We start from the raw sequence: 57,671 nt of genomic DNA on the forward strand, positions 1-57,671 counted from the left end.
CCAGCCGTCGACGGTCGAGCCGTAGCGGAAGGGCCCCGATGCCGTGCCGATGTGCCTGAGACCGAGCGCCTCGGCGTCGTCCAGGACCTTGGTGAGGTTCTGGGCGAAGGTGTAGGCACCCGGGTTGTTGTTGTCGTGATAGCCGACGTGGCTGCCGATGGGGTTCAGCCCGTGGTCCCGGGTCAGCTGCTTCAACTGGGCCAGGGTGATGGCGCCCGCCGAGCCCTGGGAGTACCCGGCGAACTCGATCTCGTCGTATCCGTACTTCTGCAACTCCGCGAAGACCGGGGCGAATCCGAGCGTGGAGACCTTGTCACGGAGGCTGTAGAGCTGGATTCCGAGACGGCCGGGAGGAAGAACGGCACGGTTCCTGCCGCGGGCCTCGGCGGTCGCGGTGCCCAGGAGGGTCGCGGCGGTGGCTCCGGCGACGACGCCCAGCACGTTGCGGCGGCTGAGTCGGCGGGCGAGTTCGGCGTCCTTCGGGGTGCGGCTCATGATCAGGTAACTCCCTCGATGACAACACCGTTGCGTTTACGTCCGCGAGCGGCTCGCAAGTCCGTGCTCGAAGAACGTGACAGTGGTGTGGACGGTGTAGTTCTGGCTGGTCGTGGGGTGTTGTCCGGCGTTCGGGCCGTACTTGCTGGTGGGGTTCTTTCGGGTGCGGGCCTTGACGCGGTGCCGGTGGCGGGCGGGGTGCAGGGCGTCGAGGACGGCCCGGCCGATGGTGCCGACGAGGTCGGCGGGTCCCGTCGGGGGCAGGATCGCGGTCGCGGTGGTCACGGTGTCGCCGGCGGTGGTCTGCAGGACGGTGAAGCTGATGCGGTCCATGTCCAGGCCGGGCCGGGTGCAGGCGGTGTCGGAAGCGGCACGGATCAGGGCCTGGTAGGTGGTGAGCAGGGCGTAGACCTCCTGGTCGAGGCCGGTCAGGCTGCGGGAGCGCAGGACACGGCCGTCCAGCATCGTTGCCTTGATCGAGAAGTACGTCGTCTCCGACTGCCACCGCTCGTGGTAGAGATCCACGAGCCTGGCAGCTGGGTGGGCGGCCGGGTCGAGGAGAGTGGTGAGCAGGCGCCACTGCTCGGTGCGGACGGTGCCATCGGCCAGGGTCACGGTGACGGACGCCTCGATGACGCGGACGGTCAGCATGACGGGCAGGACGCCGTAGCCGATCCGGGCCAGGTAGGAGCCGTCGTCCAGGTGCCGGAAGGGGGTGGGTATGCGGCGGGCGGAGGAGCGCACCAGGAACTGGGCGCCGGTGGCCTGGACGTCCCGGGCGAACTCGTTCGCGTCGAAGCCGGCATCGGCCAGCAGGAGCATCGTGCGGTCCAGCACACTCAACAGGCGTCCCGCGTAGGTGAGTTCGCCGTCACTCTCGGGGCCGAACGCGGCGGCCAGCACGGCACGGGTGCCACACTCGACCAGGACCACGAGTCGTAGCAGCGGGTAGCCGAACTCCACGCTCTCGCCCGCCCGCTTGGGATAGCGCCAGGTGAGCGCCTCCTCATCGGGCACGTGCAGCAAGGTGCCGTCCACGGCCACGGTCCGAAGCCCCCGATAGAACGAGCCGGCCTGCCCGAGGTGGGCGACGGGTCCGGCGAGGATCTCGAACAGCCGCCGCAGCGGTGCCGCTCCTATCCGCCGTCGGGCCCGGGACAGCGAGGAGACCGCCGGACGCACCAACGGCAGTCCCTCCAGCCCCGCCGTCAGCTTGCCCCACACGCCCCGATAGGAACAGTCCTCGAACAGGGCCAGCGCGAGGACGAAATAGACCACCACCCGGGACGGCAGCAGCCGCAGCCGCTTCTCACGTGACCCTGTCTCATCGATCACCGCGTCCACCAGTACGAAGTCCACGATCTGGGTCAGCTCGCCCAAGTGGCCGGGCGCGTACACACCCCCGGCCGCCTCGACCGTGCGCGTGATGACAGACTTCTCCTGCAACGGGACTCCCGATGATCTTCTTGCTCGACACAAGCTGATCTATCAGGACGTCCCGTTGCGTCATTCAACAGGGCTTGACCTGCGACTCAAAACCCAAACGCAACGGCGTTGCCCTCGATGAGTGAGCGGGTTTCGCTCAGTACAGTCCGGCGAGCCGGAGGAGCAGGGACTTCACTTCGGTGGCCTGGACGCGGCCGGTGAACGCGTGGGGGGTGGAGCAGAGGATGAGCGGACCTTCTTCGTCGCGCGTGGGCAGGCGACCGTGGCTGCCGCGGACGGGTGAGGGGTCGAGCGGGACGACGGCCATGCGGTAGCGCATGCCGAGCTTCTTGCGGGCGAGGGCGCCTGCGGCCTTGACCCGGACATAGGGGTCCTGGGGGTCCATGAAGAGCTCGACGGGGTCGTAGCCCGGCTTGCGGTGGATCTCGACCAGCCGCGCGAAGTCGGGGGCGAGACCGTCGTCGAGCCAGTAGTAGTACGTGAACCAGGCGTCCGGCTCCGCGACGGCGACGAGTTCCCCGGAGCGCGGGTGATCGAGGTGGTGTTCCTTCTTGCCCTCGTCGTCGAGGAGCTGCTCGACGCCGGGCAGCCCCGCGAGTGCTTCCCTGGTCGCTTCGAGGTCCTCGGGCCGGCGTACGTAGATGTGCGCGATCTGGTGGTCGGCGACGGCGAAGGCGCGCGAGGCCATCGGGTCGAGGTACTCCATGCCGTCCTGGGTGTGGACCTCCAGGAGACCGGCGCGGCGCAGGGCGCGGTTGATGTCGACAGGCCGGTCGACGCGGGTGATCCCGTACTCCGAGAGCGCGACGACGGTGCGCCCCTGGAGGCGTGCGTCTTCGAGCAGGGGGGCGACGGCCCGGTCGAGGTCGGTGGCCGCCCGGTGGGAGCGGGGGTCGTCGGGGCCGTAGCGCTGGAGGTCGTAGTCGAGGTGGGGCAGGTAGCAGAGGGCCAGGTCGGGGGCGCGGGTGGCGAGGATGTGCCGGGTCGCGTCGATGATCCACCGCGAGGAGACGAGGTCGGCGCCGGGGCCCCAGAAGTGGAAGAGGGGAAAGGTGCCGAGCTTCTCGGTGAGCTCGTCGTGCAGGGCGGGTGGCCGGGTGTAGCAGTCGGGTTCCTTGCGCCCGTCGGCGTAGTAGACGGGGCGGGGGGTGACGGTCCAGTCGGTGTCCGCGCCCATCGCGTACCACCAGCAGATGTTGGCGACGGTGTAGCCGGGATGGGCACGTCGGGCGGCGTCCCACAGTTTGTCGCCCGCGACGAGCCCGTTGTGCTGGCGCCACAGGAGGACGTCACCCAGCTCGCGGAAGTACCAGCCGTTGGCGACGATGCCGTGTTCGGCGGGGGTCGTGCCGGTGAGGAAGGTGGACTGGGCGGCGCAGGTGACGGCGGGGAGCACGGTCGTGAGCGGTGCCTGGGCGCCTCGGACGGCCATGGCCCGGAGGTTGGGCATGTGGTCGAGGAGCTGGGGGGTGAGTCCTACGACGTCGAGGACGAGGAGGGGCGTCGGGGTGGCGTCGGCGCCTGTTCCGGTCACTGCTTCGGGTGCGGTCACGGGAGCTCCTTGAGCCCGAGGCCGACCAGGAGATCGCGGGCGAGGGTGAGTTCGGCGGCGATGCCGTCGGCCAGCTGGGTGCGGGTACGGGGGCGGAGCTCGGCCGGCAGCGCCTGCCAGGTGTACGTCTCGACCTCGAGGTGCCGGGTCAGCGGCACCTTGCCTCCCACGAGCCGGGTCAGCGTGGACCGGAGCACCGGCAGGGTGGAGGTCAGCGGGGGCGCCGGGGGTGCGTGGAGGGGTACGTGGAAGTGGGAGCGCCACGGGGTGCTGTCCGGCAGGGTGTGGCCGTTCACCGCCTCGTCGAGGTCGTCGGTGCCGCGCAGCCCTGCGGAGGTCCTCGTCCGGGTCTGGTGCAGGAAACGGGGTTCGGCGAAGGCGGCGAGGGCGGTGCGCACCTCGGGCAGATGTGGGTGTTCGGCGTGCAGGGCCGCGGAGAGCTGGGCCTTGGCGACGAAGACGCCGGCCCCGGTCAGGGCGTCGAGCGCGGTGTCCGGGTCCTCGAAGGAGGTGGCGAGGTGGCACGTGTCGACGCAGATGCCGATGCGTTCGTGGCCGATCGCGGTGAGCGGGGCGATGGCGTCGGCGGTGGTCTCGACGGTGCAGCCCGGTTCGGGTTCGAGGCCGATCCGGATGGATCTGCCGGTCAGCTCGGCGAGGGCGTCGAGTCGCTGGGCGAGGGTGGTGAGGGCGGCGCGGGCGATGCGGGCCGCCGCGGGGTCGCCGTCGTAGGGGGTGCGCCAGGCGATCGGCAGGGTGGAGATGCTGCCTTCGGAGACGTCGTCGGGGAGGAGGGCGGCGAGCAGCCTGGCCAGGTCCGTGGTGTGGGCGAGACGCTCGGGGTCGGTCCAGTCCGGGCGGTAGACGCGGTACTTGACCTCTTCGGCGCCGAACCCTTCGTACGGGAACCCGTTGAGCGTGACGACCTCGAGGCCGCGGCGGTCCAGTTCGGCCCGCAGGGAGCGCAGGGCGGCGGGGTCGTTGATCAGGGTGCGGGCGGCGTCCTTCGCGAGCCACAGGCCGATGCCCAGCCGGTCGCGGCCCAGGCGCCTGCGTACCGGTTCGCAGTGGTCTCGCAGTTGCGCCCGCACACCGTCGAGGGTCTCGGCGGGGTGCACGTTGGTGCAGTACGCGAGGTGGACGGTGGTGCCGTCGGAGTGGCGGAAGCGCATCGCTTCACTCCCCTCCGCGCAGGATGGAGTTCCCCTCGTGCAGCGGGTCGGGGGCATCGACGTCGAGCTGGAGTCGGCCGCTCTGCCCGTAGAAGGCGACCGGGTTGCGCCAGAGGACCTGGTCGACGTCGTCCTCGGTGAAGCCGGCCTTCAGCATCGCGTCGGCGACGTCGCGGGTCTTCAGCGGGTCGCTCCGGCCCCAGTCGGCGGCCGAGTTGACGATGATCTTCTCGGTGCCGTACGTCCGGAGGATCGTGACCATGCGGTCCTCGTCCATCTTGGTGTCCGGGTAGATGGAGAAACCGGCCCAACAGCCACTGTCGGTGGCGTCCTTCACGGTCGTCTCATTGAGGTGATCGAGCAGCACCCGCTCCGGGGGAAGGTGGGATTCGCGGATGACGTCGATGGTGCGGTGCAGACCGGCGAGCTTGTCGCGGTGCGGAGTGTGGACGAGGGCGGGCAGACCGTGGTCCGCGGCGAGCTGGAGCTGTGTGGCCAGGGCGATGTCCTCGGCCGGGGTCATGGAGTCGTAGCCGATCTCGCCGACGGCGACGACGGAGTCCTTCACGAGGTAGCGGGGCAGGGCGTCGAGGACCGGGACACAGCGGGGGTCGTTCGCCTCCTTGGGGTTGAGAGCCAGCGCGCAGTGGTGGGCTATGCCGTACTGGGAGGCGCGGAAGGGCTCCCAGCCGAGCAGCGCGTCGAAGTAGTCGAAGAAGCTGGCGGGCGCGGTGCGGGGCTGGCCGAGCCAGAAGGAGGGCTCGACCAGTGCGCGGACACCCGCGTCGTACATGGCCCGGTAGTCGTCCGTGGTGCGGGAGGTCATATGGATGTGGGGGTCGAAGATGCGCATCAGGACTCCTCCGGGGGGACCGAGGGGGCGGGAGCGGTGAAGCTGAGTACGTGCGCGAGACCCGCGGGGACGTCACGCCCGGCCGCGGTGCGTTCGGCGGCGAAGTCGGTCAGCATCCGGGCGAGTTCGGCGTCGCCCCGTGACCGGCGGGCCAGTGCGTCGACGCGGTCCACGGGGACTCCGGTGAAGAGACACTTGAGAACGGCGTGGCGCCACTGGTGCGCGTCGAGGTGCGCGGCGGCGTACGGGCCGACGGCGGCCGCGACGAGCCGGGTGTCGTTGGTACGCAGGGCGTCCTCGACGAGTGGCAGGGCGGCGGCGCCGACGTCCAGCCGGTGCAGGGTACGGAGCACGGCGCGCCGTTCGGCCGCGGTGCCCTGGTCGTAGAGCCTGGTGAGGGCGGGCACGCCGGCCCTCGCTTCGAGGAGCAGGAGGGCTCGTACGGAGTCGGCGTGGTCGAGCCCGCAGTGCCGGCCGGCGGCGGCGTACCGCAGTTCCCACGGTGGCGGCACGGCGAGGAGTGAGTCGCCCTCCGGCTGCTCGGCGATGTGCGGGGCGGTGTGCCTGGCGGTGTGCTCGGCTTCGGCCAGGGCTTCGTCGAGCCAGGCGCGTGCGGCTCCGCCGAGCTGTGCGTCGAGTTCTTCGCGGGTCAGCAGCGGGGTCATCGGCATGGCGTTGCTCCCTTCGGCGGATTCAGCGGCTCGACGGGCTGTGCTTGCGCAGGAACTCGATCGAGCTGCGGGCGAGTTCGGGACCGGCGTGCGAGTGGCGGGGCAGCTCGACGACGGTGAGGGCCTGGTAGTCCGCTTCCGCGAGCGCTTCGAGGACGGGCGGGAAGTAGATCTCGCCGTCGCCGAAGGGCAGGTGTTCGTGCACCCCGCGGCGCATGTCCTCGATCTGGACGTGGCGCAGCCAGGGGGCGGCGTCCCTGACGCAGTCGGCGGGCGAGGCGGGCTCCAGACACCGGCAGTGACCGATGTCGAGGGTGAGACCCAGGGGTTCCGGATCGTCGAGCAGAGCACGGAGGTGGTGGAAGTCGGCGAGCGTGGAGAGCAGATGGCCGGGTTCCGGCTCGATGGCGAGTGGGATGCCGGTGCGGTCGGCCGCATCGAGGACGGGAGCGAGCGCGTCGGCCAGTCGCTGCCAGACAGCGGTGTTCGTGGGTCCGGGTCCGGGTCCGGGCCCTGTTCCGGAGCCGGGGCCAGGTGGGGTGACGCCGCTGAAGCAGTGCACGGCGTGGGCACCGAGGTCGGCGGCGATGTCGAAGGCCCGGACGAGCAGGGCGGTACGGGCCGCTCTGTCTTCGGGGTCCGGGTCGAGGAGCGACGGGCCGTGCTTACGTCGCGGGTCCAGGACATAGCGCGCTCCGGTCTCGATCGTCACCGTCAGCCCGAGACCGGCGAGCCGGCGCGCGACGTGGCGCGTGCGTGCGGCCAGATCCGGTGCGAGGGGGTCGAGGTGCATGTGGTCGAGGGTCAGCCCGACGCCCTCGTACCCGAGGTCGGCGAGAAGCCCGAGGGCGTCGTCGAGCCGAAGGTCGGTGAGCCCGTTGGTGCCGTAGCCGAAGTGGAGCGTCATGTGGGGCTCACCTTTCGTGCGAACGTGCGCGCCAGGGGGACGAGCCCCATGAGAACCAGCGCGGTGACGGGGGCACCGGCGCGGGCCGCGAGGCCGGCCTGGAGCGGGATCATGGCGCGGATGCCACCGCCGACGGCGCGTTGCGTGAGCGGAGGGGACGGGTTGAGCGCGGCGTGCAGGTGGGGAGGCGCGGCGGTACGGAGGTAGGCACCTGCGAAGGCGGTGAGGAGAAGCCGGGCGGGGGCGCCGGCGGCGCGCCCTGGTCGTCGGCGCTCGCTCGCGACCGCGGCCCCGAGTGCCAGGGTCGCGGCGAGGGCGCCCAGCGGAGCGGTGGTGGAGCCGCCCTGCGCCTCGTGCCGGGAGACGAGGGTGACGGCGTAGGTGTGCGCGCCGAGGAGCGCGGCGGCGGGGAGGGCGGCACGCACGCTTGGCGCTGCCGGGGCGTTGCGCGCTGCCGGGGCTCTCGCCGCAGCACTCGCGGTCGCGGTCGCAGCCGCCCTCGCGGTCGCGGTCGCACCCAGGAGCAGGTCCAGGGAGCGGGCCGTCGCCATGGCGGCCGGGCCCGCCTCCGTGTGTTTCAGGTACAGGTCGTAGGACCACACCGTGGCCGCGAGAGCCGAGGCGACCGCGCACGAGGGGCGTCCGGCGCGTGCCGCCAGGGCCAGACCCGCCGCGGTCAAGGCCCCCGCCGCCGCGAGCGCCGCGCCGGGGGCGACGCGGCCCGAGGGAATCGGCCGGTGCGGGCGGTCCACGGCGTCCTCCTCGCGGTCCGCCCAGTCGTTGAGCGCCATCCCCGCCTCGTACAGGCAGAGGGAAGCACCGACGGCCAGGGCAGTGCCCCGGTCGGGCCTGCGGCCGATCGCTGCGGCTCCGGCCAGGGCGTCGCCCGGCACGGTGAACAGGGCCGAGACCCGCAGCAGCTCCGCCCACGCACCCGCCTCTTCGCGGAGGGTCGTCGTGCGGAGCCTGTCCGGCACGGGCGCAGTCCCACCCGCACCGGACAGGCCGTCTGTGGCCGCGGGGGACTCCGGAACGGGGCCGTACCGCGCGGGGCGGTCGCCGCGTGCGAGGCCCACCGCTGTCAGGAGCAGCAGCAGACCCGCCGCGCCGCCCCACCGGCTGAGCCTCATCGTTCGCCCCGGAGCCGCTCGCCGAAGGCCAGCAGCGCGGCGTACTGCTCGGACAGGGCGGCCGGGCCACCGTCCGGGTCCTTGAAGTAGAAGCCCAGTTCGGGGCGCGGGCCGCTCAGTCCCTTCTCGTGGGCGCGGGCCATCAGCCGGGCCAGGTCGAGCACGAGGGGGGCGGCGAGCGCGGAGTCGCAGCCCTGCCAGATCGTCTGGAGGATCATGCGCGAGCCGAGGAAGCCGTCGAAGGCGATGTGGTCCCACGCCGTCTTCCAGTCGCCCATCGCCGGCACGTCGTCGATGTGCACCTCGCCCTCGGGTGCGGTGCCGAGTGTGTCGGCCAGTACGCGTTCCTTGCCCGCGTTCTTGGCCGCTGCCGCCGCCGGGTCGGCCAGCGCCGCTCCGTCCCCTCCGCCCAGGAGGTTCGTGCCCGACCAGGCCCGTACTGGCAGGGCTCTCTGCACGAACATCGGGGCGAGCACGGAACGCAGCAGAGTCTGGCCCGTCTTGCCGTCGCGTCCCGCGTGGGGAAGTGCGCAGGAGTCGAAGGCGTCCTGGAGGGCCGGGCCGCGCAGGCCCGTGGAGGGGGTGAAGTTGACGTACGGGCAGCCGGCCCGGAGGGCCGCCGCCGCGTAGAGGGAGCTGGCGGGAAGGCGTGCGTCACCCTCCTGGGGCAGGGGTTCCGTGGAGGCGACGTTGATGACGACCGTGCGCGCCAGTTCGTGGCGTCGGGCGAAGTCCGCGAGGTCCGCGACGAACGCGGTGATGAGCTGTTCGTCGGTGCGTGTGTCACCGGGGAGGGGTCCCCCGATGCGTATCTCCGCGTCGGCCGCGGTGAGTTCGGCGCGTACCGCCGACGGCAGGCCGTGCGGCAGGACCTCCCCGGCGGCGAGTGCCTCGGCCCGTTTCGGGAGGGGGCAGTCGATGGTGTCGTGGCCGCCGAAGACCAGGGAGCTCAGCGGTGGCAGTCCGCTGCCGGCGAAGGGCGGTGTCTCGGTGACCATGCCGGTCGCCGGGTGGAGCCCGGCCGCGATGGCGGCGCATCCCGCGGTGGCGGTGGTGGCGACGGAGCCGCGTGCTCCGATGAACCAGACTCCGGTACGGACGGCTTGTGCGGTCACGGGCTGCTGCCTCCCTGGCTGGGGCTCCTGGCGGGATGGAGCACGGTGGAGCGAGATGAGTACGAGGCGGTGGTGCGCGGTGCAGGGTGGTGGTGGGCGGTGCCGCGGTGGTGGTGGTGGTGGTGGTCGGCGGTGCCGCGGTGGTCGGTGGTGCCGGAGGACGGCGGGCGGGGACCTCGGACTCCCCCGCCCGCCGTCGGCCGGTGCCGCCCTACGCCGAGGGCAGCTGCTTCAGCCGGATGTCACGGAAGGACACCTGGTCGTCGGCTCCGTGGTTCTGGAGGCCGATGTAGCCGTTCTTCAGGCTGCGGACCGGATCGGTGTTGGTGTAGTCGTTGATCTTCACGCCGTTGAGGAAGACCCGGAGGCGTTCGCCCTCGACCCGGATCTCGTAGCTGTTCCACTCCCCCGGCGGCTTGAGGACCCGTTCGCGGGCGGCGAGGTCGGCGGACTTGAAACCGTAGACGGCGCCCGTGGTGCGGTCGGCCGCGTCGGTGGCGTCGATCTGGACCTCGTAGCCGTTGTTCACGGCCGACCAGGGGTCGTCGGAGGCCGGGAAGCCGACGAAGATCCCGGAGTTGTCGTCGCCGGCCATCTTCCAGTCGAGCTTCAGGGAGTAGGACTTCAGCTCCTTGGCCTGGTACCAGAGCATCCCCATGCCGCCCTCGGTGCGCAGCTCACCGTCGGCGACGGCGAACTGTCCGGGCCCGGCCTGCTTCCAGCCGTCGAGCGTCTTCCCGTTGAAGATCGTCCGGTAGCCGGTGTCGGGCTTGCAGTCGGCCGTGGCCTGACCGGTGGTGTAGCGCATTGCGCCGAGGAGGTGCTTGCGGAAGTCCGGCTCGGCGTACGACTCCTTGGTGTGGCCGAGACCGGTGTAGAAGGAACGGCCGCCCTGGTAGGTCTGGCACCAGGAGATCGGGTGGTCACCCTTCATCGTGCCGCCGGTGTAGCTGGTCTCGTCCAGCGTGGCGAGCACCTGGGCCTTGTCCCGGGGGTTGGTGCGGTAGTTGTACCACTCGTCGGTGCGGTCCCAGGCCTCGCCGAGGTGGGCCGTCGCCGGGTGGTCGTGGTTCTCGACGCGTACGGTGGCGGGCTGGATCTGCGGGTGCGAGGCGAAGTACGCGCCGACGAGTCCGCCGTAGAACTCCCAGTCGTACTCGGTGTCGGCGGCGGCGTGGACGCCCATGTAGCCGCCCCCGCCGGCCACGTAGTCCTCGAACGCCTTCTGCTGGTCGCTGTTGAGGACGTCGCCGGTCGTGGAGAGGAAGACGACGGAGTCGTAGCGCGCGAGGTTGGCCGCGGTGAACTGTCCGGGCGCCTCGGTCGCGTCGACGGTGATGCCGCTCTCGCCGCCGATCTCCTTCAGCGCGGTGATTCCCGCCGGGATGGAGTCGTGGCGGAAGCCGCCGGTCCTGGAGAAGACCAGGACCCGCTTGGCGTCCGCCTGGGGCGGGGCCGACGACAGCTGGAAGTCGTCGACGTCGTACAGCGCTCCGCTGCCGCCCCTGAAGACCAGGAAGAGTTCCGTGGTCCGCTGCGGGACGTTGCGCAGGGCCACGTCGATGTCCTGGAAGGTGTCCCAGCTGCCCGTCACCGGGATCGTGGCGGAGCCCAGCAGGGTGCCGGTGGGTGAACCGGTCCGCACTTCGAGGGAACCGCCCGCTCCGGCGGAGGAGATCCGGGCGGTGAGCTCGGTGGAGCCGGTGAGCAGATACGGCTTGAAGGAGATCCAGTCACCGTGGTGGATGTCTCCGACGGTCTTGCCGCCGTGTGCGCTCGCCTTGTCCTGCGGTGCGACACCGGACTGGGCGCTGTAGTGCTCCGCCTGGCGGTGGCGCGGCTGGAGCTGCGCCTGGTCGCTGCCGGTCAGCGCGGCCTGGCCGCCGCCTCCGCCGTCGGTGTACGACGCGTCGACCACTCCGAAGATGTTGGCGTTCGGGTCGTGCCCGCCGTCCGCCTCGGTCTTGATGACGCCGCTGCAGCCGTTGACCGTGGTGACGGGGTGACCGTGGCTGTCGTGTCCGAGGATGAAGCGGACCGCGACCTTGGAGCAGTCGACGGTGCCGTCCTCGGGATCGGTGACGGTGACCTTGAAGGGGATCTCGTCACCGAACGTGAACAGCTGCCCCTCGGCGGGGAGTTCGAGCTTGACGGTTGGCGCGGTGTTGCCGACGGTCACATGGACGCTCGCCGAACCGGTGCGGCCGCCGGGGTCCTTGGCGGTGACGGTCGCGGTGTAGGTGCCGTTCTTCCTGTACCGGTAGGTGGGGTTGGCGCTGGTCGACATTCCGCCGTCGCCGAAGTCCCAGGCATAGGTGAGGGTGTCCCCGTCCGCGTCGGTCGTCCCGGCCGAGGAGAAGGCGACCTTGAGCGGCGCGGTGCCGGAGGTCCTGTTCGCGCTCGCTTCGGCGACGGGTGAGCGTCCGCCGGTGGCGTTCTCGATGCGGTAGAGACCGGCGTTCTCGTCCCCGCCGAACCAGGCGGTGCCGTAGTCCAGGACGTACAGCGCGCCGTCCGGGCCGAAGGCCATGTCCATGACCTGGGTGCCGGTCCACGGGACCGGGCTGACCGACTGGACCGTGCCGTCGCTGTCGTGCTCGATGCGCTTGATCCAGCGCCGGCCGAACTCCCCGGCGAAGAAGTCACCGTCGTACGCCTCGGGGAACTTCACCGGAGAGTCGAGGTCCGGGTCGTAGTGGTAGACGGGCCCGCCCATCGGGGACTCTGAGCCGCTGCCGAACTCGGGGAGGGAGTCACCGTCGTACGGAATCCAGGCGGCCTCCGCCGGTGGCAGGTCGACCAGTCCGGTGTTGTGCCGCGAGGTGTTCTTCGGTGCGGCGCAGTCGAAGGCCGCGCCGGAGGTCTTGGTGGCGAAGTCGTAGTCGATGTAGGCGTCGTTGTCGCCCGTGCAGAACGGCCAGCCGAAGTTGCCGGGCTTCGTCACCCGGGCGAACTCGACCTGTCCGGCCGGTCCGCGCGCAGGGTCCGCGGCACCGGCGTCGGGGCCGTAGTCGCCGACATAGAGGATGCCGGTCGCCTTGTCGACGGAGAAGCGGAACGGGTTGCGGAAGCCCATCGCGTAGATCTCGGGCCGCGTCCTGTCCGTACCGGGTGCGAAGAGGTTGCCCTCGGGCACGGTGTACGAGCCGTCCGCGGCGACCTTGATCCGGAGGATCTTGCCGCGCAGGTCGTTGGTGTTGCCGGAGGTGCGCCGGGCGTCGTACGCCGGGTTGCGGCCCGGGCTCTCGTCGATGGGCGTGAAGCCGTCCGAGGAGAACGGGTTGGAGTCGTCGCCCGTCGACAGGTAGAGGTTGCCCTGCGCGTCGAAGTCGATGTCGCCGCCCACGTGGCAGCAGATCCCGCGGGTGGCGGGGACGTCGATGATCTTCTTCTCGCTGGCGTTGTCGAGGGTGCCGTCCGCGTTCAGCACGAAGCGCGAAAGCCTGTTCACTCCGTCGAACTCGGCGAACTCGGCGGCCGTTCCGTTGGCCGGTGCGTCACCGGCGGGAGTGTCGAGCGGGGGCGCGTAGTAGAGGTAGATCGCCCGGTTCTCGCTGAAGTCCGGATCGATGCCGATGCCCTGGAGACCCTCCTCGTCGTGGGAGTAGACGGGGATGGTGCCGGCGATCCGGGTGTTGCCCGCGCTGTCGGTGATACGGAGCTCGCCGCTGCGCGAGGTGTGCAGGACGCTGCGGTCGGGGAGGACGGCGAGCGACATGGGCTCGCCCGTCTCGGCCCCGCCCTTGGCGAGGGTGACCTGCTGGAAGTCCTCGGCGGCGGCCGCTGTGCCGGCGGAGTCGTCGGTGCGGGGCCCGGCCGAGGCGCCTGGGGCGGCTCCGAGGGCGAGCGTCGTCGCGGTGAGCAGACCACCGGTCAGCAGGGCGAGGGACTTGACGAATCCGGTGTGCTGTCGGCCGCGATACGGGGTTCGGGTTCTGTGCACGAGTGTCCTCCGGAGAGTGCCGGTTTTACTGGCGGGTGATGCCGTGGCCGTGCAGCGCGGGGACTGCCGCGCACGTCAGTGGGGCCGGACGGGCCCCGCCGACGCGAGTCGTGTCGTGTACACCAATGGGACGGTAGACCTGTTCGTCCTGGACGGAAAGCCCTTGTGCGGTGAGGAGTTGAACTTCTTCCCGCGGCGGGACAAAGCTGGCTCCGGGCAGCGCGGAGCGCCCCATCGGGCTCGGCCCGGACCTCGTCCTCGCACGCCGGGGCGCCTCCCAGCGCCTCCGGCGTCCGAGGAAGGGGGTGCGGGGGCGCAGGCCCGGGAGTGGGTGGGCGCGCCCCCGGGCGCCTCAGTCCGCGCTGCCGAACGCCGCGTCGAACGACGACGCCGGCGGGTCGAAGTCGAACCGCTTCAGGGAGGCCAGCGCCTCCGGCGCTCCCGTCAGCCGGTCCATCCCGGCGTCCTCCCACTCCACGGAGATCGGCCCCTCGTACCCGATGGAACGCAGCATCCGGAAGACGTCCTCCCACGGCACGTCACCATGACCGGCCGACACGAAGTCCCAGCCGCGCCGGGGATCGCCCCAGGGCAGATGTGAGCCGAGCCGGCCGTTGCGTCCGTCGAGGCGCTTACGCGCCTCCTTGCAGTCCACGTGGTAGATCCGGTCCCGGAAGTCGTACAGGAACCCCACCGGATCGAGGTCCTGCCACACGAAGTGGCTCGGGTCGAAGTTCAGCCCGAACGCGGGCCGGTGGTCAACCGCCTCCAGGGCACGCTTCGTCGTCCAGTAGTCGTAGGCGATCTCGCTGGGGTGCACCTCGTGGGCGAAGCGCACCCCCTCCGCGTCGAAGACGTCGAGGATCGGGTTCCAGCGCTCGGCGAAGTCCTCGTAACCGCGCTCGATCATGTGAGGCGGCACCGGCGGGAACATCGCGACCAGGTGCCAGATGGACGATCCGGTGAAGCCGATGACGGTCTCCACCCCGAAGGCCGCGGCGGCACGTGCGGTGTTCCTCATCTCCTCCGCCGCCCGCCTCCGTACTCCTTCGGGCTCGCCGTCGCCCCAGATCCTGACGGGCAGGATCGCCTGGTGGCGCTCGTCGATCGGGTTGTCGCAGACGGCCTGCCCGACCAGGTGGTTGGAGATCGCGTAGCAGGTGAGCCCGTACTTTCCGAGCAGCTCGTGCCGCCCGTCCAGGTATCCAGGATCGGTGAGTGCCTTGTCGACCTCGAAGTGGTCGCCCCAGCAGGCGAGTTCGAGACCGTCGTAGCCGAAGTCCCTGGCGTGCCGGCAGACCTCCTCCAGCGGCAGGTCGGCCCACTGACCGGTGAAGAGCGTGAAGGGACGGGGCATGCGCAGGACCTCCTAGAACGGGACCGTGGTGTGGACGGAGTTCTTCTCGGCGCTCTCCTCGACGGCGGCGAGCACCCGCTGCACCTGGAGCCCGTCGGCGAAGGACGGCATGGGCGCCGACCCCGTGGCGATCGTGCGCACGACGTCCGCGGCCTGGTGGACGAAGGTGTGCTCGTAGCCGAGGCCGTGGCCCGGCGGCCACCACGCCTCCAGATAGGGGTGCTCGGGTTCGGTGACGAGGATCCGCCGGAATCCCGCGGTGACCGCCGGTTCGGTGTGGTCGTGGAAGGAGAGTTCGTTGAGCCGTTCCAGATCGAAGGCGAGCGAGCCGCGCTCTCCGTTGATCTCCAGGCGCAGCGCGTTCTTGCGGCCCGCCGCCATCCGGGTCGCCTCGAAGGAGGCCAGGGCCCCGGAGGCGAGGCGGCCGGTGAACAGGGTCGCGTCGTCGACGGTGACCTCCCCCCGTGCGGTGCCGTCCGCCGCCCCCGAGAGCCCGGCGCCGGGCCCGGCGAGCGCGGGCCGGCTCCGTACGAAGGTCTCGCTGACCGCCGACACCCCGACCAGCCGTTCCCCCGTGAGGTACTGGGCGAGGTCCACGATGTGCGCCCCCAGATCGCCCAGCGCGCCCGACCCCGCGTGCTCGCGCTTGAGCCGCCAGGTGAGGGGCGATTCCGGATCGACCAGCCAGTCCTGGAGGTAGGTGGCCCGTACGTGCCGCAGGGCACCGAGCCGGCCCTCGGCGATCAGGGTGCGGGCGTAGGTGATCGCGGGCACCTTACGGTAGTTGAACCCCACGATGGCCACCTGTCCCCGTGCGGCGGCCCGTTCCGCGGCCGCCACCATGGCCTCCGCCTCGGCGACGGTGTTGGCGAGCGGCTTCTCGCACAGCACGTGCTTGCCCGCCTCCAGGGCGGCGATGGCGATCTCCGCGTGGCTGTCGCCGGGTGTGCAGATGTCCACGAGCTGCACGTCGTCCCGGGCGATCAGGGCGCGCCAGTCGGTCTCGGCCGCCGCCCAGCCGTGCCGGGCGGCTGCGGCGTCGACCGCGGTCCGGTCGCGTCCGCAGATCGCCGCGAGAGCCGGCCGCATCGGCAGGTCGAAGACATGTCCTGCGGTACGCCACCCCTGGGAGTGGGCGGCGCCCATGAACGCGTATCCGACCATGCCGACGCCGAGCGTCGCCTGCCGCGGCGGCGCTGCGGCCCCCTGCTCCGTCTCTTCCCTACGGGACATCCGGGCTTCCTCCTCATCGGTCGTTCGGTGGGCACGGCAGAAGGGGCGGTCAGCTCCCTCCTACGGCCGGATCAGCTGAAGCCCGTCGGCAGGTACTGGTCGATGTTCTCCTTGGTGACCACGGCCGAGTAGAGGGTGAGCGAGGTCGGGATCTCCATCTCGGAGAGACCTCCGATGCCCTTGCTCTGACCGAGGGCGCGCGCCAGGTCGATGGCGGACGCGGCCATCGTCGGCGGGTACAGGACGGTGGCCTTCAGGACACTGTTGTCGGCCTTGATGGCGTCCATCGCCGACTTGGCACCGGCGCCGCCGACCATGATGAACTCGTCGCGGCCCGCCTGCTGAATGGCGCGCAGCGCACCCACGCCCTGGTCGTCGTCGTGGTTCCACAGCGCGTCGATCTTCTTCTGCGCCTGGAGGAGCTGGGCCATCTTCGCCTGCCCCGACTCGACAGTGAAGTCGGCTGCCTGACGGGCCACCAGCTCGACGTTGGAGTAGTTCTTGAGCGCGTCGGCGAAGCCCTGGCTGCGCTGTTTGGTGAGTTCCAGGCTGTCGATGCCCGCGAGTTCGACGACCTTGGCGTTCGACTTGCCCTTGAGCTGCTCGCCGATGTAGTGACCGGCGTTCAGACCCATTCCGTAGTTGTCACCGCCGACCCAGCAGCGGTACGCCTGAGGGGAGGCGAAGATGCGGTCGAGGTTGATGACGGGGATGCCCGCCTTCATCGCTTCGAGGCCGACCTGGGTGAGCGCCTTGCCGTCCGCGGGAAGGATGACGAGGACGTCGACCTTCTTGTTGATGAGGGTCTTGACCTGGCCGATCTGCACGGCCGTGTCGTTGGACCCCTCGGTGATCTCCAGGGTCACTTCGGAGTACTTCTCGGCCCGCGACTTGGCGTTGACGTTGATCGCGTTGAGCCAGCCGTGGTCGGCCTGAGGACCGGCGAAGCCGATGGTGACGGGCTTGCCCGGCTTGTCGTCGGCGGCGGGCTGGTCGCTCCGGGCGGTCGCGTTGCCGGTGGACTTCGGCTCGTTGCTGGTGCAGGCGGTGAGGAGGGCGCCCGCGGAGACGGCTGCGGTGCCGAAGAGCAGTCCTCTGCGGCTGGTTTCTGGCATGGCTGTCTAACCCTTCATCCGGTGCGGTGCATACGGAACAGCGGGGTGGTGGTGGGGAGGAGCGAGGGATCAGGTCTCTCCGTTGCGCAGCGTGCGGCGCTGGACCAGGACGGCGGCGACGATGATCGCGCCCTTGGCGATCTGCTGGACATCGCTCTGCAGGTTGTTGAGCGCGAAGATGTTGGTGATCGTGGTGAAGACGAGCACACCCAGCACGGAGCCGACGATGGTGCCGCGCCCGCCGCTGAGGAGGGTGCCGCCGATGATGGCCGCGGCGATGGCGTCGAGCTCGTAGAGGTTGCCGTTGGTGTTCTGTCCCGAACCGGACAGGATGATCAGCATGAACGCGGCGATGCCGCAGCAGAGTCCGGAGAGCAGATACAGGTAGAGGCGCTGGCGGCGGACGTCGATGCCGGCCAGCCGGGCCGCTTCCGCGTTGCCGCCGACTGCGACCGTACGCCGTCCGAAGGTCGTCCGGTTCAGGATCAGCCAGCCGGCGACGGTGACCGCCGCGAAGACCAGGACCAGCGGCGGTATCCCCAGGATGTAGGAGTCGGGGAGGCCCAGGTCGAGGACGGACCGCACGGTGACGATCTGCGTCTTGCCGTCGGTGATCTGGAGGGCCAGCCCGCGGGCCGACGCGAGCATGGCGAGCGTCGCGATGAACGGGACCATCCCGCCGTACGCGACGAGGACCCCGTTGACGAGTCCTGCCGCGAGTCCGACGATCACGGCGGTGAAGAGGATGCCCGCGAAGCCGTACTCCTGGGTGGCGAGTGTCGTCGCCCAGACGGAGGCGAGCGCCACCATCGCACCGACCGACAGGTCTATGCCGCCACTGGTGATGACGAAGGTCATGCCGACGGTGACGACTCCGATGACGGACGCCTGCGTCAGGATCAGCTGAAGGTTCCCGGTGTCCAGGAAGGCTTCGGGTTCGGTGATACCGCCGACGGCGATCAGTACGGCGAGCACACCGAGGAGCGACAGGTTGCGGACGTCGGCGCGCAGACCGAAGACCCGCGGTCCGCCTCCTCCCTCCTTCTTCGAGGGCGGGGCGGCGGCCGGGCCGGTCAGGACCCCCTTGTCCGGCCCGTTGTGCTGCGCCGACGAGACGGGCTGCGTCATGATGCCGGGCTCCCTTCCATCACGAGATCGAGTACGCGGTGCTCGTCGAGCTCCTGCGCGTCGGCCGCGTGCACGACGCGGCCCTCGCGGAGCACCAGCACCCGGTCGGCGAGGCCCAGCACTTCGGGTACCTCACTGGAGACGAGCAGTACGGCAAGGCCGTCGTCGGCCAGCCGGCGGATCACGGCGTACAGCTCGGCGCGGGCGCCGACGTCGACACCGCGGGTGGGTTCGTCCAGGAGCAGGACCCGGCAGCCGCGCAGCAGCCAGCGGGCCAGGACCGCCTTCTGCTGGTTGCCGCCGGAGAGGGTACGGACGGCCGCGTCCGGGTTGTCGGGCCGCAGGGAGAGCTCCCGGGTGGCGGTCCTGGCAGCGGTCCGTTCGGCACCACGGTCGAGCCAGCCGGCCCGGGCGAAGCGCGAAAGTGAGGAGACGGAGACGTTACGGGTGACCGATTCGGTCAACAGGAGTGCCTGCGCCTTGCGTTCCTCCGGTGCCAGCCCGATTCCGGCGGCCACCGCGGCACGGACGCTACCGGGGCGAAGTGGCTTTCCGTCGACGGTGACCCGGCCCGTGGTGGGCCTGCGGGCGCCGAAGACGGTTTCCAGGATCTCGGAACGGCCGGAGCCGACGAGTCCGGCGAGGCCGACGATCTCACCGGGCCGCAGTTCGAGGTCGAGCGGTTCGAACTCCCCCTTCCTCGACAGCCCTTCGACGGTGAGGACCGGCTGGGCGTCGGCACGGCCCGCCGGAGTTCCGGTGCGCTCGGGGAAGACGTACTCGACGTTCCGCCCGGTCATCATGGCAACGATGTCGCGCGTGGGGGTGAACTTCGCGGGAAGTCCCACGGCCACGGCCCGGCCGTCCTTGAGTACGGTCACCCGGTCACCGATCCGGCGGATCTCCTCCAGCCGGTGGGAGATGTAGACGACGGCGACACCTTCGGCGGTGAGCCCGTCGACGATCCGGAAGAGGTTGTCCACCTCGTCCGGGTCGAGGGCGGCCGACGGTTCGTCCATCACGATGAGGCGTACGTCGTGCGAGAGCGCCCGTGCCATGGAGACGATCTGCTGCTGGGCGGCGGAGAGGTCGCCGACGGCGCGGGCGGGGTCGATCTCGGGGTGGCCGAGCCGTTTCAGGTGCTCGCCCGCCGCTGTACGGGCCTCGCGGGTGCGGACGACGAAGCCCGCGGTGGTCGGTTCGTGCCCGAGGAAGATGTTCTCGGCGACCGACAGCCCCTCCACCAGGTCGAGTTCCTGGTAGATGGTGGCGATCCCGAGGCGCATCGCGGCGATGGGCGATTTGAGCGCGACGGGTGCGCCGCGCCAGGTGATCTCTCCGCCGTCGGGCTGGTGGGCCCCGGCCAGCACCTTGATGAGGGTGGACTTTCCGGCGCCGTTCTGGCCGAGGAGGCAGTGGACTTCGCCGGCCAGCACTTCCAGGTCCACGCCGTCGAGGGCGCGCACTCCTGGGAAGGACTTGGTGATGCCGGACATGGTGAGCAGGGGGCGTTCGGGTACGTCTTGCGGTACTGATTCCGCTGCTGATGGCGGTTCTGGTGCCATGACAAATCCCCTCGGCGGGTGCTGGGGCCGGTGAGCGGGCAGGGCGAAGTACGAGAGGTACTGGAGGTGCGGAACGTGCTGGACGTGGGCCCTGTGCCGGACGTGGGCCCGGTGCGAGACCTGCGGCCGTACTGGACGTGCGGCCGTACTGGACGTGCGGTCGTACGACCGGCCCGGGAAATCAGGCCGGTGAGAACAGGTGGTCGCTGATGAGCCGGGCGGCACCGATCACTCCGGCGGCCGGCCCCAACTCCCCCAGGACGATCGGGAGGTTGCCGGTGGCGAGCGGCAGGGACTGCCGGTAGACCTGGGTCCGGACACTGGCGAGCAGATTGTGTCCGAGGCCGGTCACCCCGCCGCCGATCACCACGAGTCCGGGGTTGAAGAAGCTGACGAGTCCGGCGATGACCTGGCCGACCCTGTTGCCGCCCTCACGGATCAGGTCGAGGGCGGCGGCGTCACCGGCCGCCGCGGCGGCCGCGACGTCGACGGCGTTGAGTTTGCCGGCCGCTTCCAGCCGCGCCGCGAGTTCCGCGGACCGGCCCGAGCGCGCCGCGTCCTCCGCGTCGCGGGCGAGCGCCGCGCCACTGAAGTGGGCTTCCAGGCAGCCCCGGTTGCCGCAGGCGCAGGCCCTGCCGTCCGGTTCCACCTGGATGTGGCCGATGTCCCCGGCGCTGCCGGTCGTGCCGCGGTAGACCTTGCCGCCGACGACGATGCCACAGCCGATACCCGTGCCGATCTTGACACAGAGGAAGTCGCCCACGGAGCGTGCGACGCCCGCGTGCTGCTCCCCCATCGCCATGAGGTTCACGTCGTTGTCGACCATGACTGGGCAGCCCAGCTCCTGGCTGAGTGCCTCGCGGACCGGGAAGCCGTCCCAGCCGGGCATGATCGGCGGCGCGACCGGGATTCCTTCGGGGAAGCGGACGGGTCCCGGTACACCGATGCCCGCGCCGTCGAAACCCTCGGCGAGCCCGGAGGCCCTGAGCTTGGCCGCCATCGACAACACCTGCTCGAAGACGGCGACGGGACCTTCGCGTACGTCCATGGGGTGGTTGAGGTGCCCGAGGACCTCCAGTTCCGCGTTGGTGACGGCCACGTCGATGGACGTGGCGCCGATGTCGACGCCGAGGAACCGCAGTGCCGGGGCGAGCCGGATGTTGTGGGATCGGCGCCCGCCGCGCGAGGCGGCGAGTCCGTCGGCCACGACGAGGCCGGTCTCCAGCAGCCTGTCCACCTCGACGGCGAGCTTGGAGCGCGAGAGGTCGACCTCGTCTCCCAACTGCGCACGGGAGTTGGGGCCGCCGTCACGCAACAGCCGTAGCAGTCGCGCCTGATGCGCGTTCGCGGGCCGAGCCGTCATGCGTCTCACACGTCCCTCCCCGCCACATCGGACAGTCCGTCGGGCTTTGGAGGGGAACGTAGCAGCGCTTTCCCTGAGTGGGAAGAAGTTGCGCAGCAATCCGCTCCAACTTTCTCCACACCCAGGACAAAGGGGCGCGCACACGCCTCCCGGTCACGCCGATGGGGCACCGGGATCTCCCGGTGCCCCATCGGCGTGACCGTGTCTCTCCGCCGCCTCTTCCGTGCTTCTTCCGTGCCTCTTCCGTGCCTCTTCCGTGCTTCTACGCCTCTTCGCGCCGGTGGTACGCCTCACGCGTGTGCTCCGCGTGCGCACGCATGACCTCGGTGGCCCGCCGCTCGTCCCGCGAGGAGATCGCCGCGATGAGCGCACGGTGCTCGATCCACGACCGGGTTCCGCGCTGACGGGCAACCGGCGTGTAGTACCAGCGGACCCTGCGGTCCACCTGTCCGGCCAGTTCAGCGAGGACGACATTGCCGGCCAGCTCCATGACCTTGGCGTGGAAGGCGGCGTTGGTGGCGACCGCCAGGTCCACGTCGTCGTCGGCCACCGCCCGCTCACCCTTGGCGCAGAGCTCTTCGAGCGCCGCGACACCCGCCGTGCCCGAGTTGGCGGCGGCGAGCCGGGCCGCCTCGGCCTCCAGGAGCGTACGGACCGAGAGGAGCTGGTCCGCCTCCTGCTCGGTCGGCTCGTGGACGAAGGCGCCCTGCGCGGGACGCAGGTCGACCCAGCCCTCGGTGTTCAGCCGCTGGAGCGCTTCGCGCACCGGCTGCCTGGACACCCCGAGATGCCCCGCGAGTTCGCTCTCGACCAGATGCTGACCGGGTCGCAGCGCACGCGTGGTGATCAGTTCGAGCAGCGCCTCGAAGACGCGCTCGCGCAGCGGACCGGGCCGTTCCAGCTTCGGCACAGCACCTTGCGGCAGCCCTGTGGACAACATCGCGGTCCCCCTCCGGGGCGACGAGCAATTGCTTATCGTCTACAGTCTACCGAGCACCACGCGGGTCAGGGACAGAGGATCACTTGACCGGCGTACGAGAGGTTGCCGCCGAAGCCGAAAAGCAGTACCGGAGCACCGCTCTCGATCTCCCCGCGCTCCACCAGCTTGGACAGCGCCATCGGGATGGACGCGGCGGACGTATTGCCCGAATCCACCACATCCCGGGCGATGACCGCGTTGACCGCTCCGATCTTCTTCGCGACCGGTTCGATGATCCTCAAATTGGCTTGATGCAGCACCACCGCAGCGAGATCCTCGGGGGTGATTCCCGCCTTTTCGCAGACCTTGCGGGCAATCGGCGGCAGCTGCGTGGTGGCCCAGCGGTAGACGGACTGCCCCTCCTGCGCGAAGCGCGGGGGCGTGCCCTCGATGCGTACGGCGTTGCCCATCTCGGGCACCGAGCCCCAGAGCACCGGACCGATCCCCGGCCGATCCCCGGCACCCGAGTCCGCGACGACGACAGCCGCGCCCGCACCGTCTCCGAGCAGGACGCATGTGCTGCGGTCGGTCCAGTCGGCGATGTCGGCCATCTTGTCGGCGCCGATGACGAGCACCCGGGTGGCGGCCTCGGCCCTGATCGCGTGGTCCGCGGTCGCCAGGGCGTGCGTGAAGCCGGAGCAGACCACATTGATGTCCATCACGGCGGGCGAGCCCATGCCGAGCCGTGCCGCGACCCGCGCGGACATGCTCGGCGAGCGGTCGATGGCCGTGGAGGTGGCCACCAGGACCAGATCGATGTCCGAGGGCTGCAGGCCGGCCGCGGCCAGCGCCTTGGCTCCCGCGTGCGCGGCCATCTCGTCCACCGGCTCCTCGGGGCCACCGACGTGACGGGTCTTGATGCCGACCCGGCTGGTGATCCATTCGTCGCTGGTGTCGACCATGGCGGCCAGGTCGTCATTGGTGAGCACCTTGGCGGGCTGGTAGTGGCCGAGCGCCACGACACGTGAGCCGGTCATGTACAGGTTCCCCTCGTTACGAATGGCAGGAACCATCCAGTCTTGGTCGCTACCGACCGGTACAACGACACGTAACCCCACAGGATTCCGGGCCGGGGGTTGGAGCCTTGACGACAACCTTGATCAACTACCGCATACTGTAGACAATATTCGGTCGGCTTGACACGCTCGCTCGGTCCTCTCACCGAACGGAGAACCCCGTGAAAGTCGCAGTGGTCGCACCTCGTCCACGGACCTGTCGACGACGCCACGGGCGGCGGAGCAGCTCCAGGAGTACGAGGCGAAGCCGGAACGTTTCGGGCCCGGTGCCGCCCGGGTCGCGGCGCCGGCTGCAGCCTCACCCTCCATGTGCAGGACAATGAGATCGTCAAGGTCACCTCACCGCACGGCACGACAACGCGGTGACCCACGGCAACCTCTGCATCAAGGGCCGTTTCGGCTACCAACACGTACAGAATCGGGTTTAACCGCCATGGGTCGGGTCACCGAGCGCCGCCGCACCATCCGCATCCGGGACGGGGCGGTCACCACCCGCCCCGACACACTGGTCGCCGAGGAGCCGCTGGAGATCCGGCTGAACGGCAAGCCGCTCGCCATCACGATGCGCACACCCGGCGACGACTTCGCGCTGGCGGCGGGCTTCCTGGTGAGCGAGGGCGTGATCGGCGAGGGCTCCGAAGTGCAGTCGATCGTGTACTGCGCCGGGGCGACGGCCGACGGGGTGAACACGTACAACGTGGTCGACGTGAAGCTCGCGCCGGGCGTCGTGGTCCCCGACATCACGCTAGAACGCAAACGTCTACACCACGTCCTCGTGCGGGCTGTGCGGCAAGGCGAGCCTCGACGCCGTCCGCACCACGACACGCCACCCCGTCGCTGATTCTCCCCCGGTCCGGGTGGCACCCGAACTGCTCGCCGGCCTCCCCGACCGGCTGCGCGAGGCACAACGGGTGTTCGACCGGACCGGGGGGCTGCACGCGGCCGCGATGTTCTCGGAGGAGGGCGAACTGCTCGACATCAGGGAGGACGTCGGGCGGCACAACGCGGTCGACAAGCTCGTCGGCCGCGCCCTGACCGACGACCGGCTGCCGCTCTCGCGGGTGATTCTGCTGGTGTCGGGGCGGGCGTCGTTCGAGCTGGCGCAGAAGGCGGTGATGGCCGGCATCCCGATGCTCGCCGCCGTCTCGGCGCCGTCGTCGCTGGCCGTCGATCTCGCGGCCGAGACCGGACTGACCCTGGTCGGTTTCCTCCGGGGTCCGTCCATGAACGTGTACGCGGGTGAGCACCGCATCGCCCTGGAGGCGACGGCCACCACGGGCTGACGTGGCGGTACGGGTCGACCGGCAGCCAGGACGGCGGCTTCGATGTACGGCGGGCTCATGTGCTCCACGTGTCTCTCAGGTCAGGTCGCGCCCTCCCCGTCGTGCCCTGATCAGCGCAATCGGGAATCCCGCGGACCGGGGCCGGGCTCACGAAGCGGCGGACGCCCTGGCCGCGTCGATCCTGGCGGGCGGTGATCGGCTGCACCGGGGGATCAGCGGCCGCGAGTCCGCCTGACGGCCGAGGTGCGTGCTCGCAAAGGTCGGTATACCCGGACAGAATGGGAGTGATCGTGGTGTACAGATTCGGTGGAGATTCGGGCGCAAGCCGCGTACTCCTCGGTCGGAAGTCCGCCCGGGCCTTGCCCATCTGGCCGGATTTCTACGGCTGACCTGTGCAGATGCCACGCGTTACGGAGACTTCACGCTCTCCCGCGGCGGCGTCCGGTGGGGTAGCGTCGCGGCGCTGTGCGGAGGCCACGAGGAGCAGTTCATTGCGCGAATTCACTGTCCCACCCATGGCGGCCGCCCCCCAGGTCGGCGGTCTCGCCGACACCGTGTTCGACAACGCCGAGGACGATCCGCACCGGGTCGCCCTGGGGCGCAAGGGCGCGGACGGACACTGGCGCGATGTCACCGCCGCGGAATTCCGCGACGAGGTCCTGGCCCTGGCGAAGGGCCTGATCGCACATGGCGTCCGGTTCGGCGACCGCATCGCCCTGATGTCCCGTACGCGCTACGAGTGGACGCTCTTCGACTTCGCGGTGTGGACGGTCGGTGCCCAGTCCGTACCCGTCTACCCGACCTCGTCGGCCGAACAGGTCCTCTGGATGCTCCACGACGCCGAGGTCACCGCCGTCATGGTCGAGCACGAGGACCACGCCATGACGATCGGCTCGGTCATCGACCGGCTGCCCCGCCTGAAGCGGCTGTGGCAGCTGGACGACGACGCGGTGGGCGAGCTGGTCGCCGCCGGCGCACAGATCGACGACGAGGTGGTGCACCGGCACCGACGTGCCGTGACGCCGGAGTCGGTGGCGACGGTGATCTACACCTCGGGCACCACGGGCCGCCCCAAGGGCTGCGTGATCACGCACGCCAACTTCATGTTCGAGTCGGACACCATGGTCAGCCGGTGGGAGCCGGTGTTCCACTCCAAGCCGGGCGACGAGGCCGCGACCCTGCTCTTCCTGCCGCTGGCCCACGTCTTCGGCCGGATGGTGGAGATCGCCGCACTCCGTGGCCGGGTGAAGCTGGGCCACCAGCCGGAGCTCTCGGCACGCGCCCTGATGCCGGACCTGGTCTCCTTCCGGCCGACGTTCATCCTCGCCGTCCCGTACATCTTCGAGAAGGTCTTCAGCGGCGCCCGGCGCAAGGCGGAGGCGGAGGGCCGGCTCGGACCGTTCGAGAAGGCGGTCGAGATCGCGGTGAAGTACGCGGAGGCCATGGAGGACCGGGCCTTCCGCACCGGGCCCGGCCCTTCCGCCGGGCTGCGGATGCAGCACCAGTTCTTCGAGAAGATCGTCTACAAGAAGGTCCGCGACGCGATGGGCGGCCGGGTGCGGCACGCGATGTCGGGCGGTTCCGGGATGAACCGCAGGCTCGGCCTGTTCTTCGCGGGCGCGGGTGTCCTCGTCTACGAGGGCTACGGCCTCACCGAGTCCACCGCGGCGGCGACGGCGAACCCGCCGGAGCGCACCCGGTACGGCACGGTCGGGCAGCCGATCCCGGGTACGACCGTGCACATCGCCGACGACGGCGAGATCTGGTTGCACGGCGCGAACATCTTCTCCGGCTATCTGGGCAACCCGAAGGCCACCGACGCGGCGCTCCGCGACGGCTGGCTGGCGACCGGGGACATCGGCGCGCTCGACGAGGACGGCTATCTGACGATCACCGGGCGGAAGAAGGAGATCCTGGTGACCTCCGGCGGCAAGAGTGTCTCGCCCGCCGGTCTGGAGGAGCGGGTGCGGGCGCATCCGCTGGTGGCGCAGTGCATCGTCGTCGGCAACGACCGCCCGTACATCGCGGCACTGGTGACCGTGGACCAGGAGTCCGTGGAGCACTGGCTCGCCATGCAGGGCCGGCCGCCGCTGAGCCCGGGCGAACTGGTGCGCGACCCGGACCTGGAGATGGAGGTCCGCCGCGCGGTCGTGGCCGCCAACACGGCGGTGTCCCAGGCCGAGTCGATCCGTACGTTCCGGATACTGGCGCACCAGTTCACCGAAGAACGCGGGCTGCTCACCCCTTCGCTGAAGCTGAAACGCAAGGCGATCGAGACTGCGTACGCGGCCGAGGTAGACGCGCTCTACCACTGAGCCGCCCGCACGAGCCACTCCCCGGCCGCTTTCCCGGGCCACTCCCCGGTTGCTTTCCCAGGCCACTCCCCGAGTGTCTCCGGCGGCCGGGAATGTGTACGCCTCCGTGATCGTTGACTGTCCGAGTACCAACTGACAACGTAAGGATCGACTGCTCGTGAGCCAGGTCCCCTCCCTCACCCTCAACAACGGTGTCGACATGCCGCAGCTCGGTTTCGGCGTCTGGCAGGTGCCGGACGACGTGGCGGAGAAGACGGTGGCCACGGCCATCGAATCCGGGTACCGGAGCATCGACACCGCCGCGATCTACGAGAACGAGGTGGGGACCGGCAAGGCCGTCGCCGCCTCCGGTGTCGCCCGTGACGAACTGTTCATCACCACCAAGCTGTGGAACAGCCGGCAGGGCTACGACACGACGCTGCGCGCCTTCGACACGTCGCTCGGCAAGCTGGGCCTCGACTACGTCGACCTGTATCTGATCCACTGGCCGCTGCCCGCCAAGGACGCGTACGTGGACACGTACAAGGCCCTGGAGAAGATCCTCGCGGACGGCCGCGCCAAGGCCATCGGCGTGTCGAACTTCCTGCCTGCGCACCTGGAGCGCCTGATCGCCGAGACCTCCGTGGTCCCCGCGGTCAACCAGGTCGAGCTGCACCCGCAGCTCCAGCAGGCCGAGCTGCGTGCCTTCCACGCCCAGCACGGCATCGCCACCGAGGCTTGGTCGCCGCTGGGCCAGGGCAAGGGCCTCCTGGAGGTCCCGACCGTCGTCGCGATCGCGCGGAAGCACGACCGGACACCCGCCCAGGTGGTGCTGCGCTGGCACCTCCAGACGGGCAACGTGGTGATCCCGAAGTCCGTGACGCCGTCGCGGATCGTGGAGAACCTGGACGTGTTCGGCTTCGAGCTGGACGGCGACGACCTCGCCGCCTTCGCCGCTCTGGACGAGGGCAAGCGCCTTGGTCCGGACCCGGCGGAGTTCGACTACGACGCCTGAGTCACCCCGCACCCGGTGACGCGCGAAGCCGCCGCAGGCCTCGACAGGCCCGCGGCGGTTTCGCGCGTGGGTCCACCGGTGGATACCGGCTTCCGCCGTCCGGACACGCCTGAGGAGAACGGAATCATGAGCGCCCACACCGCGCCCGTCGTCGAAGCCGGCACGTACCGCCTGCGCAACGTGGCCAGCGGCCTCCTGCTGGAGGTCTACGGCGCGAAGACGGGCGGCGGTGCCAACGTGCAGCAGGGCGAGGAGAACGGATCGGCCGCGCAGCTGTGGCAGGTCTCCCCCGTGCACGACGGCGCCGCGCTGCATCACCTGGTCAATGCCCACAGCGGCAAACGACTCGACGTCGCCAACGCCTCCACGGAGAACGGCGCCAACATCCAGCAGTGGCGGGCCAACAACTTCGGCGCCCAGGAATGGCTGATCGAGCAGCACCTGGAGGCACCCGGAACCGTCACCCTCGTCAGCTTCGTCAGCGGCCTCGTCCTGGAGGTCGCCGAAGGAAGCACCGAGGACGGGGCCAACGTCCAGCAGTGGGAGGACACCGACTCCCCAGGCCAGTGGTGGCAGTTGGAGCCGGTGCCGCACTCCGCATGAGTACGCGTACTCATGACCACGACAATCCGCTCGTCCCACAATCGAGCGGCCCCTGTCGTACGGAAATGGAGTTCTTCGTGAGACGTCTCCCCCTGGCAGTCGCCGCCGGTCTGCTCGTGCTGACCGCCTGCGGTACCGAACGCGTGACGTCGGGTGACGGACCGGAAGGCGCCGGCTCGCCTTCCCGTGCACGCCCGTCCACGGCGGAGGACTGGAAGAAGTCGGCCGACGAGGCCCGCGCGAAGCACGACAGGAAGTTCCGTGACGTGGCGGCGCGTTGCACGGACATCACGCCGAGCGCGTCGGCCCGTCCGACGACGGGCGCCACGGAGCCCGCCGATCCGGAGGCGGACCGCTACCGGGAGAACCACGCCTTCAAGCAGCAGGCCCCGCTCGGCCCCGAGCAGCAGTGCCGCGGAGACGCCCACGCGGACCGGATCACCGACGCCCTGCGCGAGACCGGCGGGCCCGGCCCGTCCAGCGAGCAGGACGTGCGCACCGTCCTGGAAGAGCTCGGCTATCCGGCCGAAGCGACCCAGGTCTACGGCTCCGGCCACGCGCTCGGCTTCAGCATCTCCGTGCCCGGCGCCCCGTGCGTCAGCGGCGGCGTGGGGCCGCCCCTGACCGTGGAGGCCCACGGTGTCTACATGGAGGGCGGTTGCAGGGAACCCCAGGGCGGGCACTGAGCCCCCTGGGCACCATGCTCAACGGGGACGCCCGCGCCGTCGGCAGCTGAGGACCTGAGCCGCTCGGCCGCTCGGCCGCTGAAATCTCTCAGAGTCTTCCCGCCACCTGCACCGTCCGGGCCGACAGCACGAAGACGTCGTCCCGGCGGTGCAGCCCGGCCGGGTCCGCCGGGTCGAGCAGCCGGTCGATGACCGCGAGGTCCTCCGCCGTCAGCCGGTCGGCCAGCACCTCGCGCTGGCGGGCGAAGTTCTCCACGACATGGTCGCGGGCGAGCCCGGAGAGCGGGCCCGGCAGGTCGAGCAGGAAGCTGCGGGTACCCTGCGGCTTCAGACCGACCTCGCCGAACAGGGCGTTCCAGTCCTCGGTCTCCTGCCTGGCGTCCGGCAGGGTCGCCCGCATGTCCGCGAACCAGTCCGCCGCGGCCGCGTCGATGCGGGCCTCCAGACCGGGCCTGCCGATGCCGATGTCGCGCGGCAGCTGACGTGTGGGCAGCCCGCCCTCGACGAGGGCGACGGCCCCGCCCGGACGCAGCAGCCCGGCGAAGCCGGCCAGCACACCGCGCTGGTCGCCCATGTGATGCAGGGAGTTGGCCGCCCAGATCAGGTCGGCCTCCGCCAGCTTTCCCAGGTCCGCGGGGAGTTCGGCGTAGAGGGTCCGGACCCGGTCCCCCAGGTCCAGGCGCTCCGCACGGGCCCGGACGCGTTCCAGGAGCACCGGGGTGCCGTCCACCGCGATGATCTCGGCAGCGGGGAACTCCTCGGCGAGCAGGCAGGTGATGACGCCGGGGCCGCTGCCGACGTCCAGGACGCGGCGCACCTCGCGGACGGCGGGCAGACCGGCGACCCAGCGGGCTGCTTCCCGGTACTGCTGGAGGCCGAGCTCCGCCTCATGCTCCAGACTGGGTCCCATCACGTCCCAGTCGAGGTCGCCGCCCTCGTGGCCGTGTGCGGTGGGACCGTGCCCCTGGGACCGCCCGTGGTGCCCGTGTCCGCCGTGTCCGTGTTTGATGTGCTTGGTCATGACGTCAGCCTGCACGGAAACCTCCCCCCGGGCGAAATTCGTTGCCGGTTCGGCAAAGCGTCATCCGGGCGCGTCGGACGGTGCGGCGCGGTACTCCTGCGGGCTCATGCCCCGTACGCGCTTGAACGCGGCGCTGAAGGCGAAGGAGCCGCTGTAACCGACTTTCCGCGCCACCGCCTCCACCGTGGAATCCGTGCCGCGCAGCAGATCGGCCGCGAGGGCGAAGCGCCAGCCGGTCAGATACGCCATCGGGGGCTCCCCGACCAGTTCGGTGAAGCGGCGGGCGAGCGCCGCCCGGGAGACCCCGGCCCCGGCGGCCAGGGCGGCGACCGTCCAGGGACGGGCCGGGTCGTTCTGGAGCAGCCGCAGCGCCTGTCCGACGACCGGGTCCCCCAGGGCGACGTACCAGGCAGGAGGCCGGCCGTCGGGCCTGGCGAACCAGGTGCGCAGTCCGGCGATCAGCAGCAGATCGAGCAGCCGGTCCAGGAACACGCTCTGGCCCGGCTCGTCCTTGGAGATCTCCTCGTCGAGGAGGCACAGGAGTGGCCCCGTCCTGGCGTCGGCGGGCAGGACGAGCAGTGCGGGCAACGAGTCGAGGAGCCGTCGGCTGATCTCCCCGTCGAAGAGGTACGTCCCGACGAGTACGGTCGCGGGCCCGTCGGGTGCGTTGCCCCAGGTGCGTACCCCGAGGCTCATGGACTCGGCGAGCGGCTCCCCGTACGACGTGGTGCAGACACCGCCGGGGGCGACACGGCAGCGCGCAGGGGTGCCGGGCGCGTCGGCGACGGTGTACGGCTCCGGGCCGCGGGCGATCGCGATGTCTCCGGGGCGCAGCAGGACGGGCTCCCCTGCGGCGGGCACGATCCATGCCTCGCCGCGGGTCGCGGACAGCAGGCAGAGCGGGGCCCGGTCCTCGATCCGTACCGACCAGGGCGGCTCCATGACCATGCGGAGCAGAAAGGCGCCGCGGGCTCGCGGTCCGTCCAGCAGTCCGGCGAGTGCGTCCATGCGCGCCAGCGTAGACGCACACGCATGCGAGCGAGACGGTCGAGGATGGTCCGGGAGGCGCCGCCGGACGAATCTTGAGTCATGACGAAGCAGACGGAAAACACGCAGCAGGGCACGGTGTTGGTGACGAGCGGTACGGGCAAGACCGGCCGCCGGGTGGTGCAGCGGCTCACCGCTCTGGGAGTGCCGGTGCGCTCGGGCTCGCGCGGCGGCGACGTGCCGTTCGACTGGGAGGACGAGTCGGGCTGGGCGGCGGCGCTGCGCGGCGCGGACGCGGCGTACGTCGCGTACTACCCGGACCTCGCGGCGCCCGGCGCCCCTGAGGCCATGACGGCGTTCGGCCGGATCGCCGCGGAGAGCGGCGTACGACGGCTGGTGCTGCTCTCCGGGCGGGGCGAGCCGCAGGCGGTCGTCGCGGAGGAGGCGCTGCGAGCCGCGGCCCCCGGCGTGGCGCTCTCCCTGCTGCGGTCGGCCTTCTTCGCGCAGAACTTCAGCGAAGGCGCACTGATGGGCGGGGTGCTGCAAGGGGAACTGGTGTTCCCGGCCGGAACCACCGCCGAGCCGTTCGTGGACGCCGACGATCTGGCGGACGTGGTCGTGGCCGTCCTCACGGGGGACCTCGCTGACGAGGGCGTGCACGAACTGACCGGGGCCCCGGCCGCTGACCTTCGACGAAGTGGCGGCCGGAATCGCGGAGGCGACGGGACGTCAGGTGCGGTATGTGCCGGTGACCGGCCCGCAGTACGCGGCGGCGCTGGCGGAGCACGGCATGCCGGAAGCCGAAGCCGGCTTCCTGGCGGAGCTGTTCACGACCCTGCTGGACGGGCACAACGCGGTGGCGACGGACGGCGTGAAGCGCGCCCTGGGCCGGGAGCCGAGGGATTTCGGCACCTACGTGAGGGAGGCGGCCGAGGGCGGCGCCTGGCGGGCGTGAGAGCCGCCTGACCGGCCGGTCAGGCGCGGCGGAAGGCCAGCAGGCGGTACGCCGGGTCGGGACGCGGCCGGTCCGGCTCCGGCAGGCCGGTGAGCCTCATCGCGAGGCGTTCCGCCGCGTTCCCGGGCAGGGCGAGCCGCGAGGCGTACTTCCCCTGGCGCACGGCCCGCGCCGTGGTGAGCGGGGAGCGCCCCTGGCCGCGGCCGGCGAAGCGGGCCTCCCCGGCCTGTTCCAGCCCGTACCGCTCGGCGTGTCCGCCGACCTTCTCCGCACCGTCCGGCGGTTCCGAGGTGAGGTAGGGGGCGAAGAGCTCGTCGATATCGCTTCCCACGTCGTGCCCGGCGTCCTTGTCGACCGTGGTGACGAAGACTCCGCCCGGTCCCAGGACCCGGGCCGCTTCCGCCACCACGTCCCCTACCGCTCCGTCCGACCGCAGCAGATGCAGCAGCCAGACCGCGGTGACGGCATCCACCGAGGAGCCGGCCAGCGGCAGCCGCCGTACGTCGGCGAGTGCCACCGCGTCGATCCGCTGGTGCGCCATCCGCGCCATGCCCGGCGAGGAGTCGGCGCCGATCACCCGGAGGCCGGGGCGGCCGAGCGCTATGCGCTCGCTCACGAGACCCGTACCGCAGCCGATGTCCAGCACGGTGCGGGCGGTGGGCGGAATCAGGCCGAGGACGGCATGGGCCGCGGCCTCGGCGCGGGGCACTCCGCCGCGCGTGGTGTCGTAGACCGCTGCCTCGATGTTGTAGTCCAGCACATTCATGACTCTAGGTCACCGGTCCGGCATCGCAGGGCAGAAAGCGGGCGCGCGTATTGCCGTCGCGTCGCCGGGCCTCATAACTTGCGTTTATGGAGCCGGAGTTGCGCCATCTGCGGACCGTACGTGCCATCGCCGACACCGGAAGCCTCACCAAGGGCGCCGCCTCCCTGGGGCTGGCGCGGCCGGCGCTCCCCGCCGACGCCGGGTCTCGTGACCAGGCCGATCGCCCGCGCGCCCCTGAGCTGGCGTCATCTGCTCGGCCGGCACCCGCGTTCCCCGGCCGCCGACCGGGCGGCCCGTGTCGTGAGCGGGCACGCCCGGGCGGCGTACGCGCAGGCGGTGGAGCGCAGCGGCAGCTATGCGGGACGGCTCGCCTCGCATCCACGGTTCGGCGCCGCGCACTGAGCCACGGGGCGTGGCCGGGCGCGGCGCCGGTCTCAGTGGGCGCCGTGTGCGGAGGCGATGGCCTCCACCCGCGTCGCCAGTGTCAGGTCCTTCTCGGTGACGGCGCCGCCCGCCGAGTGGGTGCTCACGGACAGTCCCACGGTGTTGTAGCCGAGCGTGAGATCCGAGTGGTGGCCGAGCTCCTCCTGGATCTGCGCGATGTGGACGGTCAGCGCGGCGGCGGCGAAGTGCGAGGGAAGCCGGTAACCGCGGGCGAGCCGGCTCCCCTCCAGCTCCCAGCCGGGCAGGTCGCCCAGCCGTGCCTCGATCTGTTCCTGCGACAGCGGTTCATCGGCCATGACACGGCTCCCTACCGGCGACGGGCTGCATCAGCAATTGCCCCTGACGTTACGGTCTCCGTACGACCCCGGTCGCGAGTGACACGGCGGCGGAGTCAGACCCTGGCCCCGTTGTCGAGCGGCCCCCGGCGCGCCGCGGGGGCTGTCCGGCGCTTGGTGGTACGGACCGGCGGCGGGGCCTTGCTGCTCCGTTCCAGGACGAGTGCGAGGGGTACGGCGGTCAGTACCGAGGAGTACGTACCGACGCAGACGCCGATGAGCAGGGCGAGCGCGAAGTCCGCCAGGGAGTCACCGCCCAGTACGGCGAGCGCGACGAGGATGAAGAGCGCGCCCATGCCGGTGCTGACGGTTCTGGGGACGGTCTGGAGCACGGCCCGGTCCGCGACGGTGGCGAGGGGCAGGCCCCGGTCCCTGGCCCACAGCTCGCGTACCCGGTCGAAGACCACCACGGAGTCGTTGACGGAGTAGCCGATCACGGTGAGGAGCGCGGCCAGGAAGATGCCGTCGACGGTGCGCCCCAGCCAGGCGAACGCGCCGATGAGGATGACGAGGTCGTGGACCAGCGCTCCGACCGAGGCCACGGCGAACGTCCACCGGAACCGCACCGCCAGGTAGGCGAGCTGCACGCAGACGGCGACGGCGAGGGCGATCAGCGCGTGGCGCCGCAGTTCCTCGCCGAGGCTGGGGCCGATCAGCTCGTCGCGCACCTTGGTCGTCTCCCCGCCCTCGGCGGCCAGCGCCGCCCGGAGGGCGTGCTCCCCGTCGTTGTCGAGGTTCCCGGTGCGTACGGAGAGGTCGCCCGCGCCCGCGGTGGTGACCTCGGCGTCGCCGAATCCGGCGGCGGCAAGCGCCGTACGGGCCTGTTCCACGTCGACGGGTCGGCTCGTGGAGTACTCGACGAGCCGACCGCCGGTGAACTCGACGCCGAGGCCGACGCCGCGCACGACGATGCCGAGGACGGCGAAGGCCACCAGTGCGGTGGAGAGCAGCAGCCACCGGCGCGGGGAGGTGAACAGCCGCCGGTCGCGGCGGGTCAGCCAGGTCCGTACGCGCCCGGGTCCGGCGATGCCGTTGACGCCCCGGTAGTCGCTGACGAACCGTGAACGGGCGGCGGTCTCGGTGAGCGCGCGGGCGATGACGAGCGCGGAGAACATCGAGGCGAGTACGCCGATGGCGAGCGTGACGCCGAAGCCCTTGACCGGCCCGGAGCCGAGGAGGAACAGGAGCCCCGCCGCGATGAGGGTGGTCACGTTCGAGTCGGCCACGGCGCTGCGGGCGTTACGGAATCCGGCGGCGAGCGCGGTACGCAGGGAACGGCCGGGGCGCTCCGCGCACTCCTCGCGGGCCCGCTCGAAGACAAGGACGTTGGCGTCGACCGCCATGCCGATGGCGAGCACGAATCCGGCGAGCCCGGGGAGCGTGAGAGTGACCCCGAGGGCGACCAGCGCGGCGTACGAGATGACCCCGTACGCGGCGAGGGCGACGGCGGCGAGCGCTCCGAAGAGCCGGTACACGAAGGTGATGAAGAGTGCGGTGGCCGAGGCGCCGATGAGGGCGGCGGCGGCGCTCGCGTCGATGGCCTCGGCGCCGAGCGTCGGGCCGACGGTCCGCTGTTCGACGATCTCGACCGGGACGGGCAGGGCCCCGCCCTCGACGAGGAGCGCGAGTTCGCGGGCCTCGTCGGCCGAGAAGGACCCGGTGATGCGGGTCGAGGCGGACGGGATGCCGACGTCGCAGCCGACGGAGGGGTCGACCTGCGGCGAGGAGATCACCTTTCTGTCCAGGACGATGGCCACCCGGCGCCGGTCGTCCTGGACGGGGTGACAGGCGGCCTCGGCGGTCAGCCCGGTCCAGTCGCGGCCGGCGTCCTTGCCGAAGGTGAGATCCACGGTCCAGCCGGCGCCCTGCTGGGCGTCGAAGACAGCGGTGGCGTCCTTCACGCCCGCGCCGGAGAGCGCCGCGGGTCCGAGCGCGAGGAGGCGGCCCTGCTCGTCGGGCAGCGACGTCACACCCTTTTCACCGTCCGCCTCCGGTGTGCCCGGTCCCCGCACGGCGTGGAAGGTCAGTTGGGCGGTGCGGCCCAGTACGTCCGCGGCCTTGCGCGGGTCCTGTACGTCGGGCAGTTCGACGATGATGCGGTTCTCGCCGGAGCGGGTCAGGGTCGGCTCGGCGACGCCGAGGGAGTCGATGCGCTGCCGGAGCACCTCCAGGGTGCGGTCGGTGCTCTCCCGGTCCGCGACGGCGGTACCGGAGTCCTTGGCCTGGAGCACCATCCGGGTGCCGCCGCGCAGATCGAGGCCGAGCGCGGGTGACATGGTCAGCGAGATGTACACGGAGACGAGCAGTACGGCAGCGGCCAGAACCGCTCGCACCGTGGCGGCGCGAGTCATGGGAATCCTCCGAGGGGGCGCCGGCCGCCCTCGTCTCAGCGAGGACGGAACGGCTGCTCTGTGGAACAGGTCCGGAGACCGGTCGGTGGACCGGCCGGTCCTGCGGGAGGACCCCGCACACCGGGCAGCGAGGCACAGGTGCGCCCCGGTACACGGGCGGGTGCACCGGCCGGACGCGGCCCGGCGGTGAGCGGTACGGCCGTACGGTGCCGGCCCGGCGGCAGGGCGTGGTGGCCGGGCGGTGCGAGGCAGGGCGAGGTGTGGGGGCGTTCGGTGCCGGCCCGGGGAGGCCCGGTGGGATCGCCGGTGGGCGCCCCGGCGCGCCGGGTGGCGGACTCCGCCGGGGGGAGGGGGCGGCGGGGCTCCCGGACGGTGGCCCCGGGACTGCGGGGGCGCCGGGTGTCGTGCGGGTTCCCCGGGCGCGCCGTCCGGTCCGTGTGCTGGGCGGGAACGTGACCGGCGGGTGCGCTGGCGGCGGACGGCGGCCCCGCGGATCCGGGTGCCGCGGCCGGGGGGCCCGCGGCCGTGTGCGCCGGGTGGCCCGCCGCTGCCGCCGCCGGAGTGGCGCCGACGAGCGCGAGGACGGTGAGGAGGAGTGCGGTCAGCAGGTGCCGGGCGGCGCTTGTCGTCCGGGCGCGGGGAGGACGCCACGGGTGCGTGTTCCCCGGAGGGGGCCCCGGGAGGGGGGTCACCTCGGCCGGCCGGGGAGGACGGCGGCCGCCGCGCCGGAGTGGCGCAGGACGGAGCCGAGTATCAGCCCGGCGCCGCGCACGACGGCGGTCGACGGGTCGTCGGCGAGGCGTACGGGCACGCCGAGGCGGACCGCGATCCGGTTGGTGAGGTCGGGGCGCAGGGCTCCGCCGCCGGCGAGCAGGGGTCCCTTGCGCAGGGCGCCGCGGAGCGCCCCGTACCGGTCCTGCCGCCACATCGACATGATCATGTCCAGTACGGTGCGGACGACGGCCCCGGGCTCGGGGTCCCCCGCGGAATCGGTCGCGGCGTCCGGCACGGGGTCGTTGAGACCGGTCTCCGCCTGGCGGGCGTCGGCGACCATCCCGTCGACGAGCAGGGTGATTTCGGTCAGCTCGGCGCCCAGGTCGATGACGAGCAGCGGACCGTCGCCCCGGGGGTCCGCGTGCGCGGCAGCGGCCCTGGCGCTGTCGAGGATGACGATGCCGGCCGGGCCGAGCGCGGCGAGGAGTTCCCTCGCCGTCCTCCGGTGTTCGGCTCCGGCGAGGACCGGATGGCTGAGGAGCATCACGGTGTCGCTGCGATCGGGTCCCAGCGCCGCGTCGGCGATGCGGCCGAGCAGCCTGCCGCAGGCCTCGGGGTCGGTGATGCGCCCGCGCCGTACGGGCCGCCCGGACGGGTCTGCCGTCGGAGGTTCGAGGACGATTCCCCGCCCCGGGACCCAGGCACGGGTCCGTGAGCTGCCGAGATCGATGGCGAGGCCACGTGTGGCCCGGGGGTGCCGGTGGACCGGGCGACCGTGCCGCCGTGCCGCGCGCAAAGAACTCATCGCCCCTCACCCCGGCCCGTCACCGCAGCCGTCCACCTACCGATGACCCGCTGATAGCGAGGCATGACCGACCCCTCACTATGCAATACCGGGGAGGAGAACGCTACTTCCTCAAGGAATCAAAGGACCCGGCGCTCCCTCACACATCCGTGGCCAGGAATGCTCCCACCAGCTCGGCGAACTCGTCGGGTGCCGCGATCCGTACCCCGAGATCCTCCGCCTTGGTGCGCTTGGACCCCGCCTTCTCCCCCGCGACCAGAAGGCTCGTCCGCTTGGAGACGCTGGAGGAGGACTTCCCGCCCGCCCGCTCGATCAGCTCGTTCATCTGGTTGCGGGACAGTTTCTCCAGGGGGCCCGTCATGGCACCGGTGACCACCACGGTCATCCCGTCGAGCGGCAGGCCCGACGGTGCACCGGACTCCGCTTCCGCGTCCTGCGGTGTCCCCGGCTCCGGCGGAGGCGTCACTCCGGGCTCCGTCATGTTGACGCCGGCGCTCACCAGCTTGCCGATCAGCGGGGCGAGCTCCGCCAGCTCCACGACCACACCGGCCGCCTTCTCCTTGCCGATGCCGTCGACCAGCTGGAGCGTCTCGACGTCGGCGGCGACGATCCGGTCCATCGTGGCGAAGTACCTGGCGATGCGCCGGGACATCGAGCGTCCCGTGCCGCGCACCCCGAGGGCGCAGAACACCCGGGACAGCGGACGGGCCGCGGGCCGCCCCGATGGCGGCGAGCAGGTTGTCGGTGGAGGTCTCCCCCATCCGGTCCAGGGCGAGCAACTGCTCGCGTTCCAGGGTGAAGAGGTCGGCGAAGTCGGTGACCAGACCCGCGTCGACGAGCTGGACGACCCGGGTGGAGCCGAGGCCCTCGATGTCGAGCTGGTCGCGGCCCGCCGCGTACGACACGGAGGCGACCAGGCGGCAGTCGCGCCCGCGCGTGCACCGCCAGCGCTGCTCGCTGGTGTCGATGTCCGAGCCGCACTGCGGGCACGTCCCGGGGAACTCGATCGGCCGTTCCTCGCCGGTCCGCAGATGGGCGACGGGCGCCTCGATGCGGGGGATGATGTCACCCGCCTTGTAGACCATCACCTGGTCGCCCAGGCGCAGATCACGCCGGGTGATGTCAGCCGGGTTGTGCAGCGTCGCGAAGCTGACCGTCGATCCGTCGATCTCGACCGGCTCCAGGACGGCGCGCGGCGCGATGATGCCGGTACGGCCGACGTTCCACTCGACACCCAGGAGGCGGGTGACCTTCTCGACGGCCGGGAGCTTGTACGCGATGGCCCAGCGCGGCGCCCGTGTGCCCGACCCGGCCTCCCGCTGGTCGGCGGCCAGATCCGCCTTGATCACGATGCCGTCTATCCCGAACGGCAACGAGGCCCGCAGTGCGGCGACTTCCTCGACCCTGGCCTGCACCTCTTCGGCCGTGGTGACGGTGCGCGGCGCCACCGCCGTGTCCGCGGCCGTATGCACTCCGAGCCCGGCGACATGGGCGAGGACCTCGCTGTGCGGGAGTTCGGCCAGGGTGGTGGTCAGTTCGCCGGAATCGGGCAGCGGGAGCGCGCCGTACGCGAAGAACGTCATCTCGACGCGGTAGGGCCGGTCCTTGGCGCGGAGTGTGCCCGCCGCCCCGTTGCGCGGGTTGGCGAAGGGAGCGCCGCCGTGCTCCGTACGCACCGTGTTGGCCTGTTCGAACTGCTCGTTGGTCATGAGGACCTCGCCGCGCACCTCGATCGTCACCGGCGAGGCGAGCCGCTCGGGCAGGCCGATGACGGTGCCGATGGCGTGGGACACGTCCTCCCCCGCGGTGCCGTCGCCCCGGGTGATCAGCCGGTCGAGCCGGCCCTCCTGGTAGCGCGCGGCGACGGCCAGTCCGTCGAGCTTCGGCTCCACGCTCCAGGCGGCGACGGGTCTGCCGATGCGTCGCTCCAGCGAGGCGGTCCAGGTGGCGAACTGCTCGGGGGAGAACACGTTGTCCAGGGACAGCATGGGGACGGTGTGCGGTACGTCCCCGACGGCGGCGCCGCCCGCGACCTTGCCCGTGGGCGACTCGTCCTGCACCTCCTGGGGGTGCTCGGCCTCGTAGGCGGCGATCCCCCGCACCAGGCGGTCGTACGCGTCGTCGTCGAGCGTGCTCTCGCCCGAGGCGTAGTACGCGGCGGCGGCCTGCGCGGCCTGGTCGACAGCGGCGGCGTACGCGGGCGCGTCGGCGAGCACAACAGCTGAGTTCGTCGTCATGCCCCCATCCTGCCGTCCACCACTGACAACGCCCCGAGCCGGCCGGACGGACGTCCGCGCCGTCAGCCCTGGGCTCCGGGCACGCTGTCGCCCGGCTCGTCCACGACGGGAACCGCGACGGCGTCCGGGTCCAGCGGCACCTGCGGTCCGGACGCCTCGCGCAGCCAGCACGCCAGGACCCGGTGCACGGCCTCGGCGCCCACCAGGGTCTCCTTCGCGCCCGCCGCGTCGAGCGGACCGGTCATCCCGGCGGGCCAGAGCAGGAACGGCCGCGACTGCTCTCCGCCCAGTCCCCCGTGGGAGCCGATCTGTTCCTCGAAGGCGTGCACGTTTCCCGTGTCGGGCTCGTACATCGAGTTGACCATGACATCGGCGACGTGCGGGAAGGTGTCCGTACGCCGCACCGCGTCCGCCGCACCAGGACCGAAAGCGGCGAGCGGCCCTTCCCCGTCCGCCAGTTCCGACAGCGGGACCTCGAAGCCGGACCCCAGCACCACGGACCCGTGCTCCTCGCTCCGCACGAGCAGGAAGCCGACTCCCGGATGGCCGGCGAGCGTCCCCAGCAGCGCGGGGTGGCGGCGGTCGATCTGTTCGCGCGAGGCCCGTCCCGCGATGTCCGGGAAGGACAGCAGCCCGAGGTTTCCCGAAGCGAGCACGACCGGGTCGGAGCGTCCCTCGGGATGCTCGTCCTCCCCCGCCTCGACGGGCCTGTGCAGGGCGGTCCGGACCGCGTCACGGGCCTCTGAGCCACTCTTCGTGCGCTGCGCCCGACGGGGCACGGGAAGTCCGCAGCCCGCCCGCACGAGACTCTTCAGAGTCAGCCCGTATGTCCCGGCGAAGGTCTCACCGGGGCTCTGGCCGTGGTCGGAGAGCAGCACGATCCGGTAGGTGCGCGGGGCCTGTTCGGCGACCTTCCTGATGAGGGCGAGGGAGCGGTCGAGCCGTTCGAGGACCTTCTCCGCGTCGCGGCTGTGCGGCCCCGAGTGGTGCGCGACCTCGTCGTAGGCGACGAGGTCGGCGTAGACGGCGGTGCGTCCGGCGAACATGTCGCCGATCACCGCGGCGACCACCACATCGCGTTCGATGACGGTCGCGAAGGCCCTGATGAACGGGTAGAGCCCGCCGCGCTTGACACGGGGCCCGTCCTTGCGTACCCGTGCCCGAGTCGACTGGCCGATTTCGCGGCCGACCTCGGCGACGAAGGAGAGTGCGGTACGCACGGCGTTGGCCGGGTCGGAGAAGTAGGCGAAGTACCCGGCGCGCGAGCGCCGCCCCTTGCCCCGCCTGGCGGCCATCGACAGCACGAGGGCGAGCTGGTCGGCTCCACCGCTGAAGAGGTTGCCGCGGCTCGCTCCGTCGACGGTGAGCAGACCGCCGTCGTGGGTGCGGACGATGGCACGGCGCTGGAGTTCGAGTGCGCTCGCGGGCCTGCTGGAGACCATGACGGTGCCGGTTTCCTTCTCGTACCACCGGAAGGCGGGCACGTCGTGGTTGCTGCCGTGCAGGATCGCCAGCTGACTGGCGCCCGTCTGGCTCGACCAGTCCGTGCACCAGGGCATCAGCCGGTGGCCCGTCCCACCGTTCATCCACCGGTCGACGGTCGGCATCAGCCCGTCGGCCGCGGCCTTCCTGAGCACGTCGTGGCCGACCCCGTCGAGCTGGATGAACACCGTGCCGGGCGGGCCGCCGCGGCCGCCGTCCGCGGTGCCCGTCGTGCCTACGCGGCGGCGGCGCCGGTCGGCGAGCCGGGAGAGCCTGCGCCGGTAGGCGTCGTCGTCCCGGACAGCGAGGGCGGTGGACGTCGCGGAGGCCACGGCCGACATCACCGCGGCAACGACGACGGCGGTCTCCGGATCGGCGGCCCCGCGCCCGTCCGGGATGAGGCGCAGGGCGATCAGCAGGAGCGAGCCGTTGAGGAAGAAGACGAGCGCACCCAGCACGAGTGCGGGGACGACGAGCAGTGCCCGTACGAGCACGGGCCAGACCAGCGCGGAGAGCAGACCGAACGCTCCGGCCCCCCAGGCCGCGGTGAACGCGGTCCTGGTGATGGTGTCGCCGCTGTCCGACTGGAGCTGGAACTCGGGCAGGATGCCGGCGAGCGTGAGCATCGTCAGGGTGGAGACCGCCCAGACCGCCAGCACCCGCATCAGGGCTCTGCCCGTCGTACGCCATCGCGCGTCTCTCACGCCTTCCACCTCACGTCCGGTCCGGCCTGTCGCCCAAGGACGGTGACCAGCCTTTCACAGCGTGCTCCGTACGCTCCGGAGCCCGGCGGGGCACCCTCAGCAGCCGTCGTATCCGGCGGTCGGCATGGAGAGCCTGCGGTGGACGCCCGCCTTCGAAGGGGCGGTGTAGACCGGCTCCTCGAAGCCGGCCAGCTCCAGCCGTACGCCGCGCCGCTCGCACTCCGCGGTGAACTCGGACACCGAGGCGAGGGCCTGCGCGAGGATCCGGCCGTTGGGCGCCACGAACAGGTCGATCTCCCCTCCGTCGACATCCGCCCACAGGGCACAGTGGTCGGAGCGCAGCCGGTGGGCGCGCAGCTGCCGGGTGATGACGTAGCCCTGATCGGCCGCCCAGCGGGCGCACATGGCCTGCTGGCTGCGGGTGTCGACGAGAAAGGGATCGCCGTCGAGCTCTTCCAGCGGCGTGAGACTGGCGATGGCCGCCACCCGTACACCGTTCATGACCGGTCCCCCCGAACGCAGAGTCTGTCTGCGAGCGTACCGGCAACGGTCCGTATCGTCCCGTGCGCGGGCGGGACAGCCCTTAGGCTCGAGTGCACACGAGCGAGGAGGCGACGCGTGCCGGTGGAGGTCACCTGGTGGGGTCATGCCACGTGCACGATCGAGGACTCCGGGGTGCGGGTCCTGACCGATCCCCTCTTCGTACGGCGCTTCGCGCACCTGCGGCGCCGTCGCGGCGCGGTGCCGCCGCCGGAGGCCGCCGCCGCCGCGCTGGTGCTCGTCTCGCATCTGCACTCCGACCATCTCCATCTGCCGTCGCTGGCGCGGCTGACCTCCGGCAGCCGGCTGCTCGTGCCCGCCGGGGCGGTCCGGGCCGTGCCGGGGCTGCGGGTGCTGCGACGGGTGCGCGCGCTGCACATCACCGAGGTCGAGGCGGGGGACGAGGTGAAGGTGGGCGACCTGCGGGTCCGCGCGGTCCCGGCCCGGCACGACGGGCGGCGGCTGCCCGTCGGCCCGCACCGTTCACCGGCGCTCGGTTACGTGGTCGAGGGCGAGGCGCGGACCTACTTCGCCGGGGACACCGGCCTCTTCGACGGCATGGCCGAGGCCATCGGGCCGGTCGACGTGGCCCTGCTTCCGGTCGGCGGCTGGGGCCCGTGGCTCGGGCACAACCACCTCGACGCCACCCGCGCCGCCGAAGCGCTGACCCGGCTGGGGCCCCGCTCGGCCGTCCCCGTGCACTACGGCACGTACTGGCCGATCGGAATGGACGGCATCCGGCCGCACGAGTTCCATGCGCCCGGGGAGGAGTTCGTGCGGCACGCCGCACGGCTCGCCCCCGAGGTGACGGTCCACCGGCTGGAGCACGGTGAGCGTGTGCGGCCCACGTGGTGATCGCCGAGGTGGTCCGGCAGTTGCCGGACGAGTCGACCCAGCAGGCCGTCGGATACCCGTCGCTGTTCCTCCTGGTGGCACTGGGCTCCCTGGTCCCGGTGGTTCCGACGGGGGCCCTGGTGAGTTCGGCGGCCGTGGTCGCGTTCCATCGGACGGCCCCGTTCTCCCTGCTCGTGGTGTTCGCGGTGGCATCGGCCGCCGCGTTCCTCGGTGACATCTGCCTCTACTGGCTGGGGCAGCGCGGGATGCGTTCCAGGAACGGCTCGAAGTGGCTGCGGGCCCTCAGCGACAGGGCGGCTCCGGAGCGGCTCGCGCAGGCACAGGAGAAGCTGGGCGCGCACGGCGGAACCGTACTCGTGCTCTCCAGGCTGGTGCCGGCGGGACGCATCCCCGTCATGCTGGCGTGCCTGCTCAGCCGGATGCCGCTGCGCGGGTTCGCCCGCGGGGACGTCCCCGCGTGTCTGGCCTGGGCCGCGACGTACCAGCTGATCGGGATTCTGGGCGGGTCACTCTTCCCCGAGCCGTGGCAGGGCGTGGTCGCCGCCGTGGGCCTGACGCTGCTGATCAGCGCGGCCCCCGCGGTGTGGCGCGGACTCCGTGCTCGGTTCGGGCACGGAACAGGTGACGCCGCCGGTCAGTGAGCGAACACCCGGGAGCCGCCGATCGGCAGGTCCCAGAGCCGCTCACGCGCGTGTCCGGCCCGCTTCCACTCGGTACGCAGCCGGGTGAGCGGTTCGAGGACCGGCTCGGCGGAGAGCAGGAACGTCGCCCAGTGCATCGGCGCCATCGCCCGGGCCCCGAGATCCTCGTACGCCCGCACGGCGTCCTCCGGGTCGGTGTGCACGTCGCGGAGCCACCAGCGCGGTTCGTACGCCCCGATCGGCAGCATCGCGAGGTCCGGCCCGGGATGACGCCGGCCGATCTCCTTGAACCAGTGCCCGTAGCCGGTGTCCCCTGCGAAGTAGATCCGCTGCCCGCCGTCCCGGTCGCCGAGCACCCAGCCGCCCCAGAGGGACCGGCAGGTATCCGTCAGGGTCCGCTTGGACCAGTGGTGGGAGGGCACGAAGTCGAAGCGGACGCCGCCGAGTTCCGCCGACTCCCACCAGTCCAGCTCCGTGACACAGGTGAAGTGACGGCGCCTGCACCAGCGGCCGAGCCCGGCGGGAACGAACAGCGGGGTCCTCCTGGGCAGCCTGCGCAGGGTGGGGGCGTCGAGGTGGTCGTAGTGGTTGTGGCTGATGACCACCGCGTCGACTCGCGGAAGTTCCTCCCACCGGATACCGACGGGAGTGATACGGGCGGGGGTCCCGAGTATGCGGCGCGACCACACCGGGTCGGTGAGCACCGTGAGACCTCCGATGCGCACGATCCAGCTGGCATGACCTGCCCAGGTCACCGCGCACGTACCGCTGTCCGTCAAGGGCAGCGGTACCGGCGCGAACGGCAGCCGGTGGATGCTGCGCAGCCCCTCGGCGTTGGGCCGAACGGCACGCTCACGGGCCAGCCGCGTCATGCCCCTGATGCCGGGGAGGGGCGTGGTGAGGCGGTCGGCGAAGGTACGGGGCCAGCTGCGGACCTCGCCCAGGGGGCGTACCGCGGCCGTGTCCGGCGCCGTGGCCCCGGTCTTCCCCGTCGGGCGCTGCGTCTGTTCCGTCATCGAACGGCTCCTTCACCGGAGTTCGTCGAGGGCACCTGCGAACATGCTCAGCGCCTGGGCGACGTGCGGCAATTTCAAGGGCTCCACCGCGGTGAGGGACTCCGACTCCTCCTCCTTGGTTGACCCGAGCAGCGGCCCGGTTCCCAGCCGCACCCGCAGCGCGCCCAGTTCGTCCCCGAATCGGTGACCGCCTGGCGTGGGGGCGCCGAGCCTCCGCGTGAGGTACTCCTCCAGCTCCATGGAATCCGTGACCCCGCGAGCCGCCAGTCGCGGGCGGAGCGGACCGAGGTCCGCGTACAGATGCCGGCCCGCCTGCGGGGGCCTGGCCAGGGCGCCCGCCGTGAGTACGGCGCGGTGCGCGGCGGCGGCGACGGCCGCGTGGAGTTCGGCGGCCTGCCGCATCCTCAGCACGACGGCCTCCGGTTCGCGCAGTGCGTGGGCGGCGGCCGGGGCGACGGGTCCGGCGACGAGGGCGCCGAGTGCGGTGAGGACGTCGAGCGTACGGGCGCGGCACGCGGCGGCCCGCTCGGTGGCCGGGAACCGGGCCACCGCCACCGGCCAGCCCGCCGGCGTCAGCGCGCCCGCCAGATCGCACAGGACCGTGACGTCGTCGGGGAACATCTCGGCCGGGCTGAGCAGGACCGTGTCGTGCGGCCGGTGGAGGGTGTCGCGCCAGGTCTCGTCGCTGACGATGTGCAGCCCCTCCCCGACCGCCGCCTCACACGCCTCCAGGACGAGCTCGGGCGGGGCGATGGTGGCGGTCGGGTCGTCGACCACGGAGAGCAGCAGAAGCTTCGGCGTGCCGCCCTCGGCGCGCACCCTGCGGACCGTTTCGAGCAGGGCGAAGGGGTCGGGGATACCGCCGCACTCGGCGGGGGTCGGTACGTGGTAGGCGGGGCGCCCGAGAAGCCGCGCCTGCGGCATCCACGAGGCAGGGCAGGGACGCGGCATGAGGACGTCGCCGCCGTGCGCGGCGATCACCGCCAGCAGCAGGGGCTGGGCGCCGGGGGCGGCGGCTACGTCCTCCGGCGCGGTGCGCAGGCCCCTGCGCACCCAGTAGGCGGCGGCCGCCTCGCGCAGGTCGTATCCTCCGCCGGGCGGTTCGGGGTGGGTACGGGCGGCGGCAGCGGCCAGTACGGCGGCGAGCTCCGGGAGCACGGGAAGGCAGGGGTCGGGGGCGGGCGGTCCGTACCGTACGGGTCCGTGGTCCACCCGTTGCTCACGCCCGGTCCCCTGCATCGGGCCTCCTCCGCCGACGGTCCCTGTATCGCCCTCACGGCCCTTTATACGGAGGTTTCCCCTTGCCCGCCCGCGCACGCGTCATCCCGTGCGGGGCCTCCGCCTGACCGGTGGGTGCCGGGTGGGGCACGGTCAGCCGCACCTCGGTGGCACGGGTACGAACAGGTCCCCGGGGCCGATTGGCCACCCCAGGTGGGACGGCCCGCAGGCACCCACCGGCCGGTCCGGGGCCGTGCAGGAGGGGCCCCGGGCCACCCCGCACGGGGGGACCACAAGGGCGCCGCACCCCCACCCAGCCCGTGCGGCGCTTGAGGACGAAAAAGCCGGCGCCCACCCGGCCTCAGCCCGCGAACGCCGTACCCGGCATCCCCCGCCCCACGTCCGGGAGCACCAGCAGCGAACCCGACAGCGGATGCGGCGCAGCAAGACCCGTGCGGGCCGTCGAGACGTACAGATCACGCAACCCCGGCCCCCCGAACGCGCAGGCCGTCGGCCGCCGCACAGGCAGCTCGTACGTCCGGTCCAGCCGTCCGTCGGGCGCGTACCGGCGTATCGCCCCGCCGTCCCAGAGCGCGACCCACACCGCCCCTGCCTCGTCGACCGTCAGCCCGTCCGGCAGACCCGCCCCCGCCTCGATCGTGGCGAACGGCCGCCGGTAGACGGCCTGCTCCCCGGTGAAGTCGAGAACGTCGATACGGCACGTGACCGAGTCGATGTAGTACATCCGCCCGCCGTCCGGGCTCCACCCGGTCCCGTTGCTGCACCCGACGACACCCAGCGCGTCCCTCGCCGTGCCGTCCCCCGTGATCCGCGTCAGGCTCCCGCCGGTCTCGTCCTCGTCGTAGCGCATGGTCCCCGCCCAGAGCGCCCCGTCCGGCGCCACCGCCGCGTCGTTGCCGCGCCGCCCCGGGACGGGGTCGTGGACCAGCCAGGAGAACGCGCCGTCGGCGTCGTACAGGCCGATGCCGTCGCGGAGGTTCACCACCAGCCCGCCACCCGCACGCGGCTTCGCCGCCCCGACGTGCTGCCCGGTCGCCATGACCGTGCGGCGGCCGGTTCCGGGGGCGTACGTGTGGACGCGCGAGCCGAGGATGTCGACCCAGATCAGCCGGTCGGCGGCGTCGTCCCAGGTGGGCCCTTCGCCGAGCTCCGCCTGTTCCCGTACGGCTGTCTCGACGGTGTACGTCATGCCTGCGCCTTGCCGTGTCCGAGCCGGGCGGAGAGCGCGTCGGCGCCGCCCGCAGCGAGCCGGGCCAGCTCCGCCTCGCGCTCCTCGGTCCAGCGGATCATGGGGACGGAGATGGAGAGCGCGGCCACGACGAGGCCCGCCCGGTTGCGCACGGGCGCGGCCACACAGCTCACATCCGGGTTGGACTCCCGGTGCTCGACCGCGATGCCCCGCTTGCGTACGCCGGCGAGCGCGGCCCGCAGCTCCGCGGCGTCGGTGACACTGTTCGCCGTCATCGCGACGAGTTCACGGCCGTCGAGGCGGGCGTCGAGCTCGGCCTCGGGCAGGGCCGCGAGCAGGAGTTTGCCCACGGAGGTGCAGTGGGCGGGCAGCTTCCGGCCGGCCGCCGAGACCATGCGGACGGCGTGCGTGGAGTCCACCTTGGCGATGTAGATGACTTCGGTGTCCTCGAGGATGGCCACGTGGACCGTCTCCCCGCAGCTCTCCGCGACCTCGCGGGCGACCTGCTGCCCCTCGGCGGCCAGGTCGAGCTGCTCGGCGTACCGGCTGCCGAGCTGGTAGGTCCGTACGCCCAGCCGGTAGCGTCCGGGCTGCTCCGGAATCGTCACCAGGTAGGAACGGGCGGCGAGAGTGGTGAGCAGTTCATGGACGGTGGTGCGCGGCAGCTGAAGCCTGCGGGTGACTTCGGGAGCCGAGAGGGTTCCGTCACCCTGAAGGAAGAGTTCCAGTACATCCAGCGCCCGGGTCACCGCTGGGACGAGTCGTCCCATGTTCTCCCACCCATTTCGTTTGTTCGACACTCCGGTCAATGGCCGGAATCACGAACGCAGGCTAGCCGCAGCAAACTTACCCGGGCAACGGCGAGGACCGAACTCGTTGACCTCGCAGCGTTTCGACGTGCCGGGATTCCGGATGCGCGTCTCCTGGTTCGACCTGGCACGACAGGGTATTCGCTGTGCCATGCCCCCATTCAGATCAAGCTTCACCGTCCGTTCGGCGGCCTGGCTGCGCCGACGCGACCTCGCCGCCTTCGAGAGCGTGGCCGGCCGGCACTGGCCGGGCGCCGAGCCGCTGCTGCCCCGGCTGAGCCGGAGCGCGAACCACGGTCTGCTGTGGTTCGGGGCGGCGGCCGGCATGGCCGCACTCGGCGGCAGCCCACGGGCCCGCCGCGCGGCGTTGCGCGGAGTCGCCTCGCTGGCCGTCGCCTCGGCCGCGATCAACACGGTGGGCAAGAGCGTCGTGCGCAGGAAGCGTCCGGTGCTCGACACGGTTCCGGTGATACGGAGACTGAAGCGCCAGCCGTTCACGACGTCCTTCCCCTCCGGGCACGCGGCATCCGCCGCCGCCTTCGCCACCGGCGTCGCCCTGGAGTCGAAGGGCTGGGGCGCGGTCGTCGCACCGGTCGCGGCGGCGGTCATCGCCTCGCGGGTCTATACGGGCGTGCACTATCCGAGCGATGTGCTGGCCGGTGCCGCGCTGGGCGCCGGGGCGGCCTTCGCGTTGCGCGGGGTCGTACCGACGCGGGGGCAGTTGTCCGCACCGGGGAGACCGCCGACCGACGCACCCGTACTGCCGACCGGTGAGGGTCTGGTGGTGGTCGTCAACCAGGAGTCGGGTTCTGCGGCGGCGGCCACCTCGCTGCTGCGGAACGCGCTGCCGCTCGCGGAGGTCGTGGAGTGCGCGCCGGCCGATCTGCGCGGGGCCCTGGAAGAGGCCGCCGAACGGTGTCTGGCGCTGGGGGTCTGCGGAGGTGACGGGACGATCAACCGTGCGGCGGCCGTCGCGGCCGCGCACAAGCTGCCGCTGGCGGTGTTTCCCGGTGGCACGCTGAACCACTTCGCGTACGACCTGGGGATCGAGACCGTGCAGGACGCAGCCGCCGCACTCGCCTCCGGTAGCGCGGTCAGGGTGGACCTGGGCCGCGTCCGGCCCGGGCCGGACGGGCCCGGCGGGGCGGACGGCTGCTTCGTCAACGCGTTCAGTCTCGGCGTGTATCCGGAGCTCGTACGGACCCGGGAGCATTGGGCGCCACGTATCGGGGGCTGGCCGGCGGGTGTCCTCGCGGCGTTCGAGGCGCTGCGCGGCAAGAGTCCGCTGGAGGCCGAACTCCAGGGACGCCGACGGAGGTTGTGGCTGGTGTTCGCCGGCAACGGGACGTTCGAGCGGATGGGGCCGATGCCGGGGCGCCGGCACAACATGGCGGACGGCCTGCTGGACGTCCGGGTGGTGCACGGTGGCCGCACTCCGGGGCTGCGGCTGCTTGCGGCGGCGGTCGCCGGCCCGCTGACACGGTCGCCCGTTCACGCGGCTGTGCGTCGGCACCGCATCCGGCTGTCCGGTCTCGTGCCGGGCACCCCGTACGCGTACGACGGTGAAGTGGCCCATTCCGGAACGGAGTTGATGATCGACAAGCTGCCGGAGGCACTCACGGTCTACTGCCCGATGAGCCATGACCACATGACCACATTATGAGATAGATATCTCATCATTCAACACCCCGCAGTACCGTGCCTCCACCTGCTGTCGAAGCACTCCCGGAGAGGACGTGCGGTCATGTCGAAGGAGACGGCCGTCTACACCCATGGTCACCACGAGTCCGTACTGCGCTCGCACCGCTGGCGGACCGCGGTCAACTCGGCCGGCTACCTGATCGGCGGACTCCGCCCGGGGATGACCGTGCTGGACGTGGGGTGCGGTCCCGGCACCATCACGGCCGATCTGGCGGCCCTGGTCGCCCCGGGCCTGGTGACCGCGGTGGACATCACCGAGGACATCCTCGGCCCCGCCGCCGAGGTGATCGCCGAACGGGGCCTGGAAAACGTCGAGTTCGCCACGGCCGATGTGCACTCACTGGACTTCCCGGACGACTCCTTCGACGTCGTCCACGCCCATCAGGTCCTCCAGCATGTGGGCGATCCCGTCCGGGCGCTGAGCGAAATGCGCCGGGTGTGCAGGCCGGGCGGCATCGTGGCGGCGCGCGACAGCGACTACGCGGCGATGGCCTGGTTCCCTGAGGTCCCGGGCCTGACGGAGTGGCAGGAGGTGTACGGGCGGGTGGCCCGCGCCAACGGCGGCGAGCCCGACGCGGGACGGCGACTGCTCTCCTGGGCCGGGCAGGCCGGGTTCACCGACATCACCCCGACCGCGGCCGCCTGGTGTTTCGCCACTCCGGAGAGCCGCGCCTGGTGGAGCGGCCTGTGGGCGGACCGCACGACGGCCTCGCCGTACGCCGAGCTCACGGTGCGGGGCGGCCATGCGAGCACGGAGCAGCTGACGGCGATCGCCGCCGCCTGGCGCACCTGGGGCGAACAGGACGACGCGTGGTTCCTGGTGCCGCACGGCGAGGTGCTCTGCCGCGCCTGAGGGCTCGGTCAGGCAGGAACCGATCACATGTGCCGGGGCGGCCAATTACCCTCCTAGGCATGGAAATCCTCGGAACCACGCTGCGGATCTGCGTCGACGACCTGGACGCGTCGGCGGCCTTCTACGAAGGTCTCACGGGCGCCCGGGCGCTGCGCTTCGAGCGCGGCGGGGTCTCGGCCGCCGCGATCGGCTGCTTTCTCCTGATGAGCGGCCCGGAATCGGAGCTGGAGGTGCTGCGCAAGGTCTCGGCGACGATCGCGGTCAAGGACGTCGACGAGGCCCACGCGGCGCTGACCCGCGTGGGGGCACGGATCGTCGCCGGTCCCGTCCCGACCCCCGCCGGACGCAATCTGATCGCGCTGCACCCCGACGGCTCGGTCTTCGAGTACGTGGACCGCAAGCCGGCCGTCTGACGGGATCAGTTCCCGGGGAGCGAGCGTGCCAGCACTTCGTCGGCCAGCTCGTACGTGGGCCGGCAGCCGTCCAGGAGGACGGTGCCGGCCCGTAGCGTGATGACGGCCGCCGCACACCGGGGGATCTGCGCCTCGCACCATTTCCGCACGGCCTCGTCGCGCTCCGGGTCGTCCGGGTTGACGACCCGGACGCGCAGGCGCCGCTCCAGTTCCGCGGCCGGCACGTCGAGGAAGAAGTGGCGCACCGCCGCCCCGGCCGCGTCGAAGGCGCCGAAGATCTCGTCGGCGTACCGCGGCTCGACCAGGGTCATCGGGACCAGCACCGGCTTCCCGTACTCCCCCGCGAGCCCCAGGGCGAGATCGGCGACCTGGCGACGCCAGAGCGCAAGGTCCTGGAAGTCGCCCGCCGGCACCCCCGGGATGCTCCGCAGGAGGAAGCCGGTGAGCTCGGGATCGTAGACGAGAGCGTCGGGCAGGCGGCGGTGCAGTTCGGCGACGAGAGTCGTCTTCCCGCTGCCGAAGGCCCCGTTCACCCAGATGATCACGTGTTGTGCCCTCTTCCCCTGTCCGTCGACGCGGCCCCGCTCCCAGCACACTCCGCCGAACGCCGCACATGGTGTCTCCCGCCGGTGATCAGTGCTCCGGGCGCATCCGGTAGTTGTACCCGTCCGGGAGCGGATCGTCGGTGACGGCCTTCCAGAGCTCACCCAGGATCTCGGCGCCTTCCCGTAGGTCGGCGACCTCGAATCCGCTGTCGAAGAGGGCGCGGACGGCGGCCGTATCGCCTTCGGCGAGCTGGATACGGGCTTCCAGGAGGCGGAAGCGGCCCCGGTCGCGGAGTGCGGGGGGCAGTGCGGACCAGGTGCGGCGAGCGGATACCGGGCGGTCCGCGGCCAGTTGGGCTTCGATCGTCTCGCGGGCGAGTGCGTCCCTCGCCGATGCCCAGGCATCGCCGTCCTGCCGCGCCAGGTCGTCGAACGCGTCGCCGTAGTGGTCGGCGGCCCGTGCGGTCTGCCCGCTGTCCTTGGCGGCGACGGCGAGGCAGCGCAGGAGGGGCCAGCGGGCACCGGCGCGCGACAGGCCGCGTTCCCAGCTGCGGACCGCCTGGGCGCGGTCGTCGGCGTGCCATTGGGCGACACCGAGGTGGTATTCGGTGAGGGGGTCGGCGGGGGCCGTCTCCAGCATGTCACGCCAGTGCCGGGAGACCAGGGAAGGGCCCGGAGGGGTGGCGGCGTCCGGCTCGCTGAAGGTGCCGGAGCGGAGCAACTCCACCCATGGTTGCTGCTGTTCACCGAGAGTGGAGTCGGGGAACGGGGTGCCGGGGAGTTCGTATCCGGCCCGCAGGACTTCCAGGGCCCCCCACCCGGAGCCGGTGGCGAGGCTTTCACCCGGTTCGGTGTCGGCGCAGGCGCGCCATGCCTCATGAGCGGCGTCGACGGTCTCGCGCGGCAGGGCCCTCTCCAGCCGCCCTTCGGCCTCGGCCCGGGCGCGGTCCCAGTCCGCTCCGTGCACGGTCGCGGCGTCCGTGGAGAGCGGGCCGTAGGACTCCAGCCAGCTGAACTCGCCGCCCGGTTCGAGGGGGACGTGCTCCAGCTGGGTACGGGCGAGACCGGCCTGGATCTCCGCGTAGCCGCCGGTGCCGGGCTCGGTCAGCCAGTTCTGCCAGCGGCGGCCTCCGGGACCGCTGCCCCAGAGGAACAGCTTGCGGCCGCGCAGGAGGTCCGTGGACGTCTGGACGAGCCCGTTGCCGTCCTCGTCCAGCGATGCGATCCAGCGGCGTGCCCCGTCGGGAACCTCGTAGAAGTAGTCGGCGGGGTGTTCGCTGCGCAGCGGGTACGTTCGGTCGATGCCGCCGTTCTCCGGGACGGGGACACGGCTCAGTGTCCGCTCGTACCCGAAGTGCCATGCCTCGTCGGCGGGAGCCAGGACACGCGTCCCCTCGCTTTCCGGTACGGCGATGTTGGACCACCAGTACACGGGGACGGGGTGCTCGTGCGGGTTGCGGACGCGTACGCCGACGTGCAGGAACTCGGAGTCGTCGGGGAGCCACAGGTCCACCTGGAAGGGCAGGTCGCGCAGCCGCTCCCACTCCCAGAGCCGGACCATGGTGCCACCGTCGGGGGCGGGGACCAGGGCGGCGTGGACCGGGGCGCAGGCGAGGGTGGTGTGGCCGGTCGCGCCGATGTTCCACTCGATTCCACCGGAGAACCAGGCTCCGCTGAGCCCGAAGGCGGCGGGCTGGAGCACCGGGTTGCGGTAGAGCAGCTCGCGGCCGGTCGGCTTGTGGTGCAGGGAGTGGATGCGGCCACCGAGTGCGGGAAGGACCGTGACGCGCAGCCGGTCGTTCTCGATGACGATGGTGTCCAGAGCGGTGGGCGTGCGTTCGCGCCCGTAGCCGTCCAGAATCCTTGTGGGCAGGACGGTGCGGAGCGGTTCGTGGCCGAGTTGCCGTGCCATGTCACGCGGCAGGCCGGCCCGCTCGCGGTGGTCGAGCGTGTGCGGCTCGTCGAGTGGCCGCAGCGCGGGCAGTGGGTTCTCCGGGCCCAACGGTGCTGCGGGCAGGGTCAGTACGGCACGTCGTACGGTCGTGGCCAAAACAACCTCGCTCCCTCGCGCGGGCCGCCACAGGTCCGGGCGCCCCCCGATGACCATGGAACACGCTGGACGCCTCCCCGGCCAGGGGCTCAGCCGTCCGTCTTGGGCAAAGGCCCCGGTGAAGAGGAGTCCGAGATTCCTTATGGCCGCCTCCGTCACTCCTCGCGGCCGGTCACCGCGACGGTGACGCCGAGACCGATCATCGTCAGCCCGCCGACGCCGCCGACCAGGGCGAGCCGCTGCGGTGAGCGGGCGAACCAGGTCCGTGTCGTGGCCGCGACCAGACCCCACACGCTGTCCGATGCCAGCGCGATGACGTTGAAGACCAAGCCCAGCAGCAGCATCTGGGCGGAGACGTGACCCTGTCCCCGGTCGATGAACTGCGGCAGTACGGCGGCGAAGAACACCATGGTCTTGGGGTTGGCCACACCGACCACGAAACCCTCCCCCAAGGTGCGCAGATTTCCGTGCACGGGGCCGTCGCCGCTGAACGCGGCGTGCTGCGAGCCGCGTTGCCACACCGCCTTGATGCCCAGATGGACCAGGTACGCGGCTCCGACGAGCTTCAGCATCGTGAAGGCGAGGACGGACCGCTCCACGAGCGTCCCGACGCCGAGCGCCACGGCGACGACGAGCACATACCCTCCGAGCGTGTTTCCCACGACCGTGGTCAGCGCGGCGCGGCGTCCCTGCGCCAGCGCCCGCCCGATCACGAACAGCACACTGGGGCCGGGGATCACGATCAGCAGGAACGACATGGCGGCGAACGCCACGAGTCGGTCGGTAGACACCATGCGGGCATGTAAGCACGGACGGCGTCGAAGCCCGAGGCATTTTCCCGCATGGGGAAGCGTGCAGGAGGTTCTGAAGTTCATCCGATGTCTTGTCGGGTGCGCACAGCGATTCAGGGTCTATTGCGGTGCCGACGGCACACTCTCTAAAGTCAACCCCAGGAGTCATCCGACCTCTAGCGAGCCGCGAGGTCCACGACAAGCAGAGACGAGGGGCCATTCATGTCACGCACCCCCACAGGCGCCGGGCAGACGCTCCGGTACGACAGTCCCGCCACGGACTGGGAGCGTGAGGCACTCCCCCTCGGCAACGGCGCCCTGGGCGCCATGGTCTTCGGCGGCGTGGCCCGCGAGCGGCTCCAGCTCAACGAGAAGTCGCTGTGGACCGGCGGTCCCGGCAGCAAGGAGGGGTACGACCACGGGGACTGGCCCGGACCCCGGCCGGACGCGATCGCCGAGGTGCGCCGGATCATCGACGAGGACGGGGCGATGAAGCCCGAGGACGTGGCGCGGCGGCTCGGCAATCCGGCGTATGCGAGCACGGACAAAATCCCCGGCTTCGGGAGCTACCAGAACTTCGGCGAGCTCCTCCTCGATGTGCCGGAAGCGCCCGCCTCGCCCGTCGGCTACCGCCGCTGTCTCGACCTCGCGGAGGCGCGTGCCACGGTGACGTATCAGGGCGGAGGCGACGGTGAAGTCCGTTACCTCCGTGAGTATTTCGCCAGCCATCCGGCCCAGGTCGTCGCCGGCCGCCTCGCGGCCGACCGGCCGGGCCGGATCTCCTTCACGCTGAGCTTCGACGCCGCCCAGGAGGGGGCCGTCGTGACGGCCGAGGGCGGACGGCTGCTGATACGCGGCGTGCTCGCGGACAACGGTCTCGTGTACGAGGGCCAGGTGCAGGTCCTCCAGCACGGGGGGACCCGGACCGACGGCGACGGCCGGATCACGGTGACCGGCGCGGACAGCGCCACCTTCGTCCTCTCCGCAGGGACCGACTACGCCGACACGTGCCCGGAGTACCGGGGCGCCGACCCGCACACGCGCGTGACGGAACTCGTGGACCGGGCCGCCGGGCAGCCGTACGAGGAACTGCGCGCCGCTCACGTCGGTGACCACCGCGCACTGTTCGGGAGGGTGGGGCTGGATGTCGGCGGGCGGATGCCTGACCTGCCCACCGACCGGCTGCTCGGTTCCTACACCGGCGGCGACTCCCCCGCCGACCGGGCACTGGAGTCCCTCTACTTCGGCTACGGGCGGTACCTGCTGATCGCCTCCTCCCGGGCGGGATCACTTCCCGCGAACCTCCAGGGCGTGTGGAACAGCTCCAACACCCCGCCGTGGTGCGGGGATTACCACACCAACATCAATGTGCAGATGAACTACTGGCCGGCCGAGGCGACCCATCTCGCGGAGACCGCGGAGCCCTACCATCGCTTCATCGAGCAGCTGCGTGAACCGGGCCGCAGGACTGCCGCCGCGATGTTCGGCACCGAGGGCTGGGTGGTCCACCAGAACACCAACTCCTTCGGGTTCACCGGTGTGCACGACTGGCCCACGTCCTTCTGGATGCCGGAGGCCAATGGCTGGCTCGTCCAGCAGCTGTACGAGCACTACCTGTTCCACCGGGACGAGGAGTACCTCCGGGCCCGTGCCTATCCCGTGATGAAGGAGGCGGCCCGCTTCTGGCTGGCGAACCTGCACACCGATCCGCACGACGCGGCCTTGGTGGTGTCCCCCAGCTACTCGCCCGAGCAGGGCGACTTCACGGCGGGCGCGTCGATCTGCCAGCAGATCGTGTACGACCTGCTGACGAACACGCTCGATGCGGCCGAAGTCCTCGGCGGGGAGAGCGAGTTCCGTGCGGAACTGACGGCAGCTCTCGGCGCGATGGATCCGGGTCTGCGGATCGGCTCCTGGGGGCAGCTCCAGGAGTGGAAGGCCGACCTCGACGACCCGGCGGACACCCACCGGCACGCCTCGCACCTCTTCGCCCTGCACCCAGGCCGGCAGATCGAGCGCGGTTCCCCGTTCGCGGAGGCGGCCCGGGTCTCGCTCACGGCGCGTGGCGACGGCGGAACCGGCTGGTCCAAGGCGTGGAAGATCAATTTCTGGGCGCGGCTGGGCGACGGCGACCACGCCGCGAAGATGCTCGCCGAGCAGCTGAGGTCCAGCACCCTGCCCAACCTCTGGGACACCCATCCGCCGTTCCAGATCGACGGGAACTTCGGTGCCACGGCCGGGATCGCGGAGATGCTCCTGCAGAGTCACAGCCGCACCGGTGTCGTGGACGTCCTGCCCGCGCTGCCGGGGCGCTGGGCCGAGGAGGGCTCCTACGAGGGCTTGCGGGCCCGGGGCGACTTCACGGTGGGGGCGACCTGGCGGCAGGGCTCGGCGACGGAGATCCGGATCGCGTCGGGCAGCGGAGTCACGGCGAAGCTGCGCAGCCCGCTCTTCGACGGAGCGTTCCACGTCGAACGGTCCGACGGCCCCGGTGGACCGCCCGGCGGGTACACGGTGCGGGACGGCGTGCTGAACCTGCCCACCCGTGCGGGCGAGGCGTACCGGATCACCGCCGCGTAGAGGCCTGACCCCGGCCGGTTCGTGCCGTCAGTCACCGGCGGCGTGCGGCACGAACTCGCACCACACCGCCTTGCCCTCGCCCCGGGGCTCGACGCCCCAGCGGTCGGCGACCGCCTCGACCATCATCAGCCCCCGTCCGGAGGTCGCCGCCTCGCCGGGTGTACGCCGGTGCGGGCGGACGCTGGAGCGGTCGTTCACCCAGAGGCGGACCCGGCGGTCCGGCTCCAGCAGGACCTCCAGGGTGACGACCGCACCGCCCTCGGTGTGCAGGAGGACGTTGCCCAGAAGTTCGCCCGCCGCCACCTCCACATCGTCGGCGAGCACCCCGAGACCCCAGTGTTCGAGGCTGTGCCGCAGGGCCGCACGGGCCTCCGCCAGGCCTTCCGGGTCCGCCTGGTGGATGTACTGATGGATGCGTGGTGCCTGCGCCGTCCCCAGGTCCGGGTTCCTGCGCAGGACCAGGAGGGCGATGTCGTCGCCCGACTTCGCCCGCGCCCACATCCCTTCCGTCACGTGGTCGGCGAGTGCTTCCGCCTCCGCGGGGCCGGTGCGCACGGCCTCGGCCAGGGCATCGAGACCGACCTCGATGTCGAGACCCGGCTCCTCCACGAGTCCGTCGGTGCACAGGACGAGGGTCTCGCCCGGCACCAGGTCGAGCCGTGTCTCGGGGTACTCGTCGTCCCCGAACACCGTGGCCAGCCCCAGCGGAAGCCCGCCACGCAGCCTC

At 71.5% G+C, this 57,671-nt stretch carries 44 protein-coding genes and 5 pseudogenes (2 of these 49 only partly in view); 14 read left to right on the forward strand and 35 right to left on the reverse strand.

The genetic code is table 11. From position 1 onward, the window contains the following. The 18 genes from F0344_RS03500 to F0344_RS03585 form a co-directional block, all read right to left on the reverse strand. Positions 1-495 carry the start of a sugar phosphate isomerase/epimerase family protein gene (locus F0344_RS03500; protein ID WP_185297361.1) on the reverse strand. Its footprint begins 525 nt before the window's first position, so the window shows 495 of its 1,020 coding nt (coding positions 1-495); it begins with the start codon at positions 493-495; its stop codon lies beyond the left edge, outside the window. A gap of 36 nt (positions 496-531) precedes the next feature. Further along, positions 532-1,941, reverse strand: coding sequence for an IS4 family transposase (locus tag F0344_RS03505; RefSeq protein ID WP_185296855.1), 1,410 nt, complete (start codon positions 1,939-1,941; stop codon positions 532-534). Between the two features lie 136 nt (positions 1,942-2,077). Further along, positions 2,078-3,493 carry a nucleotide pyrophosphatase/phosphodiesterase family protein gene (locus tag F0344_RS03510; protein WP_258049644.1) on the reverse strand — a complete coding sequence of 472 codons (1,416 nt, stop codon included), beginning with the start codon at positions 3,491-3,493 and terminating at the stop codon, positions 2,078-2,080. Next, positions 3,490-4,665 (reverse strand): metabolite traffic protein EboE, encoded by a 1,176-nt coding sequence (gene eboE, locus F0344_RS03515; RefSeq protein ID WP_185297362.1) that lies wholly within the window; start codon positions 4,663-4,665, stop codon positions 3,490-3,492. The genes F0344_RS03510 and eboE overlap by 4 nt, the downstream gene beginning before the upstream one ends. A 4-nt stretch (positions 4,666-4,669) precedes the next feature. Further along, complete coding sequence (locus F0344_RS03520) at positions 4,670-5,518, reverse strand: TatD family hydrolase (RefSeq protein ID WP_185297363.1); 849 nt, start codon at positions 5,516-5,518, stop codon at positions 4,670-4,672. After that, positions 5,518-6,189 (reverse strand): EboA domain-containing protein, encoded by a 672-nt coding sequence (locus F0344_RS03525; RefSeq protein ID WP_185297364.1) that lies wholly within the window; start codon positions 6,187-6,189, stop codon positions 5,518-5,520. The genes F0344_RS03520 and F0344_RS03525 overlap by 1 nt, the downstream gene beginning before the upstream one ends. Before the next feature lie 22 nt (positions 6,190-6,211). Then, positions 6,212-7,096 (reverse strand): sugar phosphate isomerase/epimerase family protein, encoded by an 885-nt coding sequence (locus F0344_RS03530; RefSeq protein WP_185297365.1) that lies wholly within the window; start codon positions 7,094-7,096, stop codon positions 6,212-6,214. Continuing rightward, a complete protein-coding gene (locus tag F0344_RS03535) occupies positions 7,093-8,226 on the reverse strand; it encodes an SCO3242 family prenyltransferase (protein ID WP_185297366.1) in 1,134 nt (377 codons plus the stop codon). Before F0344_RS03535 ends, F0344_RS03530 begins: the two co-directional genes overlap by 4 nt. Beyond that, positions 8,223-9,341 carry an inositol-3-phosphate synthase gene (locus F0344_RS03540; protein ID WP_185297367.1) on the reverse strand — a complete coding sequence of 373 codons (1,119 nt, stop codon included), beginning with the start codon at positions 9,339-9,341 and terminating at the stop codon, positions 8,223-8,225. The genes F0344_RS03535 and F0344_RS03540 overlap by 4 nt, the downstream gene beginning before the upstream one ends. A gap of 211 nt (positions 9,342-9,552) precedes the next feature. Beyond that, positions 9,553-13,284: a ThuA domain-containing protein gene (locus F0344_RS03545; RefSeq protein WP_185297368.1), complete on the reverse strand. Its 3,732-nt coding sequence runs from the start codon at positions 13,282-13,284 to the stop codon at positions 9,553-9,555. A 352-nt stretch (positions 13,285-13,636) separates the two neighbouring features. Next, positions 13,637-14,641, reverse strand: coding sequence for a sugar phosphate isomerase/epimerase family protein (locus tag F0344_RS03550; protein WP_185297369.1), 1,005 nt, complete (start codon positions 14,639-14,641; stop codon positions 13,637-13,639). Between the two features lie 12 nt (positions 14,642-14,653). Continuing rightward, positions 14,654-15,874: a Gfo/Idh/MocA family protein gene (locus F0344_RS03555; RefSeq protein ID WP_185297370.1), complete on the reverse strand. Its 1,221-nt coding sequence runs from the start codon at positions 15,872-15,874 to the stop codon at positions 14,654-14,656. Positions 15,875-15,945: 71 nt separating this feature from the next. Then, the gene (locus F0344_RS03560) at positions 15,946-16,989 is read right to left on the reverse strand and encodes a substrate-binding domain-containing protein (RefSeq protein WP_185297371.1); all 1,044 of its coding nucleotides are present in this window, start codon (positions 16,987-16,989) and stop codon (positions 15,946-15,948) included. A gap of 69 nt (positions 16,990-17,058) precedes the next feature. Continuing rightward, positions 17,059-18,117 carry an ABC transporter permease gene (locus F0344_RS03565; protein WP_185297372.1) on the reverse strand — a complete coding sequence of 353 codons (1,059 nt, stop codon included), beginning with the start codon at positions 18,115-18,117 and terminating at the stop codon, positions 17,059-17,061. Next, complete coding sequence (locus F0344_RS03570) at positions 18,114-19,613, reverse strand: sugar ABC transporter ATP-binding protein (protein WP_185297373.1); 1,500 nt, start codon at positions 19,611-19,613, stop codon at positions 18,114-18,116. The genes F0344_RS03565 and F0344_RS03570 overlap by 4 nt, the downstream gene beginning before the upstream one ends. Positions 19,614-19,863: 250 nt before the next feature. Next, positions 19,864-21,045 carry an ROK family transcriptional regulator gene (locus F0344_RS03575; protein ID WP_185297374.1) on the reverse strand — a complete coding sequence of 394 codons (1,182 nt, stop codon included), beginning with the start codon at positions 21,043-21,045 and terminating at the stop codon, positions 19,864-19,866. 262 nt (positions 21,046-21,307) lie between these two features. Next, complete coding sequence (locus F0344_RS03580; RefSeq protein WP_185297375.1) at positions 21,308-21,985, reverse strand: GntR family transcriptional regulator; 678 nt, start codon at positions 21,983-21,985, stop codon at positions 21,308-21,310. A gap of 65 nt (positions 21,986-22,050) precedes the next feature. Further along, entirely contained in the window at positions 22,051-23,001 is a 951-nt protein-coding gene (locus tag F0344_RS03585; protein WP_185297376.1) for a beta-ketoacyl-ACP synthase III, read from the reverse strand. Positions 23,002-23,322: 321 nt separating this feature from the next. On the opposite strand from F0344_RS03585, the pseudogene F0344_RS03590 reads away from it, so the two are divergent. The 6 genes and pseudogenes from F0344_RS03590 to F0344_RS03615 all read left to right on the forward strand — a co-directional run. Continuing rightward, a pseudogene (locus F0344_RS03590) lies at positions 23,323-23,468 on the forward strand (2Fe-2S iron-sulfur cluster-binding protein); the annotation flags it as partial. 5 nt (positions 23,469-23,473) lie between these two features. Further along, positions 23,474-24,323, forward strand: a pseudogene (gene fdhD, locus F0344_RS03595) (formate dehydrogenase accessory sulfurtransferase FdhD). Positions 24,324-24,838: 515 nt separating this feature from the next. Next, positions 24,839-26,638: an AMP-dependent synthetase/ligase gene (locus F0344_RS03600; protein WP_185297377.1), complete on the forward strand. Its 1,800-nt coding sequence runs from the start codon at positions 24,839-24,841 to the stop codon at positions 26,636-26,638. Between the two features lie 157 nt (positions 26,639-26,795). Further along, positions 26,796-27,632 carry an aldo/keto reductase gene (locus F0344_RS03605; protein WP_185297378.1) on the forward strand — a complete coding sequence of 279 codons (837 nt, stop codon included), beginning with the start codon at positions 26,796-26,798 and terminating at the stop codon, positions 27,630-27,632. Positions 27,633-27,758: 126 nt separating this feature from the next. Then, positions 27,759-28,235, forward strand: a complete 477-nt coding sequence (locus F0344_RS03610; protein WP_185297379.1) for an RICIN domain-containing protein — start codon at positions 27,759-27,761, stop codon at positions 28,233-28,235. 77 nt (positions 28,236-28,312) lie between these two features. Beyond that, positions 28,313-28,921, forward strand: coding sequence for a hypothetical protein (locus F0344_RS03615; protein WP_185297380.1), 609 nt, complete (start codon positions 28,313-28,315; stop codon positions 28,919-28,921). Positions 28,922-29,009: 88 nt separating this feature from the next. Here F0344_RS03615 and F0344_RS03620 read toward each other — a convergent pair whose 3' ends face one another. Continuing rightward, complete coding sequence (locus tag F0344_RS03620; protein ID WP_185297381.1) at positions 29,010-29,942, reverse strand: class I SAM-dependent methyltransferase; 933 nt, start codon at positions 29,940-29,942, stop codon at positions 29,010-29,012. A gap of 60 nt (positions 29,943-30,002) precedes the next feature. Next, complete coding sequence (locus F0344_RS03625) at positions 30,003-30,950, reverse strand: AraC family transcriptional regulator (protein ID WP_185297382.1); 948 nt, start codon at positions 30,948-30,950, stop codon at positions 30,003-30,005. Positions 30,951-31,031: 81 nt separating this feature from the next. Between F0344_RS03625 and F0344_RS03630 the strand changes: the two are divergent. Next, positions 31,032-31,884: pseudogene (locus tag F0344_RS03630) on the forward strand (NmrA family transcriptional regulator). A gap of 19 nt (positions 31,885-31,903) precedes the next feature. Here the strand turns inward: F0344_RS03630 and F0344_RS03635 are convergent. Further along, entirely contained in the window at positions 31,904-32,644 is a 741-nt protein-coding gene (locus F0344_RS03635) for a class I SAM-dependent methyltransferase (RefSeq protein ID WP_185302496.1), read from the reverse strand. Between the two features lie 195 nt (positions 32,645-32,839). Here F0344_RS03635 and F0344_RS03640 point away from each other — a divergent pair. Next, positions 32,840-33,052, forward strand: a pseudogene (locus F0344_RS03640) (LysR family transcriptional regulator); the annotation flags it as partial. Between the two features lie 32 nt (positions 33,053-33,084). On the opposite strand, the gene F0344_RS03645 reads toward F0344_RS03640, so the two are convergent. The 6 genes and pseudogenes from F0344_RS03645 to F0344_RS03670 form a co-directional block, all read right to left on the reverse strand. After that, positions 33,085-33,390, reverse strand: coding sequence for a 4a-hydroxytetrahydrobiopterin dehydratase (locus F0344_RS03645; RefSeq protein WP_185297383.1), 306 nt, complete (start codon positions 33,388-33,390; stop codon positions 33,085-33,087). 95 nt (positions 33,391-33,485) lie between these two features. Beyond that, positions 33,486-35,780, reverse strand: a complete 2,295-nt coding sequence (secD, locus tag F0344_RS03650) for a protein translocase subunit SecD (protein WP_185297384.1) — start codon at positions 35,778-35,780, stop codon at positions 33,486-33,488. A gap of 688 nt (positions 35,781-36,468) precedes the next feature. Further along, on the reverse strand, positions 36,469-37,299 hold the full coding sequence (locus tag F0344_RS03655; RefSeq protein ID WP_185297385.1) for a rod shape-determining protein: 831 nt from the start codon (positions 37,297-37,299) through the stop codon (positions 36,469-36,471). A gap of 139 nt (positions 37,300-37,438) precedes the next feature. Next, positions 37,439-39,536, reverse strand: a pseudogene (ligA, locus tag F0344_RS03660) (NAD-dependent DNA ligase LigA). A 62-nt stretch (positions 39,537-39,598) separates the two neighbouring features. Then, positions 39,599-41,683, reverse strand: a complete 2,085-nt coding sequence (locus F0344_RS03665) for a phage holin family protein (RefSeq protein ID WP_374940139.1) — start codon at positions 41,681-41,683, stop codon at positions 39,599-39,601. Positions 41,684-41,818: 135 nt separating this feature from the next. Continuing rightward, complete coding sequence (locus tag F0344_RS03670; protein ID WP_185297387.1) at positions 41,819-42,223, reverse strand: hypothetical protein; 405 nt, start codon at positions 42,221-42,223, stop codon at positions 41,819-41,821. A gap of 117 nt (positions 42,224-42,340) precedes the next feature. Between F0344_RS03670 and F0344_RS03675 the strand changes: the two genes are divergently transcribed. Continuing rightward, a complete protein-coding gene (locus F0344_RS03675) occupies positions 42,341-43,117 on the forward strand; it encodes an MBL fold metallo-hydrolase (protein WP_185297388.1) in 777 nt (258 codons plus the stop codon). Beyond that, complete coding sequence (locus F0344_RS03680; protein ID WP_185302497.1) at positions 43,114-43,758, forward strand: DedA family protein; 645 nt, start codon at positions 43,114-43,116, stop codon at positions 43,756-43,758. The genes F0344_RS03675 and F0344_RS03680 overlap by 4 nt, the downstream gene beginning before the upstream one ends. On the opposite strand, the gene F0344_RS03685 is transcribed toward F0344_RS03680, so the two are convergent. The 4 genes from F0344_RS03685 to F0344_RS03700 form a co-directional block, all read right to left on the reverse strand. After that, complete coding sequence (locus F0344_RS03685) at positions 43,752-44,774, reverse strand: MBL fold metallo-hydrolase (protein WP_185297389.1); 1,023 nt, start codon at positions 44,772-44,774, stop codon at positions 43,752-43,754. The genes F0344_RS03680 and F0344_RS03685 overlap by 7 nt on opposite strands. Before the next feature lie 12 nt (positions 44,775-44,786). Continuing rightward, the gene (locus F0344_RS03690; protein WP_185297390.1) at positions 44,787-46,013 is read right to left on the reverse strand and encodes an aminotransferase class I/II-fold pyridoxal phosphate-dependent enzyme; all 1,227 of its coding nucleotides are present in this window, start codon (positions 46,011-46,013) and stop codon (positions 44,787-44,789) included. A gap of 340 nt (positions 46,014-46,353) precedes the next feature. After that, complete coding sequence (locus tag F0344_RS03695; RefSeq protein ID WP_185297391.1) at positions 46,354-47,202, reverse strand: SMP-30/gluconolactonase/LRE family protein; 849 nt, start codon at positions 47,200-47,202, stop codon at positions 46,354-46,356. Further along, a complete protein-coding gene (locus F0344_RS03700) occupies positions 47,199-47,972 on the reverse strand; it encodes an IclR family transcriptional regulator (RefSeq protein ID WP_185297392.1) in 774 nt (257 codons plus the stop codon). Before F0344_RS03700 ends, F0344_RS03695 begins: the two co-directional genes overlap by 4 nt. 190 nt (positions 47,973-48,162) lie before the next feature. Here F0344_RS03700 and F0344_RS03705 point away from each other — a divergent pair, with 190 nt between their 5' ends. The 3 genes from F0344_RS03705 to F0344_RS03715 all read left to right on the forward strand — a co-directional run bounded on the left by F0344_RS03705 (position 48,163) and on the right by F0344_RS03715 (position 50,978). Beyond that, the gene (locus F0344_RS03705; RefSeq protein WP_185302498.1) at positions 48,163-49,674 is read left to right on the forward strand and encodes a bifunctional phosphatase PAP2/diacylglycerol kinase family protein; all 1,512 of its coding nucleotides are present in this window, start codon (positions 48,163-48,165) and stop codon (positions 49,672-49,674) included. Positions 49,675-49,755: 81 nt separating this feature from the next. Continuing rightward, entirely contained in the window at positions 49,756-50,565 is an 810-nt protein-coding gene (locus F0344_RS03710; RefSeq protein ID WP_185297393.1) for a methyltransferase domain-containing protein, read from the forward strand. Positions 50,566-50,624: 59 nt separating this feature from the next. Further along, the gene (locus F0344_RS03715; RefSeq protein WP_185297394.1) at positions 50,625-50,978 is read left to right on the forward strand and encodes a VOC family protein; all 354 of its coding nucleotides are present in this window, start codon (positions 50,625-50,627) and stop codon (positions 50,976-50,978) included. A gap of 5 nt (positions 50,979-50,983) precedes the next feature. On the opposite strand, the gene F0344_RS03720 is transcribed toward F0344_RS03715, so the two are convergent. From F0344_RS03720 to F0344_RS03730, 3 genes are all read right to left on the reverse strand, one after another. After that, positions 50,984-51,523 (reverse strand): AAA family ATPase, encoded by a 540-nt coding sequence (locus F0344_RS03720; RefSeq protein WP_185297395.1) that lies wholly within the window; start codon positions 51,521-51,523, stop codon positions 50,984-50,986. Positions 51,524-51,611: 88 nt separating this feature from the next. After that, positions 51,612-53,573 carry a DUF5107 domain-containing protein gene (locus tag F0344_RS03725; RefSeq protein ID WP_185297396.1) on the reverse strand — a complete coding sequence of 654 codons (1,962 nt, stop codon included), beginning with the start codon at positions 53,571-53,573 and terminating at the stop codon, positions 51,612-51,614. A gap of 155 nt (positions 53,574-53,728) precedes the next feature. Beyond that, a complete protein-coding gene (locus tag F0344_RS03730) occupies positions 53,729-54,367 on the reverse strand; it encodes a LysE family translocator (protein WP_185297397.1) in 639 nt (212 codons plus the stop codon). Positions 54,368-54,586: 219 nt separating this feature from the next. Here F0344_RS03730 and F0344_RS03735 point away from each other — a divergent pair, with 219 nt between their 5' ends. Then, positions 54,587-56,944, forward strand: coding sequence for a glycoside hydrolase family 95 protein (locus F0344_RS03735; protein WP_185297398.1), 2,358 nt, complete (start codon positions 54,587-54,589; stop codon positions 56,942-56,944). 27 nt (positions 56,945-56,971) lie between these two features. Here F0344_RS03735 and F0344_RS03740 read toward each other — a convergent pair whose 3' ends face one another. Further along, positions 56,972-57,671 carry the 3' portion of a SpoIIE family protein phosphatase gene (locus F0344_RS03740; RefSeq protein ID WP_185297399.1) on the reverse strand. It continues 1,373 nt past the right edge of the window, so only the last 700 of its 2,073 coding nucleotides appear in the window; its start codon lies off the right edge, out of view; it ends in the stop codon at positions 56,972-56,974.

This window comes from Streptomyces finlayi, from assembly GCF_014216315.1.
GTDB lineage: Bacteria > Actinomycetota > Actinomycetes > Streptomycetales > Streptomycetaceae > Streptomyces > Streptomyces finlayi_A.

Bases quoted from the DNA above. Each gene is read 5' to 3' on its own strand.
- eboE (WP_185297362.1), bottom strand. From the start codon at position 4,665: ATGCGCTTCCGCCACTCCGACGGCACCACCGTCCACCTCGCGTACTGC.
- F0344_RS03520 (WP_185297363.1), bottom strand. From the start codon at position 5,518: ATGCGCATCTTCGACCCCCACATCCATATGACCTCCCGCACCACGGAC.
- F0344_RS03525 (WP_185297364.1), bottom strand. From the start codon at position 6,189: ATGCCGATGACCCCGCTGCTGACCCGCGAAGAACTCGACGCACAGCTC.
- F0344_RS03530 (WP_185297365.1), bottom strand. From the start codon at position 7,096: ATGACGCTCCACTTCGGCTACGGCACCAACGGGCTCACCGACCTTCGG.
- F0344_RS03535 (WP_185297366.1), bottom strand. From the start codon at position 8,226: ATGAGGCTCAGCCGGTGGGGCGGCGCGGCGGGTCTGCTGCTGCTCCTG.
- F0344_RS03550 (WP_185297369.1), bottom strand. From the start codon at position 14,641: ATGCCCCGTCCCTTCACGCTCTTCACCGGTCAGTGGGCCGACCTGCCG.
- F0344_RS03555 (WP_185297370.1), bottom strand. From the start codon at position 15,874: ATGTCCCGTAGGGAAGAGACGGAGCAGGGGGCCGCAGCGCCGCCGCGG.
- F0344_RS03560 (WP_185297371.1), bottom strand. From the start codon at position 16,989: ATGCCAGAAACCAGCCGCAGAGGACTGCTCTTCGGCACCGCAGCCGTC.
- F0344_RS03565 (WP_185297372.1), bottom strand. From the start codon at position 18,117: ATGACGCAGCCCGTCTCGTCGGCGCAGCACAACGGGCCGGACAAGGGG.
- F0344_RS03570 (WP_185297373.1), bottom strand. From the start codon at position 19,613: ATGTCCGGCATCACCAAGTCCTTCCCAGGAGTGCGCGCCCTCGACGGC.
- F0344_RS03575 (WP_185297374.1), bottom strand. From the start codon at position 21,045: ATGACGGCTCGGCCCGCGAACGCGCATCAGGCGCGACTGCTACGGCTG.
- F0344_RS03580 (WP_185297375.1), bottom strand. From the start codon at position 21,985: ATGTTGTCCACAGGGCTGCCGCAAGGTGCTGTGCCGAAGCTGGAACGG.
- F0344_RS03585 (WP_185297376.1), bottom strand. From the start codon at position 23,001: ATGACCGGCTCACGTGTCGTGGCGCTCGGCCACTACCAGCCCGCCAAG.
- F0344_RS03600 (WP_185297377.1), top strand. From the start codon at position 24,839: ATGGCGGCCGCCCCCCAGGTCGGCGGTCTCGCCGACACCGTGTTCGAC.
- F0344_RS03610 (WP_185297379.1), top strand. From the start codon at position 27,759: ATGAGCGCCCACACCGCGCCCGTCGTCGAAGCCGGCACGTACCGCCTG.
- F0344_RS03620 (WP_185297381.1), bottom strand. From the start codon at position 29,942: ATGACCAAGCACATCAAACACGGACACGGCGGACACGGGCACCACGGG.
- F0344_RS03625 (WP_185297382.1), bottom strand. From the start codon at position 30,950: ATGGACGCACTCGCCGGACTGCTGGACGGACCGCGAGCCCGCGGCGCC.
- F0344_RS03645 (WP_185297383.1), bottom strand. From the start codon at position 33,390: ATGGCCGATGAACCGCTGTCGCAGGAACAGATCGAGGCACGGCTGGGC.
- secD (WP_185297384.1), bottom strand. From the start codon at position 35,780: ATGACTCGCGCCGCCACGGTGCGAGCGGTTCTGGCCGCTGCCGTACTG.
- F0344_RS03655 (WP_185297385.1), bottom strand. From the start codon at position 37,299: ATGAGTTCTTTGCGCGCGGCACGGCGGCACGGTCGCCCGGTCCACCGG.
- F0344_RS03665 (WP_374940139.1), bottom strand. From the start codon at position 41,683: ATGCGGGTGCTGGCGGTCTGGGCGGTCTCCACCCTGACGATGCTCACG.
- F0344_RS03670 (WP_185297387.1), bottom strand. From the start codon at position 42,223: ATGAACGGTGTACGGGTGGCGGCCATCGCCAGTCTCACGCCGCTGGAA.
- F0344_RS03685 (WP_185297389.1), bottom strand. From the start codon at position 44,774: ATGACGGAACAGACGCAGCGCCCGACGGGGAAGACCGGGGCCACGGCG.
- F0344_RS03690 (WP_185297390.1), bottom strand. From the start codon at position 46,013: ATGCAGGGGACCGGGCGTGAGCAACGGGTGGACCACGGACCCGTACGG.
- F0344_RS03695 (WP_185297391.1), bottom strand. From the start codon at position 47,202: ATGACGTACACCGTCGAGACAGCCGTACGGGAACAGGCGGAGCTCGGC.
- F0344_RS03700 (WP_185297392.1), bottom strand. From the start codon at position 47,972: ATGGGACGACTCGTCCCAGCGGTGACCCGGGCGCTGGATGTACTGGAA.
- F0344_RS03705 (WP_185302498.1), top strand. From the start codon at position 48,163: ATGCCCCCATTCAGATCAAGCTTCACCGTCCGTTCGGCGGCCTGGCTG.
- F0344_RS03710 (WP_185297393.1), top strand. From the start codon at position 49,756: ATGTCGAAGGAGACGGCCGTCTACACCCATGGTCACCACGAGTCCGTA.
- F0344_RS03715 (WP_185297394.1), top strand. From the start codon at position 50,625: ATGGAAATCCTCGGAACCACGCTGCGGATCTGCGTCGACGACCTGGAC.
- F0344_RS03730 (WP_185297397.1), bottom strand. From the start codon at position 54,367: ATGGTGTCTACCGACCGACTCGTGGCGTTCGCCGCCATGTCGTTCCTG.
- F0344_RS03735 (WP_185297398.1), top strand. From the start codon at position 54,587: ATGTCACGCACCCCCACAGGCGCCGGGCAGACGCTCCGGTACGACAGT.